This is a genomic window from Clostridium drakei (assembly GCF_000633595.2).
GTDB classification, from domain to species: Bacteria; Bacillota; Clostridia; order Clostridiales; family Clostridiaceae; genus Clostridium_AM; species Clostridium_AM drakei.
Genome location: NZ_JIBU02000034.1, coordinates 57,672 through 115,342, shown reverse-complemented (window position 1 = coordinate 115,342; position 57,671 = coordinate 57,672). Strand labels below are relative to the sequence as shown.

Genomic DNA, 57,671 nt, shown 5'->3' with positions numbered 1-57,671 from the left:
GTCAATAAAAGAACATGGCATTATTCAACCTATAGTATTAAAAGTTGATGGAGATACATATAGCATAATAGCAGGGGAAAGAAGGTGGAGAGCAGCTAAAATTGCGGGTATTAAAGAAGTTCCTGCAATAATAATGGATTTATCTGATAAGGAAATTTTGGAAGTTTCTTTGATAGAAAACATACAGAGACAAGATTTAAATCCTATAGAAGAAGCGTTAGCTTATAAAAGGTTAATTGAAGATTTTAAATTAACCCAAGAAGAATTAAGTAATAGGATTGGTAAGTCAAGAACTTCTGTAACAAATTTGTTGAGATTGTTAAATATTGATGATAGAGTAAAGGATTATTTAATTGATGGTGTTATATCAGAAGGGCATGCAAGAGCTTTGCTGAGCTTAGAAAATAAAGATATGCAATATGAATTGGCTCAAGAAATAATAGATGAAGGCTTAAGTGTAAGACAAACAGAAAAACTTATTAAAAATATAAGTAGCAAAAAAGAATTACCTAAAAAACAATCAAATGATTTAAATCCATATTATATTGATATACAAAATAAATTAGAAAATTTATTTAGAACTAAAGTTCAATTAAGCGATAAAAAGAATAAAGGTAAAATAGAAATAGAATATTATTCTGGCGAAGATCTTCAAAGAATACTTGAAATATTAAAAATTACAAATTAAACTATAAATTTTCAGCTCTAATGTTTCACGTGAAACATTTATGGAAGGAGAAACAAAATGCAAAACATCATAGGAATAATAAACAATTTTCAAATATATATTATTAGTGCACTTTTTATAATAGTAATAATACTATTTATTATGGTAATTTGTGCTTTTAAATCATTAAGTAGGATGGAAAGCAGATATAGGAAATTTATGAGAGGTGTAGATAATAAAAATTTAGAAGAATTAGTAACAGGTTATCTAGATAAAATAGATAAGGTAGAAAAAAATTCAGATGATATAAAAGAACTATATAAAACATTAGATTCAAGAGTAAAAGGATGTGTTCAAAAATTATCAGTAGTAAGATATAGAGCATTTGAAGATGTGGGAAGCGATTTAAGCTTTTCAATATCATTATTAGATGAAAATAATGATGGCGTTATCATTACTGGAATATATGGCAGAAACGAAAGTACTACATATGCTAAACCAGTTGATAGAGGAATATCAAGATATGATTTATCAGAAGAAGAAAAACAAGTATTGCAAAATTGTTTAAATAAAATTTAAAGTAATGAATAATAAACCTCCTTAAGGGAAATATTAACCTATAAAGGAGGTTTTTTTATGAGAATTTTTGTTTCAGAAGAACTTATATATATGAAACAGCAATTAAAAAAAAGAGGATACAATGTAATAGATGAAATAAAAAATCAAGAATGCGATGTTATAATATGCAATTTAAAAAATGGTGGACTAATAAATTCTAATATGCATAATAGTCTAAAAGAAGAAGGCATGCTAATAATAGATTCTGGAAGTAAAAGTATAGAAGAAATAGAATGTATACTAAATAATAGATCATATAACAGATTATTTTAAGATGCCTTCAAAATTTATATTTTTTATTGAGCATTAGCATTTTGTGTAAACTTGTTAGTAAAAATTTTAGTAGATTTTTTACCACCAATAGTTTTTAGTATTGAATGATATAATCCTCTATATATAACTTCTACAATTTGCATTACTGTAAATAACCTTGTATTTTGTAAAACCATAAACTCCATAGCGCCAGATATGTTTACTATTCCTGTTATACTTAAATCTCCAACTTGAGGCAAATCTTTATTCATAGCAGAGCCAGGTTTTAGTGGCTTTGATTCTAATACTATATTTCCAACGTTTTGAATACTACCTAAACATGCATCAATAGCTATTATAAAAGGATTTTCAAATTTTTTATTAACTTCTTTTATAATATTAGAAAGGTTTTTTGCATGAACAGGATTTTCAAGATTTCCATATAAAAATACTTTATCTCGAATTAAAAATTTTAATTTATCTCCTACTAAAGGACCTAGGCTGTCGCCAGTGGATCTATCAGTACCTATACATAGAATAATTATAGGCCTACCTAATTTAGCTATAGGATAAATTTCTTTGCTTAAAACATCTCTTAACTCAAAAACAGAATTTGGTGATGAGGAATCTAATACTAATTTATTTATCATATAAAAAACCTCCTGTTATTATGAATTTTAACCATATGAAGGTTATTTATACGTAAATTTTTATTTTTACATATAAAAAGTTCCTAATAAATGAATATTAGGAACTTTTATTTTAAACTATATTAATTTTTTTAAATATATTATAAAAAACTACAAGAAATATACAAAAAATTATACCAGAAATTCCATTTAATTTAAGACCTACAAATAAAGCTGCTAAAACTGCTACTGGATTTATTCCTAAAGAAGATGATACAATTTTTGGCTCAATTATTTGTCTTATTATAGATACTAAAATATAAGAAATGATAATTCCAAATGCAGTTATATAATTTTTGAATAAAAAAATATATATAATAGCAAGAGGAATATATATAGTTCCTATACCTAAAATAGGTAAAATATCTACAAAAGCACATAATACACTTAGAACAATTGCATATTTTACTTTGAAAAATAAAAATACTATAATAGTTTCTAAAAAAGTTATGCCTATAATAAGTAAATAAGATATCATATAATTGACAAGCATTTTTTTTGTTTCTAAATAAATATAAAATATTTTATCTGTTTTGTTTTCTGGAATAATATTTAAGACCTTATCTTTAACGTCTACAATATCTTTAGTGAAAAAGTATGTAGCAAGTAAAGTAAAAAGTATGACCATAATTATATATGGAATTGATGTCAAAAATCCTATTAAGGTAGATACAATTTTACCAGTAATAAATACAGTTATATTGGAAAGTTTAGTAATGAGACTAGAAAAGTTCTTATCTACGGCATTAGTTATATTAGGATCAAGGTTTTTATAATATTTTTGAAGCTGTTCTAAGGAATCATATACATTAGATGAATTTTTTGAAATATACGATTGAATATTTTTACCTAATTGAATAGCTTCTGATGTAAACGTACCTATTCCAAAAGATAAAATTAAAACTAAAACAGTGAAAAATATTATTGTGGTTATTAAAGATGCTATTGAGCTTTTAATTTTAAATGTTTGCATAATATATCTAGTAGGTCTTTTTAGAACTAATGCAAATACTAAAGCTAGTACGAATGGTAGAGTATAATTTATAGTGCTGAAGAATGTAAAAAAAATTATAGTATATATTATAAAAAAGCTTACAATTTTGTCAATTTTGTTTATTAAATCTTCCATTTAATTCACTCCATTTTAAAAGAATATATGGTGAGGTATATATTTTTTATATGTTTCTAAATATTGAATAATAAATTGTATAAGTATTATTTAAACAATATTTACAAATAATACCTCATACAGATTAATGCAAATGAAATTTTTATAAACTCACATATATAAGTAACGCTATGAAATATTATTTCTGTTATAATAGAATGTAATGTTGTATAAGTCATAGCTTATTTTTGATAAGTTTGGAAAATTATCATATTAATGTATAACATTCTATTATATACAATTATAAACTAAATTGATTGTATATAAAATAAAAACTTTAATTTGAAAGGGGGAAAATTCATTTTAATAATGAATTAGAATTTATGGATATTTATTACATTATAACTTTTCAAAATACACATGGGGCTATAAGTGGTGAGAGTATTTTAAAAAATAATAATATTAAGGTAGAAATAATGCCAACACCAACATTAATTACCAAAAGTTGTGGAATAAGCATAAAGATTGAAACTGAATCTATAAATCAAGTAAAAAGCTTAGTAGAAAATGGTGAATTAGCAATAAAGAATATTTATGAGAAAAATGGAACTGAGTATAAAACTTACAATATATAAATATAGGTGATAATAATGAAAAACTTAATTTATCTTTTTACTCTAAATTTAAATTTGGATAAGTATGGAATAAGAATTGGAGATTTAAATAAACAGAGTATTTATAATTTTGGATTAAATATGGTTAAAGTAATAGTTATTTTAGTATTTATGTACTTAATTATTAAAATAGGGAATGGAATTATAAATAGATATGTTTCTAAACAAAAAAGTTTTAAATTTTCTTTAGATGATAAAAAAGCTAAAACAGTAGGTGCTGTTTTAAAAAGTATACTTAGATATTCGGTATATTTTTTTGGTATTTTTGCCATAATAGAAGTTTTATTTAATAAAATTGGATTAACTTTTGCAGGAATAGGAGGAGTAGCTTTAGGCTTTGGTGCTCAAAGTCTTATAAAGGATGTTATTAATGGTTTTTTTATATTATTTGAGGATCAGTTTACTGTTGGGGATTATATTAATGTAGATGATAAGGGTGGAATAGTAGAAAGTATGGAACTCAGAGTTACAAAAATAAGAGATTTCAATGGAGATTTACACATAATACCTAATGGACTTATAACCAAAGTAACAAATCATTCAAGAGGTAACATAAGGATTATGGTAGATGTAGATGTATCTCATGATGAAGATTTAGATAGAGCAATAAAGATAATATCGGATTTATGTGATAAGTTTAAAGCAGAAAATGAATGTGTTACGGAAGGACCAAAAGTATTGGGTATATCTGCATTAAAAGAAGATAGAATTACTATAAGAGTTGCTGGAAAATCTAAACCTATGACTCAATGGGATGCTGAAATGAAACTTCGAAAAGAAATAAGAGATGTTTTAAATAGTGCTAATATAAAAATACCTTATGCAAAAGTAAAGGTAGTTAAGGAGTGATAAAATGGTAAAAAATTTTTATCTTGGTGATATAGTAGAAATGAAAAAGGGACATCCATGTGGAGGGAATGCTTGGGAGATAATAAGACTTGGAGCTGATATAAAGGTAAAGTGCTGTAACTGTAGCAGAATAGTTATGATACCTAGAAGTAAATTTGAAAAAGATGTAAAAAAAATAATAAAACAGAATGTTCCAGAAGAGAAATAGCTTGATTTTTATAAGAATAAGTGATAAAATATTTAATTGTGATCCCTGCTGTGTAAAGCACAGCCGTTAGTCCAAGGGGAGGAGGTGAAATCTAATGAGAAAATATGAAACTATATTCATACTACACCCATCATTAGACGAAGAAGCTGTTAAAGCTAACGTTGAAAAGTTCAAGGGCGTAATAGAAAATGGTGGAGGCGTAATAGATAACGTTGATGCTTGGGGCAAGAGAAAGCTTGCTTATGAAATAAACAAGATTGGCGAAGGTAATTACACTCTAATAAATTTCAGCGCTGATCCTGAATTACCAAAAGAATTAGATAGAGTATTCAGAATTACAGATACTGTTATAAGACATATAATAGTTAAGAATGAAAAATAGGTGGTGTTTTTATGAACAAGGTTGTTTTAATTGGAAGATTAACCAAAGATCCTGAGTTGAAATTTACTCCAGGAAATGGTACAGCTGTTGCCACCTTTACTTTAGCCGTTGATAGAAAATTTTCTAGAGATGGCCAAAAAGAAGCTGATTTTATCCCTATAGTAGTATGGGGAAAACAAGCTGAATCTACAGCAAACTATATGAGCAAAGGTAAGCTTATGGGAGTTTGTGGTAGAATTCAAACTAGAACATATGATGCTAAAGACGGTACTAGAAGATATGTTACTGAAGTTGTTGCGGATGAAGTACAATTCCTTGAATGGGGAAGTGGAAATAAATCAGCAGCACCATCATTTAACGAAACTTCATCTGAACAATTTGGAAATACTCAAGGCTTTAATGAAAAAGCCTATGGAGAGGATATCACTCCAGTAGATGATGGAGATATCCCATTTTAAAGGTAAGGAGGGATAAGTATGCAAAATAATAGAGATGGCGGCAGAAGAAATTCTGGCAAAATGAGAAGAGCTAAAAGAAAAATTTGCAGTTTTTGTATGGATAAAGCTGAATCAATAGATTACAAAGATATAAATAAGTTGAGAAAGTATGTTACAGAAAGAGGTAAAATTCTTCCAAGAAGAATTTCTGGAAACTGTGCAAAACATCAAAGACAACTTACAGATGCTATAAAGAGAGCAAGAAACATAGCATTACTACCATTCACAACAGAATAGTGGATTTAAGGTGAAGGATTTTTTATTCTTCACTTTTTATTTTTTGTCAATTTATATAACATTATAAATTGACAATATTATTTATAAAACTTATACTTTAGAATATGATTATGGTAAAAGCATACAAGGAAATATTTTTATGAAAACGTTTCTTAAGTAAATAGTACTAACAAGTGGTACTAACATAATTTAAAATATCAAGTAATTATTACTATTTGTTAGATAAAATTTTAATAAGTATAGATTTATTGCATAAATGCATAAAAATAACTAAAATAGAAGTATAGTTTTAAGGGGGATGGGGGTAAATGAGAAAAGAAGATTTTAATATAATGTATAATGTGAAAGTAATAGAAGAATTGAAAGCAGATCTTTTATGTACAATTGGTGATTTGTTTAAAATACTTACTAAAGGTAGTAATATAGCTCAAAATGCCATATTAGATTGTATTTCAGGGGCAATAATAGTATTATACTTACTATCTGAACGACTTGGATATTCACATACAGCTGTGGATGAGAACATGAAAAAAAAGTTAAAGGTAGGAATAATAGAGGAGGATAAAATAGAGAAAGAAGGTAAAGATTTAACTAAGTTGTATAATCATTTAAAGGAAAGAGAATAATGGAGGAAGATATGCAAAATAGAAGTTATAGCACAAAATCAGTAGTTGAAGCAGGGTTAATATCAACTTTAATTGTAGTAATTATGCTTGCTAATTTATATGTACCTGTGTTGTCGGTTGTTGGAAAATTAATATTGCCAATTCCTGTAATAATACTTTATATAAGACATAATTTTAAAATTACATTATCTGCAGTAGTAGTGAGTTCAATTATAGTAGCTATGTTAAGTGATCCGATACAAGCATTTCAATGTTTAATTATACTTGCTACTGTTGGAGTAACGTTAGGATATTGTATAAAGCATAAAAAAAGTAATAGTTTAACCTTAATTATGTTAACTATAATGTCTGCTATAGGAATTACAATAAGTTTTGTCATATTAGTTCACTTAGCAGGAAAACAAGGGATTATAGATTTTATGTCAAATCAATTGCAACAATCTGTAAATATGACAAAGCAAATGTATGCTGGTATGGGATTAACTAAAGAACAATCAGTTATATTAGATAGTATATATGAATTTGCTAAGCCGGATAACTTAACAAAAAACTTTCTATTAATTATAAGTTTGACTGGATTCATGTCAGCATGTTTAAATTATTATGTAACTAGGGTTATACTAAAAAAATTAAAATATGATATAGTAGAAGTAAAATCTTTTGATTATTTTTATATTAATAGCAAAATGGCAGCAATAGTAGCTATTTTCATTTTAATAGGAGTATTGCTTACTAAAAATAACATGTCTATAGGTAGTTCTATAACAACAGCTGGCTATGGTATTCTTCAAGTTATGCTTTTATTAAATGGAGCAGCCTTTGTTTTATATTATTTAAGAAACAAGTTTAATATGTCAAAATTAATTTCTAATTTAATATTAATATTTACTATTCTTTCTCCGCTCCTTGTAGTTTTCGTTTATTTAGGACTTATAGATATATTAGTGGATTTTAGAAAACTTGACCCAAATAGAAGAAGGCCTAAAGAAAAATAAATGGGGGCTTATTAATGGATAAAAAGTATAATTATTTTATAAATGGTAACAAAGTATATATGATCATAATAGCTATTCTTATTTCAGTAATTATAGTTTATGGGCATTTTTATATAGGAGTAGTATCTATAGGTTTTTATATGATTCTTGTATTATATAATATGAAAAATACAAAAGTTAGGCAAACAGAATGGAAGAAATTTATAGAGAATTTTTCATCTCAATTAGATAATGCAACTAGAAATACTTTAGTAAAAATGCCTTTCCCATTAATTATGATAGATAAAAAAGGAGAAATTCTTTGGTATAATCAAAAATATTCTTATATAATTAAAAATGAAGATATATTGGGTAAAAGTATTAATGGTGTAATTAAAGAAATTAATTTAAGACAAATTTTAGATGGTAAAAAAAATATAATTAAAAATGTTAAACTAAAAGAAAAATATTATGATATATATAGTAATGTAGTTGATATATCTGATAACTTAGAAGATAGAATAATACTTTTGTATCTTTATGATGTTACACAAATGTTGAAAATTGTTAAGAATTTAGAGTTGAATAAATATACTATAATGCTTATGGAAGTAGATAATTTTGATGATGTAATAAAAACTATTGAGGAAGGTCAAAGACCATTGATAGTTGCAGAAATAGAAAGAACAGTAAATTGTTATGCTCAAATTTTAAATGCAATGATAAGAAAATATGATGATAATAAATATGTGTTATGTGTTCAAGATAATTATGTTGAAAAAGAGATGGAAAAAAAGTTTGAAATATTAGATAATATAAGAGAAATAAATATGGGTAATAAGTTAGCTGTTACTTTAAGTATAGGAGTAGGACGTGGTGGAGAGACTCCACTGCAAAATGAAAATTTTGCAGCATCTGCTAAGGAGTTAGCACTTGGAAGAGGTGGAGATCAAGCTGTAGTTAAAAGTGGAGAAAAGCTATCCTTTTATGGAGGAAAAACAAAAGAAGTAGAGAAAAGAACTAAGGTAAGGGCAAGGGTTATAGCACATGCTCTTGTAGAATTAATAAATGCTAGTAGTGATGTATTTATAATGGGACATATAAATCCAGATATAGATTGTCTTGGAGCTGCTGTTGGAATATATAGTACAATAAAATTTTTAAAAAAGGATTGTCATATAGTATTAGAAGAAACTAATAGCAGTATAAATTTAATTTTAGAGAAAATTAAGAATGAAAAAGAGTATGAAAATATATTTATAGATAGCAAAGAATGTATCGCCAATATGAAATATAATAGTTTACTTATACTTGTAGATGTTCATAGCAGAGGGTATGTTCAAGATATAAAAGTGGTAGATGCTTTTGAGAAAATAGTTATAATAGATCATCATAGAAAATCTACAGATTTTGTAGAAGGAGCACTCTTAAGCTATATAGAACCATATGCATCATCCACATCTGAATTAGTTACAGAAATGCTTCAGTATATGGTTGAAAAACCAAAAATAAAAATAATAGAGGCAGAAGCTCTTTTGGCAGGAATTTATGTTGATACTAAAAATTTTTCTTTTAAAACTGGTGTAAGAACTTTTGAAGCAGCTTCTTTTTTAAGAAGATTAGGAGCAGATACTGTAGATGTAAAAAAATTTTTTGCAGATGATTTAGACACCTATTTAAAAAGAGCTGAAATTATAAAGTCAGCTGAAATATTTAATAATATAGCAATAGCTGTATGCCCCAATGAAATAGAAGATATTGTATTAGCTGCACAGGCTGCTGATGAATTGCTAAATATTACAGGTATCAAAGCATCTTTTGTTTTTGTTAAAATAAAAGATAATGTATGTATTAGCGGAAGGTCTTTAGGAGAAGTCAATGTGCAAGTTATACTTGAATCTTTAGGTGGAGGAGGACATATGACTATGGCAGGGGTAAAAATTAAGCAAGTAACATTAGATGAAGCTTTAAAAAAACTTAAGGATGCCATTGGCAAATACATTATGGAAGGTGAAGAATAATGAAAGTTATACTTTTAAAAGACGTAAAATCAGTAGGAAAGAAAGGAGATATAATAAATGCTTCTGATGGATATGCAAGAAATTATTTATTACCAAAAGGACTTGCACAAGAAGCAACAGGTACTAATGTTCATATATTAAATAACAAAAAGGAAGCTGAAAGAAGACAAAAACTTGCAGAAATAGAAGCAGCTCAAAAGACAGCTGAAGGCTTAAAAGGAAAGGAAATAAATCTTTCAGTTAAAACAGGTGAAAATGGAAAATTATTTGGATCAATAACAGGAAAGGATATAGCTGATGAATTAAATAAAAAGTATAATTTAAAAGTTGATAAGAAAAAAATCATAGTAGATAACATAAAACAAGTTGGAACTTATGATGTAGAAGTAAAACTATATCCTGAAATTTCAACTAAAATAAAAGTTATTATAGCAGAAAAATAAGGGGGAGAACCTGTGAAATCACAATTAGTGAATGATATAGAAGATGAATTTATTGATAATATATCAATTGAGACCCAAATAAATGTATTGTATGAGATATTAAATAAGGTATTGGATGAAGGTACTATAAGATCTAGGACAGTAAAATACAAATTACAAAGCTATGTGAAAAGTAAAGACATGCTAAAGAGGTTATACGCTTTGAACATGATAGTAAGTGATGGTAAGGGATTACAAACTGTGCCTACTGAATCAAATGCATGCAAGGTCTTAGAAGATACAAATGTTTGGATATCAGAAGCTTTGGCAACAAAATACGTTAAAAGCAAAATAGAGCAAGAAGTAGAAAAAAACCTTATAGAAAAGCAAGATAAGTATTTAGATGAAGTAAGATTAGGAATTATAAAAAAGCAAAAAGGACCAGAAAATGCAAAGACACTTAAAAAATATGCTCAACTTGAAGTCTTAGATTCTAATAAGTTAAGTAAAAATATTCAGAGTATTTTAAGGCCAGGATGTTTTTCTGAAATTGTAGGCCAGGAAAGAGCTATAAAATCTATATTATCAAAGTTAGCGTCACCGTATCCACAACATATTATACTATATGGTCCACCAGGAGTTGGAAAAACTACGGCTGCAAGATTGGCATTAGAGGAAGTTAAAAAATTGAAGTATACTCCTTTTGAAGAAAGTGCTAAGTTTGTGGAAGTTGATGGTACTACTTTAAGATGGGATCCAAGAGAAATAACAAATCCATTATTAGGTTCAGTGCATGATCCCATATATCAAGGTACAAAAAGAGATCTAGCAGAGACTGGTACTCCTGAACCAAAACCTGGACTTGTCACAGATGCTCATGGAGGAATACTTTTTATTGATGAAATTGGAGAGTTAGATGAAATGCTCCAAAATAAGTTATTAAAAGTATTAGAGGATAAAAGGGTAGAATTTTCCTCTTCATATTATGATCCAGATGATGAAAATACTCCTAAGTATATAAAATATCTTTTTGAAAATGGAGCACCAGCAGATTTTATATTAATAGGAGCTACAACTAGGGAGCCTAATGAAATAAATCCAGCATTAAGATCAAGGTGTACAGAAGTTTATTTTGAGCCTTTAAGTTCAAGTGATATAAAGAAAATAGTTGAAAATGCAGCAAGCAAAATTGATATTGATTTAGAAGAAGGCGTAGCAGAAACTATAAGTAGATATACAATAGAAGGTAGAAAAGCTGTTAATATACTTGCAGATGCATATGGATATGTTTTATATAATCAAAAAGGAACTGATTTGAATTCAAAAGTTTTAATAACAAATGAGGATTTAAATGAGATTATAAGCATAAGTAGATTGGTACCTTTTGAGGATGTTAAAAATGAAGTAAAATATGAAATTGGACATATATATGGGTTAGGTGTTAGTGGATATATTGGATCTACATTGGAGATAGAAACAGCTGTTTTTGAAGCAAAAGAAAAAGGAAAAGGTTCAGTAAGATTTAATGATACTGCCGGAAGTATGGCAAAAGATTCTGTATTTAATGCAGCATCTGTAATAAGAAAAATAGCAGATAAAGATTTAAGTGATTATGATATACATGTAAATGTTATAGGAGGAGGTAAAATAGACGGACCTTCTGCTGGAGCTGCTATTACAATATGTATTATAAGTGCACTTTTAAATAAGCCATTAAGGCAAGATGTAGCTATAACTGGAGAAATATCTTTAAGAGGTAAAGTAAAGCCTGTTGGAGGTATATTCGAAAAAATTTATGGTGCAAGAAGAAAAGGTATAAAGCTTGTAATTATGCCCGAAGATAACATAAAAGAAGCACCAACAGAGCTTGAAGATATAGAAATAAAAGCAGTAAAAAATATAGAAGAATTAATGAAAATAGTTTTTGAAAGTAATTCTAAGGAGAGATAACGAATGGATGCACCTCTTAGAAGTATGCCTCATAATATAGAGGCAGAGCAAAGTGTAATAGGTTCAATGCTTGTAGATAAAACTTCCATAGCTGAGGCTATGGAAGTTTTAAAAACTGAGGACTTTTATAAGGATGCACATAAAGTCATATTTAATGCTATATTAGATTTAAATCAAAAAGATGTAGCTGTTGATATAATAACTCTTACAGAAAATTTAAAATCTAATGATAAATTAGATGCTGCAGGAGGAATAACTTATATAAGTGAATTAAGTGGTTCAGTAGTTTCTACAGCAAATATACAATCCTATATAAAAATAGTAAAAGATAAATCAGTGTTAAGAAAACTTATTAGGTCATCTACAAAAGTAATAGAAGAAAGCTATAATAGCCAGGATGATGTATTAGGGGTTATTGATTTAGCAGAAAAACAAATATTTGATATTTCTAACAATACTAATGCTTCTGATTTTGAACCAATGAGTACTGTTTTGGAAAGAGGATTCATAGAAATAGAAAGGCTTTTTAATAATAAAGGTCAAACAACAGGAGTACCTTCAGGATTTAGAGAACTTGATGCTAAAACATCAGGATTTCAAAAAGGTGACATGGTATTAATTGCAGCAAGACCATCAATGGGAAAAACCACATTTGCTTTAAATATAGCAGAAAATGCAGCTTTAAGAGAAGGAAAAAGTGTAGCTATATTTTCTTTAGAAATGTCTAAGGAACAGTTGGCATATAAGCTTTTGTGTTCTGAAGCCCATGTGGATATGCTTAAGTTGAGGACAGGTAACTTGGATGATAAAGACTGGGAGAATATTGCTAGAGCGTCAGGACCACTTGGAGGGGCTAAAATATACATAGATGATACTGCAGGTATTTCAGTAATGGAAATGCGATCTAAATGCAGAAGACTGAAGATAGAGCATGGAATAGATATAATAATGGTTGACTACCTTCAGTTAATGTCAGGAAGCAAAGGATCAGAAAGTAGGCAGCAAGAAGTATCAGAAATATCGAGATCTATTAAAGCACTGGCAAAGGAAATGCAATGTCCAGTTGTTGCATTATCACAGTTATCACGTGCACCAGAAGCAAGAACAGATCATAGACCTATGTTATCAGATCTTAGAGAATCAGGTTCTATAGAGCAAGATGCTGACGTAGTTATGTTTTTATATAGAGATGAATATTATAATAAAGAAACAGAAGAGAAAAATGTAGGTGAGTGTATCATTGCAAAGCAAAGAAATGGTCCTACAGGTACTGTAAAACTTGCTTGGCTTGGACAATTTAGTAAGTTTGGTAATTTGGATGTTATACATCAACAATAAAAATGAGGCTGGCTTTTAAAAAGCTAGCCTCATTTTTTAAAATTTAAATACAACATTGAATTTTTATATTATAAGAATATTAATGAATATCTATTCTTCTCTGAGATTCTTTAATCTTTTCTTTTTTTGGAAGAATAACCTTTAATACGCCATCACTAAAAGATGCATCAATAGCGTTTTCATCTACATTGTCTATATAAAAACTTCTCTTAAATTCTCCGTATCTTCTTTCACGTCTTACATAATTTCCATTTTTGTCTTCTACATCGTCTTGGCGTTTTGCTGATATAGTTAAGTAGTTATTGTTAAGACTAATATCTATATTTTCTTTTTTTATGCCAGGTAAGTCAGCTTCTATCATGTAATTATTCTCATCTTCTTTTAAATCTACTTTAAATCCATTTCCAAATGTAGAAATATTTGATGGATAGAACGTGTCTTCGCCAAAGAAATTATTGAAAAAGCTATCGAAAATATCTTCACCTCTTTTATTTATAGAATCGTTTCTTCTAAAAGGAATCATATCAAACATAATAAAAAACCTCCTTAATTTGTTATTATTTTTTATTTATATATTGTGTTTATGCTTATATAATAATACAAAGGTCAAAGAAAGTCAAAGTAAGAAAAAGTAGTATTTAAATGATTTAAATAGATATTATAATAAATATTAATTTAAATCATTTAAATAGTAATTATAAGCTAAAAATAACATAATATAAAAAAATATGATAAAATTTTATTAAAGGTCAAAAAAATTTTTATGATTTTTGATCTTTATTATTATATTTACATATTATAAATTAAATAATGGTTAAGTTATCAAATCTTTATCATTGATAATACCTTCACTGCGGCCCAAGAATTATTTAATAAAAGGTTTAAAAACGAAGAACTTATAATATTTTACTACACGGTATATATTGTAAAATTAAATTAATTATGAGAATAGTTGATTATATTTACAAAGTGTATTAAAATTATAAATGATAAGAATTAAAAATGCTCCTATGGCTCAGCTGGTAGAGCAACTGATTCGTAATCAGTAGGCCGCAGGTTCGAATCCTGTTAGGAGCACCACAAAAAAGCTTGAAATATTAATGTATAACGAGCTTTTATTTTTTTATACTTTTTGAAATATCTAACTTTCCTTACCAAATCTTTAAATTTTCCTTTTATAATTGATATCAAACGAATAAAAGGAGAAAAAATTATGAAGAAAAGAACTATTATTTTTATTTTATTTGCTGTTTTGGCATCTGGATTGTTATTGGGCTGTTCTATTTTAAGCCCAAAAATACAACAATATTCCACAAATAAAGAAAAATGTTATATTAATTCTGATGATGTTACACAATTTATTTATAAGGGAAAAAGTTATACAGTACTTGAAGATACTGTAATAAAAGAAAACCTTGGTAGTTGGGTGGGTTATATCAGAAAGCTTGTTGTGATTGATAAAAATGGTAAAGTTTCGATTCAACATGATACAGAAAAGGCCACATTCAAAATGTTATCTGATATTGCCAATAAAGAGCCGAATGCTTTTGCTGTTATTCCATTTTTAAATGTTTATGAATCGAAAGATAGCATTGAAAAGGGCTTAATAGTTGATGCCAATGGTAAATATCATAAGGCAGTTTATACGGAGGCTGTAAAGAATTCTGATAATATTTTTTATTATAAACAGAAACAGTCTGTAACATCAGATGGACATTTTATGGTGAATCCAAAGAACTGTACACAATTAATCAGTATGTATAAAGTGTATCAGATTACAGATAAAACTGTCCCTGATGAACAGATTGGAAAATATATTGATATTATAGCAAAACCCATTGTCTTTGACAAAGAAACGAAAATGGAAATTTCACAAAAAGATTTAGGACAGATCAATTGGAGTGGAAAAGAAGCAAATAAACAAAAACGTGAAAACTGGTCATATGGCGAAGTGCATGCAATTCAAAACGTAGACGTATCAAATTCTGTTGCAGTGGAAATTAACTCAAAGTATCGAATTGCAATCTGTCAGTAATAAATAAAGATTAGAGTTATAATATTATATAGATGTATGTTGATGTATGTTTTGGAAGAAGAAACATGTTTGGTGAATATTCATCCATATATTCTGGATCTCAATAATATAAGTTAGCAGCTTTTATGTAAAATGAAAGTTTGTGTGTATAAAAATTTCATAAATTTGTGGTATAATTATAAATGTCACTTGATAATGAAGGAAAATGCAAATGTGAATTTCAAAATAAGGGGATGTTTTTATGCAAAAAGAATTTTCTTTAAGTAATGGTAAGGCTATGGTCAATTTTACGGCAAAATATTGTAACACTGCAGAAAAATTATTGGCAAGTAAAGGATTTAAAACTGTTTTAGAAGCTTACATGTCCAAAATAAAAAATAAGGAAAGTAATATATATAAATATATTAAAGGCTCTATAAATAGTAGTGATGTAAAAGAAATATCAAGAGATATTATCAATGTACTAAAATTACTTATGGTTTTAGATGCTGAGGAGATAAAAAAGTTCAATGAGAAGTATGATAAATTTTTATGGGATAAAGATAAGTTTATATCTTTTATAGAAGGACTATATGGTTTTTGGAGAAAAATAGAAAGATATACTATAGTTCAAAACAATAAAGTAGGTGAAGGCCTTCAAAATGTAAGTTTTATAGATGCAAATAATGAATTTTCAAAACTTATTTTAAATACTTATAGAAAAGTAGAAGAAAATGTTATAGGGGAAAAGCCTAAGGTGTATAGACAACTTCCAGCAGGTGGGAATGCTGGACTTATTTTAAATGATATAAAATGGCCTTATCCAAGTGGTTATGAATGTCTAAATAAAATACCATTTATAGAATCTATAGTAGTTGATCCTCCATTTATAACATATCCTAAGAAGAATAAAAGAGATGGTATGTTTACAGAATGTTATGAAAATCCATTGAAAAATTGTGCTATAAATGTAGATCATTGGTTTTGTTATCCTGCAAAAGTGGGAGAATTATTAGCGTATATATATTTCCATAGAGATTTTATGGCTCATGGAGTAACACTTTGTAATCTTTTTGAATTAGCTAAGGGAGATGAGTGTAGAGGGAAAAAACCTGATATAGTATATGTATTTGGTGTTAGAGATAATAATGAAGATATGCAGACAATATTTTATGATGATAAAGAGAATGACATAATGCTTGGATATATAAATTATATGGAAAGCATAGATTATTTTGGGTATATGAAAAAAATGACATTAACTCTTCATAATTTGATAATGATAAAAAGAGGATATTTACCAATACATGGAGCAATGGTTAATATAATAACTAAAAATAATAAAGAAGCTAATATTGTAATAATGGGAGATAGTGGAGCTGGAAAATCAGAAAGTTTAGAGGCTTTTAGAGAATTAAGTGATAACTATATAAGTGATATGACTATAATTTTTGATGATATGGGTGTTATTAAATTAAATGGAAATGAGAAACCTTTAGGATTTGGTACAGAGATAGGTGCATTTGTAAGGTTGGATGACTTAGATGCAGGATATGCATTTAAAGAGATTGATAGAAGTATATTTATGAATCCAGATAAGATAAATGCAAGACTTGTTATTCCTGTGGCAAGCTACAAGGAAATTACAAAAGGATACCCTATAGATTTACTACTTTACGCTAATAATTATGAAGAAGGCGAAGAGCTGGAGTTTTTTACAAATATTGATAAAGCCATAGATGTATTTAGAGCAGGAAGAAGAATGGCAAAGGGAACTACTACAGAGAGAGGACTTGTAAAGACATATTTTGCAAATCCATTTGGACCAGCACAAAAAATAGAAGATACAGATAAACTTATTTACGAATACTTTAATAAATTTTTTGAAACAGGAATAAAAGTTGGTCAATTGAGAACGTGTTTGGGTATAAATGGGAAAGAAAAAGAAGGACCTAAAAAGGCTGCTATTAAATTATTAGAGCAAATTAAAAGCTTGTAAAATTTAAACATATGTAAATTCAACACATTAATATACGAAAATGTGTTGAATTTTTTTCTAACTGTATTATAATTAGAAACAATAGGGTTAATAGCTTATCAGTTCAAAAAAACCAATCAATACTGTAAAAACTAATTGAAAGTAAGTCATTTTTAGTTTGTTATCACATTATTTTAATTTCAAATTTTAATTTCAAAATATTAAATACATATATTTTGAAGTAATATTATAAAGAAAGTCATTCAGGTTAAGCTTCAAGAATTGAGGAAGTACTTTATATTGGACAAATTATAAGGAGGTAATTAAATTGTTAAATGAACCAAAAAAGGGGGATGTAATAGTTTTGGATTCAAAGACAAATTATAATTTTAGTAAGAGTATGTATATGAAAATATATGAAAGTCTTCCCTGTGCTGCAATATTATTAGATGAAAATAATAAGATTATCGAACTAAATAGTAAAGCGCTAAATATATTTCATGATTTAGATTTAGAATATCATTTACAAAGGATAATGGAGAAAGTCAGCCAAAACTTATTAAAATCAGATGAAAACGATGTAGAAAAAAAGTGTGAATATGAGATTATAACAGAAGATTATACTAAATATTTAGAGGTTACAGTTAATTGTATAAAAGATGTTGAAATGGTTAAAAATATTATATTTATACAGGATGTTACTAATTACAAATTGAGTATAAATAAGCTGAAGGATGAAAAAAAGGTAATAGAAAGTAATAGCATAAACGAAGGAATATTTTTGGCAAATATAAGTCATGAAATTAGAACTTCTATTAATGGAATAATCGGTATGACGGATTTAACTATAATGACAGATTTAACATTAGAACAAAAGGAAAATTTAAAGTTAGTAAAATCTAGTGCATTAAAGCTTTTAGATATAGTAAATAGTATATTGGATTTTTCTAAAATAAATTCAGGAAAGATGAAAGTTGAAAGCATAGAATTTAATTTCAAGGAATTATACAATGAAATTGTAAGAATAAGTACTATGAAGGCTTTAGATAATAAATTAGAATTTAAGTCTAAAATAGATGATGCAATTCCAGAAATATTAATAGGTGATCCTATAAAATTGAAACAAATACTAGATAATCTCATAGATAATGCTATAAAGTTTACTAAGTATGGAACAGTTTCACTTATAATTGAAAAGGGAGAAACTATTGATAAAAAAATGAACCTCAAGTTTTATGTAAAAGATACAGGGATAGGTATAGATAAAAAAGATATTACTAAATTATTTACAAACTTTAGCCAAATAGAAAATAAAACTTATACTAAAAAACCTACTGGTACAGGATTGGGGCTTTGCATATGTAAAGGACTAGTAGAATTAATGAATGGAAAAATAGAAGTAAAAAGTAGAAAAGATATTGGAACTTTATTTTCATTTAATTTGTTTTTGCAAAAGTGTGGAAAGTCTACAATTGTAAATATAGATGATAGAAAAGATAAAATTAAAAGAATAAATAAAAAGTTAAATATTTTAATTGTAGAGGATGATAAAGCTAGTCAAATTGTAATGTATAATTTATTTAAAAAATATGGGCATATATGTGATATTGTAAATAATGGACAAGAAGCATTAAATGTATTAAAAACAAAACAGTATGATTTAATTCTTATGGATATACAGATGCCTATAATGGATGGTATTCAGGCAACTAAATTTATAAGAAAATCTGAAGAGGGTAATGATAAACATATACCAATTATAGCGCTTACAGCTTATGCGCTAAAAGGAGATAAAGAACATTTTTTAGGGTTAGGCATGGATGAATATATATCAAAACCTTTTAATGTAGAAGAATTACTGCAAACTGTGTATAAAATAGTTAAAAAAGATGAAAGTGATTTAAATATTGTAAATAGGCAAAATAATATAGATAGAGAAGCATTATTTTTATATCTATTATAGTGCTTAAACATAACAATATTATTAAAAATGAGGTGTTTTATATGACAGGAATTATTGACAGATTTGAAGGGGAATTTGCAGTGGTAGAGTTAGAAAATATGAAAATGATAAATATAGAAAAAAATAAAATTCCTAGAGAAGCTGAAGAAGGGTATGTAATAAATATAGAAGATGTAATAACAGTAAATTATGCTGAAACAGAAAAAAGAAGAAATAATATAGAAAACTTAATGGAAGATTTATGGAAGTAAAAAATTAGAAGGGATTGTATTCCCTTCTAATTTTTTTATAATATAAGATCCAATATGTTTTGGAAGAATATAATTGATAAATTAAGAAACTTAGAACGAATTTTATTAGATTTTAAAGCTAAAATATTCGTATTTATTATTGACTGAAACTTATACTTTTGATACCATAAGATAGTAGGATTAGCCTTAAAAATCAGTAATCTTATTTTTAATTGTTATAAATACATTTATATAGTAAAGCTGAGTATTAGTTAAATAATGTTTAGCTTAATTAAAAGAGGAGGAAACTTTTATGTCAGCATTTATTGTTTTAGGAGCTCAATGGGGAGACGAAGGAAAAGGCAAAATGACAGATTACCTTGCTGAAGATGCAAATGTGGTAGTAAGATTTCAAGGAGGAAACAATGCAGGTCATACTGTAGAGGTTGGTGATAAACAATATAAACTTCATTTAATACCTTCAGGTATACTTTATAATGATAAATTAAATGTAATAGGAAATGGTGTTGTACTTGATCCTAAAGCATTGTTTGAAGAAATAGATTATTTGAAAAGTGTTGGAGTTAATGTCACTCCAGAAAACTTAATAATAAGTGATAGAACACAACTTATTATGCCATATCATAGAGTCTTAGATGGAATAAAGGAAAAGTGCAGAGGTAAAAAAGATATTGGAACTACAGGAAAAGGAATAGGTCCTTGTTACACAGATAAAATGGAGAGAAGTGGAATAAGGGTAAGTGACCTTATGCATAAGGAAGTTTTTATAGAAAAATTAAAAGAAAATGTTGAAATGAAAAACGATATAATAACAAAAGTTTTTAATGGAGAAGCATTGAATTTTGATGATATATGTGCTGAATACTTAGGATATGCTGAAAAAATGAGAGCTTTTGTAAAGGATACATCAGTAATAGTATATGATAATATTAAAGCTGGAAAAAAGGTATTATTTGAAGGTGCTCAAGGTACATTACTTGATATAGATTATGGAACATATCCATATGTTACATCATCAAATACAATTGCTGGAGGAGTATGTACTGGAGCCGGTATTGGACCTACTTTGATAAATAGTGCAGTAGGTATAGCTAAAGCTTATACAACAAGAGTTGGTAAAGGTCCATTCCCAACAGAGTTATTTGATAAAACTGGAGATTGGATAAGAGAGAATGGACATGAATATGGTGTTACTACAGGAAGAGCTAGAAGATGTGGATGGCTTGATCTTGTAATACTTAAAACTAGTGCTAGAGTTTCAGGTCTTACAAGTTTTGCTGTAACTAAAATAGATACTATAGCTGGTCTTGAAAAAGTTAAAATGTGTGTAGGCTATAAGCTTGATGGAAAAGTTATAGATTATTTTCCAGCAAGTTTAGAGGATTTAGCTAGATGCGAACCTGTATATGAGGAATTTGATGGTTGGGATAAAAGTATAGAAAGTGCAAGAACTTACAATGAGATTCCTGAAAATGCAAAAAAATACCTTAAGAAAATAGAGGAATTTACAGGAACAAAAATATCTATAGTTTCAGTAGGACCAAGAAGAGATCAGACTATAAACGTAACAGATATATAATTAGTAAAAATTAAGTAAATAATGAACATTATGAAAAACCTTATGCTTTGCATAGGGTTTTTTTATTATTTACGATATAATGTTATTAGATTGAATAGGAACTTATTGTAAAAGAGTATTAAGGTTATAAATTATCTTTAGCAAGTAGTTTACTATGAATAGCGGATACAATTAACTAATTTGCTTTGTAACTTAAGGGAGGAATGTGAAATGAAAAAAGTAGAGACAGAGAAACAATACGAAATTCAATATTATGAAATAGATTGTGATAAAAAGTTATTATTAACAAGTCTTATGAATTATTTAGAAGATATTTGTACTATGCAATCTGAAGATATAGGTATAGGACTAGAGTATATGAATAGTAAAAAAATTGCTTGGGTACTTTATAAATGGAATATACATATTTATAGATATCCTTTATATAGGGAAAAAATAAAAGTTAAAACTATTCCAGAGTCTTTTAGAAAGTTTTATGCATATAGAAGCTTTCAAGTATTTGATTCAATGGAAAATGTTATAGCTAAGGCTAGTTCTGTATGGTTTTTAATAAATACAGAAAAAAGAAAAGCTATGACAGTAACAGATGATATGTATAATGCTTTTGGACTTAGTAAAGAGGATAACAAACCTTTAACTGTAAAGAAAATTGGAAAACAAGAAAGAGTTGATAACGAAAAAGTATTTAGTGTAAGATATAGTGATATAGATACAAATAGGCACGTAAATAATGTAAAGTATGTAGATTGGGCTGTTGAAACAGTACCTTTAGATATAGTTGCTAATTGTAATATTACAGATATAATTATAGCTTATGAGAAAGAAACAACTTATGGTGCTGTAATAAAAGTATTGACTCAAATAGATAAAAAAGAAGAGGGTTTTGTATGTTTGCATAAAATAGTAGATGAAGAAGATAAGGAACTAGCTTTAATAGAGACACTTTGGAAGAATGAAAAATAAGCTGCTGATTTTTTAGTCAGCAGCGCTTTTAGCAGCTATAAAACCTGAACTCCAACACCATTGAAGATTAAAACCTCCACAATCTCCATCAACATCTAGTATTTCACCAGCAAAAAATAAGTTGCTAACTATTTCAGATTCTAAAGTTTTTGAATTTACTTCTTCTGTATTTATACCTCCAGAGGTTACCTGAGAGTTTTTAAATGAATTGGTATCATACACCATAAAACCCCAATTTTTCAGAAGAAAAAATATTTTATTTTTCTCTTTCCATGTAAGTTCATAACAAGGTTTATGTATATTAGTTATAGATGCTTCTTTTAAAAGAGTAGGAATAATTTTTTTGTTTATTATTCCTATAAACGAATCCAATATACTTCTGTAGCTAAATAATGCCCAATGGTTTTCTAAAAATTCTATTAGAGCTTCTTTATCCAAGTTTGGCATCATATCTATAGTGAGCCTTACTTCCTTTCCTTTAGCTAAGGCACGTGAAGCGATACTACTTATTTGAAGAATAGGTGGTCCAGATATTCCGTAGTCCGTAAATAATATTTCTCCAAATTCTTTTCTATTAGGAGCGTCATCTACATATATTTCAGCAAAACCATTAAATTTTACTCCTGATAAAGCTTTTAGGTGATTATACTTTAATTTAAGCTGTACAAGCGATGGAACAGGGGTAATTATACTATGGTTTAATCTTTGTACTAATTCAAAGCCAGAGCCATCAGAACCTGTATTAGGGGCAGAATTTCCACCACAACATAAAATAAGTTTTTTACACTCGTAAATATCACTAGATTGTGAAAGTACTTTAAAACCTGAAGATGACTTTTTTATGGTCTTTATTTTTTCATTTAGATAAATAGGAACACTACGATCATCTAATGCCATTCGCAATATATCAAGTACTGAAGATGCCTGAAGAGATAATGGATAAAGTTTACCATCATCTAGTTCAGTAAGTGGAAGGCCTAAGGAGTAAAAGAAATCTATAGTGTTATCTACTGTAAATTTATCTAAAATATGTTTATAAAATCCTGGATTTTTACTATGATATCTCGAATAATTAATGTTTTTGTTAGTTATATTACATCTACCATTTCCTGTAGTCAATATTTTAGAACCTATTCTATTAGAACCTTCTATTAGCCCTACATCTTTTCCCATGTCTTTTAGGGCAATAGAAGCCATAATTCCAGAAGCTCCACCGCCAATTACTAGTATTTCATGAAACAATTTTAACAACTCCCCTTAAAAGATACTACATACTATTTTACCTTAAATATAATATTTTAAAATAGAATTTTTTATATTTAAGGTTATTTTGTATATAATAGTATTATAAATTGATGAAAGGAGAAAAAATTATGACAGCTCATGAATTATTAAATTATAAAAATTGGGTAGTAGTAGGTGATATATTAAAAGAGGAGAAATATGCATTTAAAATTTTGAATCAGTTAAAAAATGCAGGATTTAATGTGGAAGGTGTTAATCCTAGGGATACTACAGGTAAGGTTTGCAAGTCTCTTGATGAAGTAACTTTTGATGTAGATGTAATAGATTTATGTATAAATCCTGTAGTTGGATTAAAAATAGTACAAGATGCAGAAAATTTAAATATTAAAAGAATATTAATACAACCTGGAGCTGGTAGTACTGACATATTGAGTTTATGTAAAAATAAAGGTATTATAGCTATAGAGGGATGTGCACTTGTGGAACTTGGAAATTTATAAGTCTTAAAAGGGGGAAAGCTAATTTATGTTGACAATATATGCGGTGTCTGATTCTATAGGAGAGACAGCTGAACAAGTTGCAAAAGCAACTTCAAGTTTATTTTCTGAAGATGTAAAGGTTAAGAGGGTACCTTATATAAAAAGTTTTGAACATGTAAATGAATTTATAAACAATTTAGAAGACAAGAAAAATATTATGATAATATCTACTATAGTTTTAGTAGATGTTAGGGAATTTCTTGTACAAAGGTGTATAGAAGAAAGCATACATATAACAAATGTATTGGGTCCTTGTATAAGCATGGCATCAATGATATTAAACAAAATACCTAATTATAGACCTGGAGCTATTTGGGAAATGGATTCTGAGTATTATAAAAAAATAAGAGCTATGGAATTTGCAATGCAATATGATGATAGTAAGGATAATGCAGGCATAAAATATGCTGATGTAATTTTAATAGGGCTTTCTAGAACTTCAAAAACTCCTTTATGTATGTATTTAGCTAATAAAGGAATAAAGGCTTTAAATGTTCCTATAATGCCGGAGATTCCTATACCAGAAGAATTATTTGAAGTAGATAGAAGGAAAATAATAGGGCTTACCATAGATCCTATGCAGCTTATTGAAATTCGAAAACATAGATTAGATAAATTTTCTTCAGCTTCAAGGGAGATACAGTATGCTAATGCAGAAAGAGTGCTTCAAGAATTAGAATTTGCAGATAAACTTATGAGAAGATTTAATTGTAAAATAATAGATGTTACAAAGAGAGCAATAGAAGATACTGCACTTATAATTATGGAACATATAGGGCATATTGGTTCAAAGGATTATTAATATTGAAAAAGTTAAGATGGGTTAAAGTGTTGATATATAAGAAATTAACATGAAAACATTAAAAAAAACAAAAAAGTTTTAAAAAATATGTTGACACTTTCATGAAAATCTTGTATTATAGTCTATGTCGGGTCGCTAAGTAATAGCGAATGACTGATGAAAATATGAATAAGGCCCCTTGGTCAAGCGGTTAAGACACCACCCTTTCACGGTGGTAACAGGAGTTCGAGTCTCCTAGGGGTCACCATATATGGGCGCATAGCTCAGCTGGGAGAGCATCTGCCTTACAAGCAGAGGGTCACAGGTTCGAGCCCTGTTGTGCCCACCATATATGGCCTAGTGGCTCAGTTGGTTAGAGTGTCGGCCTGTCACGCCGAAGGTCGAGGGTTCGAGTCCCTTCTAGGTCGCCATATAGTTTGCTGGCATAGCTCAGTTGGTAGAGCAACTGACTTGTAATCAGTAGGTCGAGGGTTCGAAGCCTTCTGCCAGCACCAGAACGTTGAATGTTGTATAACATTTAGCGTTTTTTTTATGAATAATAATTTTTAATATGTTAAACCAATAATAAAAAATATCTTTTGCCATTAAAGCAAAAGATATTTTTAAATTAATATTTTCTATTTTTAATATTTTGACCTATTCTTATGTCATCACCATAAAATTTACATAGTGTGAATTCTCCTAAAAGTCTAGATGAAATTCTTTCTGAATAATTTTTTAATAGTTCTTCTAAACCACAATTTGTAGAAATTAGCATTTTGCGATTTTTAAGCAATTTTATATTTAGAAGATTGAATAGTTCTGTTTTAGAAAACTCAGTAATTTGTTCAGAACCTAAATCGTCAATCATAAGAAGATCACAATTTATAAGCAAATCTTCAAGTTCATCAGAGTTGTTAAATCTAATATGTTTTAAGTCATGAATTAATGTTTCAGCAGTTCTATATACTACTAAATGACCTCTATCTAAAAGTTCTTTAGCAATGCAATAGGATAAGAAGCTTTTTCCAGTACCTGGATTACCTAAAAATAATAAGTTTTCATTGGAAGAAGAAAAACCTTCTATAAAATTCCAGCATTTTGAAACTATATCTTCCAAGTTTTTTCTAGGGCTCTTACGTACATCATCACTTTTATGAGGTGAATAAAGTTCAAAATTAAAATTACTAAAATTATTTTTTTCAAGTATAGTTTTTAATTCAGAGTTTTCATAGTAAAGTTCTACAAGTTTTTGTTTATAGCAACTGCATTTTTGAGTTCCAATGAATCCAGTATCCTTACATTTATTGCACATATAATGCATGTCTAAGTAGTCTAAAGGGTAGTTATTACTTACTAACATTTCAGATTTTTTTATTCTAAGGTCAGTAATCTTTTCTTTTAGCTTTTTTAAATCATTTTCTTTATTTTGTGAATTATTAAGTATAGTTATTGAAAGTCTAACGCACAATTTACCGATTTCACGTTCTATATCTATAATTTGTGGAATTTTTTTTTGAATTTCTTCTCTTCTTTTATTAAGAGATTTTTCTTCAAATTTATGTATATTTTCATATACTTTAATTATGTTGCTTTGATATCCTTTGACCATTATTTATCCCATCCTAGCAGTTTTTTTTCTAAATCCTCAAAATCATAGTTTCTTTGTTCGAAATTATTAAATGTACCATTAGAAGAATTATTTTTATAAGTTGAATTATTTTTATGATAAATCTTTTTAGTATTTTTTTTGCTTACATCATCTATAGTTTTAATATTATCCTTATTCCAACTTGTAAGTATACCATCAATATATTTAAAGTCTGTCTTATTTATACGCTGAAAACATATTTCACAGGCTTTATATATAACATCAATAGGAAACTTATAAGTACTAATCCACTTATTTAACATATCTTCTTGTGGCTTCATAATTTCTGCATCCTTTATACCTAAGTAGTTCAATATTTTTCTTATATTAATCCACTTATCTTCATGTTTTTTGATAAAGGTTTGGGCATCATCTATATTTTTTATTTTCGAATCAAACCAAGCTAGAGCAATTTTTTCAATATATCTACAATCTGTCTTTCCCTTTGATGCACAATATTGAATAAGTAGAAGTATAATTTCGGGAGAAAAATTAAAATCTTTTAGCCATCCTATGTACATAGTCATTTCCTTTGAAGATAAAGGTCTTCCAAGGAGCTTTTCTATATCTTGAAGCATATCTTTTGTAGAATTTTTATTTAATTCTTCCAGTAAGTTTATGTTTTCTGAATTTTCCTCAGGAGAATCAGATAAATTAATAAACTCAATATTGTAATTACCCATGTTGTCTATAGGAACTAACCTAATTACATTTTCATCATTCCAATAGTTCCATGCATTTAATACATCTGTTTCAAGAAGATGTAAAGCGCTTGCCATTATTTGTGAACTAACTCCTAATTCACCGGATACGCAATATTTTAGCCCTAGAAGATATACTTTTACAAATTCTCCCCGGGCTTTTGGCATAAATTTATCTATAAAAATATTACTTACAGGAGTGTAATTAGAGTTATTACTTTTAAATACAAAAGTACTCATATTTTCCATAACCTACCTTCAATGTGGTTTAATTTTAAAAAAGTTCTTCTAATAAATAATTATAACAAAATAAAATTTGTATAACAATGAAAAAACTTTTTTAAATTAGGTAATATTTTTTACAATTTTAGGAACAATAAATAAGTAAGGGTAAAAATATAATGCCAAAGAAAGGAATGATAACTTTGCATTCAAATAATAGAAGCAAAATATATTTGAGTCTACTAATAATTATTATTACTTCAGCAGTGCTAATCAGATATTTATATAGTAATAATCCTAATTGTTATGAAATATATATTAATGGTAAAATAGTAGGTTATGTTAAAGATAAAGAAGAGTTTTATACTATGGATAATATTGTAAAAAAAGATATAGAAAAGAGATTTGGAAAGGTGAATTTTAAAGATGATATAAAATTTGTAAAAAAGCATTTTGATGATATTAATAGAATAGAAAATGCTGATCATATTAAGAAACTTATTTTAGAAAATAGTAATACAAAAGTAAATGCGGTTTTAATGAAATCTGATGGAAAAGAAGTTTCTGTACTTGCTAATGAAGCAGAGATTAGGAATACATTAGATGAAATAAAGAATTCATACAAAGAAGAAAAAGATGACTTAAAGCTTGTAAATCATATAACATATATAAAAGAAAGTGTAGAAATAGGAAAAGTAAATACTGTAGAACAAACTATTAAAAATATAGATGCTAATTCTAAAAATCCAATTATAAAATTTTCAAAGAATATAGAACAAAATTCATTAGGAAATAATTTAACTCTTTCTAGAGGTAGTACTAATAAAGTTAGTTTTATGGGGGTACCATCTCAAGGTACTATAACATCACCTTTTGGTTCAAGATGGGGAACTGTACATCAGGGAATAGATATAGGCGCATCCATGGGAGCACCTATTTGTGCTGCTATGGATGGTAAAGTTTTTTGTACAGAATGGGAAGATGGGTATGGTAATGTAATAAAGATAGATCATGGTAACGGCATGCAAACTATTTATGCTCATTGCAGTAAGATATGTTCCAATATAGGAGAGTATGTAAAGCGTGGAGAAAAGATAGGAGAAGTTGGAAGTACGGGAAGGAGCACAGGACCTCATGTACATTTTGAAGTTAGGGTAAATGGAAAACCTGAGAATCCATTAAACTACTTACAGTAAAAAATTTACTTTTAAGTAAAATAAGCATATTATGTATGATATGCTTATTTTACTTTTATATATTGAAACAAATTTCATAAATTGAATTTTATGTAAAAAACGTTGACAGTTAATTTGTTTTAATATATACTTTGACTATCAAAATATTTGATAGTGAAAAATCATTTTAAAGGAGACGATTAGATGAAATTACCACCATTAGTTATAGGAGAACTAAGAGCTGAAGTACCTATTATTCAAGGCGGTATGGGAGTGGGTGTTTCCGGTTATAAACTTTCATCAGCAGTAGCAAATGAAGGTGGTATCGGTATAATATCTTCAGTTCAAATAGGATATAGAGAACCAGATTTTCAAACGAATACAAAAGAAGCTAATATTAGAGCTTTAAGGGAGGAAATAAAAAAGGCAAAAGAAATAAGTCCAAAAGGCATTATAGGAGTCAACATAATGGTAGCCATTAACAATTATGATGAAATGGTAAAAGCTTGTGTGGATGAGAAAGTGGATGTAATTATATCTGGTGCAGGACTACCTTTGTTATTACCTAAACTTGTTGAAGGAAGTAATGTAAAAATAGCACCTATTGCTTCTTCAGGAAAATCAGCTTCAGTTATTGTAAAGCATTGGAATAAAAAATATAATAGAATTCCTGATATGATTGTAGTTGAAGGTCCTGAAGCTGGAGGACATTTAGGATTCCATCCAGAACAATTGCTAGAAGAAAATAAAAGATCTCTTGAGGAAATTGTAACTGAAGTAATAGAAGCAATAAAACCTTTTGAAGAGGAATGTGGAAAACATATACCTGTAATAGCAGCAGGTGGAGTATATAGTGGAGCTGATATTGCTAGATTTTTAGAATTAGGAGCTGCAGGAGTTCAGATGGGCACACGTTTTGTAGCAACAGAGGAATGTGACGCTGATGAAAAGTTTAAAAAAGCCTATGTGGATTCAAAAAAAGATGATATTAGGGTTATACAAAGTCCTGTAGGTCTTCCTGGAAGAGCTATAAGAAATGAACTAATAAAGCAAGTTGAAAAAGGTAGAATAGCACCTACAAATTGCTTTAATTGCTTAAAAAAGTGTAATCCTAAAAGTACTCCTTATTGTATATCAAAGGCATTGGTTCAAGCAGTAAGAGGAAACCTTGAAGAAGGACTTATTTTTACAGGTAGTAATGCTTATAGAATAGATAAAATTGTTACTGTAAAAGAATTAATAGATGAATTGGTAACAGAAGCTGAAAAAAATTATAAAGGCTAATTAAAATTAGATTTATGGGGTGAGAAAATCATTAAAATGGCCCAAGTTATTTAAGAGCTTTTTATAAATATAAATTTAAAGTGGTGATTTAATTGAATAGGAGAATAGATGTATTGAATGAACTTTTAGTAGATACTTTTAATGATATACTAGAAATAGAACAAAAAGCTCTTCAGTCTGGTGTTTTTAAGGATTTATCTGTTACAGAGATTCATACTATTGAGGCCATAGGAATGTATAAGCCTAGAACTATGACAGAAGTAGCAGTTGAATTAAATATAACTTTAGGCACGCTAACGACAGCTATAGGTCACTTAGTTAGAAAGGGTTATGTTGAAAGAAAAAGAAGTGAACAGGATAGAAGAATAGTTTTTATTAGATTAAATAAAAGAGGAAAATTAGCTTATAGAATTCATGGGAAATTTCATCATGACATGGTGAAACAAGCAATAGAAGGACTTAATGAAGAAGAAGAAGAAATTTTGATTAAATCCTTAGAAAAGCTTAATGTTTTTTTTAAATCTAAGTATAATTTAAAAACTAGCTATAAGGAGAAAATTAATGAATAAGGTACAAATTATAGGTACAGGAAGTTATGTACCACCAAGAATTGTAACTAATGACGATTTATCTTGTATTGTAGATACAAGTGATGAATGGATAAGCAGTAGAACAGGTATAAAAGAGAGAAGAATATCTCAAGGTGAGGATACTTCAGAGATGTCATCTAAAGCTGCTTTAAAAGCGCTAGAGGCATCAAAAGTAAAACCAGAAGAGATCGATCTAATTATTGTGGCTACAGCCACTCCAGATAATTTTATTCCTTCTACAGCATGTTTGGTTCAGAAAAATATATTAGCAGTAAATGCTACTTGTTTTGATATATCAGCAGCTTGTTCTGGATTTGTTTATGGAATTAATATAGCTACTCAATTTATAAGAACAGGAAGTGTAAAGAAGGTTTTAGTTATAGGAGCAGAGACGCTTTCTAAAGTGTTAAATTGGAAAGATAGAAGTACTTGTGTATTATTTGGTGATGGAGCGGCTGCTGTTGTATTAAGTGAATCAAATAGAGAAAGTATTTTAGCTATATGTAGTGGATCTGACGGTAGTAAAGGTCAGTATCTAGTTTCAAAAGCTGTACCAGTGGTAAATCCATATACTGATAAAAAAGATACAGATGTTAATACAAATAGTTATGTAGAAATGAATGGTAGAGAAATATTTAAATTTGCAGTTAAAACTATATTACAATCAACAGAAGAACTTTTAGAAAAGATAAATTGTTCGATGGATGAAATAAAATATATAGTTCTTCACCAAGCAAATTATAGAATAATAGAATTTGCAGCTAAAAAGTTAGGAGTAAGTGAAGACAAATTTTATGTTAATCTAGATAAGTTTGGAAACACTTCTGCAGCTACTATTGGAATTGCCTTAGATGAAATGAATCAGAAAAACTTATTAAAAAAAGGAGATAAAATTTTACTTATAGGTTTTGGCGGTGGGCTCACCTATGGAGGAATAGCAATTGAATGGTAGTATTAAATTGGGAGAGAGTTAAATGGTATTTGACAAAATAAAAAAGATAATACAGGAACAACTGGGAATACAGCAAGATAAAATTACAATGGATACGTCTTTTGAGGAGTTAGGAGTAGATTCATTGGAGTTTTTTCAAATAGTAATAGAAATAGAAGAACAATTTGAAGTACAGATAGAAGATACAGAAGCTATAACAACTGTAAGTGAAGCTGTAAGATTTGTTGAAGAAAAAACAAAATTTATGTAATGCAATAAAAAATTATTGATGTTTAGGAGGAAAAACTATGATTAATTCCAAATTTGCTGAAATGGTGAAAATAAAATATCCTATTATTCAAGGTGGAATGGCTCGAATTGCGGATAGTTCTTTGGCAGCAGCAGTATCTAATGCTGGAGGTCTAGGAATTATTACAGGTAATGCACCGGTAGAATGGGTAAGAGAGGAAATACGTAAAGCAAAGAAGCTTACAGATAAACCATTTGGAGTGAATATAATGTTACTTGGAGAAACTGCAGAGTCAGTAGCTAAAATGGTTTGTGAAGAAGGTATTAAAGTAGTAACTACTGGGGCCGGAAATCCAGGAAAGTACATAGATATGTGGAAGGAATATGATATAAAAGTTATACCTGTAGTTGCATCTGTAGCATTAGCTAAAAGAATGGAGAGAGCTGGTGTAGATGCTGTTATAGCAGAAGGATGTGAATCAGGAGGTCATGTAGGTGAACTTACTACTATGGCATTAGTTCCACAAGTTGTAGACGCTGTAAGTATACCAGTAATTGCAGCAGGAGGAATAGGAGATGGAAGAGGAGTAGCGGCAGCATTTATGCTTGGAGTTGATGGAATACAAGTTGGAACAAGATTTTTAGTTGCTCATGAATGTATAGTTCCAGAGGCTTATAAGCAAAAAGTATTAAATGCAAAAGATATAGATACTCAAGTTACAGGAAGGCCTACTGGACATCCTGTTCGTGTTTTAAGAAACAAACTTACAAGACAGTTTCAGTTACTTGAAAAAGAAGGAGCTTCACTTGAAAAGTATGAAGAATTAGGAAGAGGAGCACTTTCAAGAGCTGTAGTAGATGGAGATGTAGATAATGGTTCTGTAATGGCAGGACAAATATCAGGATTAGTACACAAAGAACAAAGTTGTGAAGAAATAATACATGAAATGTTTAGTGAAGCAGAAAAACATATATCAAGAGTAGAAAAGATGTTTGGAATTGAATAAAAGAGGTGGAAAAAATGAATAAAATAGCTTTTTTATTTTCTGGGCAAGGAGCACAATATGTAGAAATGGGCAAAGAGCTATATGATAACTTTGATGTTTGCAAGAATGTATTTAACGATGCAGACAAAGTACTTGGATTTTCTATAAGTAGTATGTGTTTTGAAGGACCAGAAGAAGAATTAAATAAAACAGAAAACACACAACCAGCTATTTTAACTATGAGCATAGCTGCTTTGAGAATATTAGAAAATAACGGAATAAAAGCAGATGTTACTGCAGGACTAAGTTTAGGAGAATATTCATCACTTGTTGCTAGTGGTGTATTAGAGTTTACAGAAGCAGTAAGTTTAGTAAAAAAAAGAGGCAAGTATATGCAAGAAGCAGTACCACAGGGTGTAGGTGCTATGGCTGCTATTATAGGACTAGATGAAGATACAATAAGAAAAGTATGTGATGATTGTAAAAGTATAGGTATAGTTGAGATAGCCAATTTAAATTGTCCCGGTCAAGTAGTAATTGCAGGTGAAGCAAAATCACTAGAAATTGCGTGTGAAAAGTTAAAAGAAGCAGGAGCTAGAAAAGCTATAATGCTTTCTGTAAGTGGACCTTTTCATACATCTATGTTAAAACCAGCAGCAGAAAAATTAGAAAAGGAATTAAAAAATGTATCTATAGGAAACTTTTCTATTCCTGTTATAACTAATGTTACAGGAGAAGTTGTGGATAATAAGGATGAAGTAAAAGGTTATTTAAAGAAACAAGTTATGAGTACAGTATTTTTTGAAAAAAGCATAAGAAAAATGATAGATATGGGTGTAGATACTTTTATAGAAATTGGACCTGGAAAAGTATTAAGTGGCTTTGTTAAGAAAATAGATAGAAAAGCTACAATTTTAAATGTTCAAGATGTGAAATCATTAGAAAGTACCATTGAAAAATTAAAGGAGAATATCTAAATGGAAGATTTAAAGGGTAAAACGGTAGTAGTTACAGGTGCAAGCCGAGGCATTGGCAAAGCTATAGCACTTAAATTAGCTGGGCTTGGAGCTAATATAGTAATTAATTATAGAAGTGAATCAAAGTCAGCAGAAGATTTAGTTGAAGAAATAAGAGCCCTAGGTGCTAAAGCTGAAGCAGTTCAGGCAGATATTAGTTCTTTTGAAGGGGCTAAAAATCTTACAGAGAAGGCTGTTGAAGCTTTTGGAAGAATAGATGTTCTTGTAAATAATGCAGGAATAACTAGAGATGGATTACTTCTTAGAATGAAAGAAGAAGACTTTGATAAAGTAATAGAAGTAAATTTAAAAGGCACATTTAATTGTATAAGGCATGTGAGTTCTGTAATGTTGAAGCAAAAATGTGGTAAAATAATAAATATATCTTCTGTAGTAGGAATAGCAGGTAATGCTGGTCAAGTAAATTATTCTGCTGCAAAGGCTGGAATAATAGGAATGACTAAATCTGTAGCTAGAGAGCTTGCCTCAAGAAATATAACTGTAAATGCTGTAGCACCAGGGTTTATTAAAACCAATATGACAGAAGTTTTATCTGATAAAGCAAAGGAAACAACATTGAAAGGTATACCACTAAAACGATTTGGAACTGCTGAAGATGTAGCAAACGTAGTAGCATTTTTATCACTTCCATATTCAGATTATATTACTGGTCATGTGATAAATGTAGATGGCGGAATGGTTATGTAAATTAAATTAGAGGTTGGTGAATTAATTATGAGAAAAAGAGTAGTAATTACAGGACTTGGAGCGATAACTCCAGTTGGAAATGACTCAAATACATTCTGGGATAATATAAAAAATGGTGTTTCAGGTATAGATTTCATAAAATGTTTTGATACAGAAGGTTTTAAGGCAAAACTTGCAGCAGAAGTTAAAGATTTTGATGCAAGTGAATATTTGGACAGAAAAGAGGCAAGAAGATTCGACAGATTTTGCCAATTTGCTATGGTTTCAGCTAAGGAAGCTATAAAAGATTCTAATCTTGATGTTGAAAGTGTAAATAAAGAAAGATTTGGAGTAGTTATTGGATCAGGTATAGGTGGAATAGGAACTATTGAAAAAGAACATTCGGTATTGCAAGAAAAAGGACCTAACAGAATAACTCCTTTATTTATACCAATGATTATAAGTAATATGGCAGCTGGAAATATAGCTATAAAGTTTGGAGCTAAAGGACCATGTTCTAATATAGTTACAGCATGTGCTACAGGTACAAATTGTGTTGGCGAGGCCTTTTCAATGATTAAAAATGATCTTGCCGATATAATAATAGCAGGAGGAGCTGAAGCGTGCATTACTCCATTATCTATAGCTGGATTTGCTGCAGCAACTACATTAAGTAAAAGTACAGATCCTAAAAGAGCATCTATTCCTTTTGATAAGGAAAGAGATGGATTTGTAATGGGAGAAGGTGCTGGTATATTAATATTAGAATCTTTAGAACATGCTCAAAAAAGAGGAGCTAAAATTTATGCAGAATTGGTTGGATATGGTTTTACATGTGATGCTTATCATATGACATCGCCATCACCAGATGGCGAAGGTGCTGCGAGAGCTATGGAAATGGCTATAAAGCAAGCGGATATTAATAAAGAAGAAGTTTCTTATATCAATGCACATGGAACTAGTACACCAGTCAATGATAAGTTTGAAACAGCTGCTGTAAAGAGAGTTTTTGGAGATAATGCAAAGAACATACCTATAAGTTCTACAAAATCAATGACAGGTCATTTGCTTGGAGCAGCAGGAGCAATAGAAGCTATAGTATGTGTTAAAGCGTTAGAAGAAGGTATAATACCTCCTACAGCAGGATATAAAGTTCAAGATGAGGAATGTGATTTAGATTATGTTCCAAATAAAGCAAGAAAAGCTGATCTTAAATATGTTATGTCTAATTCTTTAGGTTTTGGTGGACATAATGCAGTAATTTTATTAAAAAAGTGGAGTGAGTAATATGGACTTTAAAGCAATTGAAGAAATGGTTAAAACTATGGATAATTCTAAATTAGGTTATTTAGAAGTTAACTGGCATGGAATTTCTATAGTTATGAGAAAGCAGGGAGAACCTGATTGTACAAGACACGAAGAAAATAGTAATATATTAGTTGAAGAGAAAAAATTAGATATAGATGAAGTTGTAGAAGAAAAAAAAGTTAAGAGTGAAACTGAAGGATTGCAAGAAAATAAAAAGGATGAAACTGTAGTAAAGGAAGACTTAAATGTAAAAGAAATAGTATCACCTATAGTAGGAACTTTTTATAGATCATCAGGTCCGGATAAAGCAGCTTTCGTAGAAGTAGGAACTAAGGTTAAAAAAGGAGATACTCTTTGCATTGTAGAAGCTATGAAACTTATGAATGAAATTCAAAGTGAAGTAGATGGCGAAGTTGTTGAAATTTTAGTAGAAAATAATCAAATGGTTGAATACGGTCAGTCTATGTTTAAAATAAAGGCTAACTAGTTCTTAAAAAATGGCTAGGAGGAAAAATAATGGACAGTAACATAGAGTTTAATGTTAATCTAGGAATAAAAGAAATAAAAGAAATTATTCCACATAGATATCCCTTTTTATTAATAGACAAGGTAACGTATATGGAGCCAGGTAAAAAGGTAATAGCTTATAAGAATGTGACTATGAATGAGTATTTTTTTCAGGGACACTTTCCACAGGAAGCTGTAATGCCTGGAGTACTTATTGTGGAATCATTGGCTCAAGCAGGAGCAGTTGCTATATTGAGTCAAGAAAATTTTAAAGGTAAAATTGCTTACTTTGGAGGAATAAATAAGGCTAAATTTAGAAAAAAAGTAGTTCCAGGAGATATACTAAGATTAGAAGTAGAAATGATAAAAATTAAAGGGCCTGCAGGCATAGCTAAAGGCATAGCATATGTGGATGATAAGAAGGCTTGTGAAGCTGAAGTAATGTTTATGATAGGTGATGCAAGTGTTTAGTAAAATATTAATTGCAAATAGAGGTGAAATAGCAGTTAGGATTATAAGAGCTTGCAGAGAGATGGGTATAGAAACTGTAGCGGTTTATTCTGAGGCAGATAGAGATGCACTACATACTCAACTAGCAGATGAAGCTGTATGTATAGGTCCTGCTGCAGCAAAGGATAGCTACCTAAACATACAGAATATTATAAGTGCTACAGTACTTACAGGAGCAGAAGCTATTCATCCAGGCTTCGGGTTTCTATCTGAAAATAGTAAGTTTGCAAAAATGTGTGAAGAGTGTAATATTACATTTATAGGACCAAATGCTGATTGTATAGATGATATGGGAAATAAGTCTAATGCTAGGGATATTATGATAAAGGCAAAGGTACCTATAGTTCCAGGATCTAAAGGTTCAATAAAAGATGAAAAACAATTGTTAAAGGTTGCAAAAGAAATAGGATATCCAGTAATGGTAAAAGCATCTGCTGGAGGTGGAGGAAGAGGCATAAGAGTAGTCTATGAAGAAAAAGATCTTATAAAAGATTATGAAAATGCTAAGGCTGAAGCAGAAGCTTCATTTGGTGATGGAACTATATATGTTGAAAAGTTTATAGAAAAACCAAGACATGTAGAGATTCAAATACTAGGAGATAATTATGGAAACGTGGTGTATCTTGGAGAAAGAGATTGTTCCATGCAAAGAAGAAATCAAAAGGTGCTGGAAGAAGCACCATGTCCTATAATGACAAAAGAACTTAGAGCAAAAATGGGAGAAACAGCAGTTAGAGCAGCAAAAACAGTGAAATATAATAGTGCAGGTACTATAGAATTTTTGCTTGATAAAAATATGGATTTTTACTTTATGGAAATGAACACTAGAATACAAGTAGAACATCCTATAACAGAAATGGTAACCGGAGTAGATTTAATAAAAGAACAGATTAAAATTGCAGCAGGTGAACCATTAAGCTTTTCTCAAGAAGATATAGAGATAAAAGGTCATGCTATAGAGTGTAGAATAAATGCTGAAGATACTTCTAGAAACTTTATGCCATCTCCGGGAAAAATTGAAGGTTTATATTTGCCAGGTGGCTTTAATGTTAGGATTGATAGTGCGGTATATTCAGGATATAAAATACCTCCATACTATGATTCTATGATAGCAAAACTTATTGTATATGGTAAGGATAGAGAAGAAGCTATATGGAAAATGAGAAGAGCTTTAGGAGAATTTATTATAGAGGGAGTTAAAACAAATATTGATTTTCAGTTTGAACTTATAAATGATGAAAATTTTATAAAAGGAACTTATGATACAAGATTTATTGAGAATAAAGTTAAGAGTTCATAGCAAATTTTTTGCTATGAACTTCTAACTGGAGGTGACTAACTTGTTAAATAATCTATTTAAGAAGACAAAATATATTACTGTAAGTCAACAGTCATTAAGAAAAGCAGATGAAGAAACTAAACCTAGCATTCCTAATGGTATGTGGATAAAATGTGATGGTTGTGGAAAAGTTTTGTACAAAAATGATCTTGAAGATAGCAACCAAGTATGTAAGCAATGTGGCCACCATTTTAGGATGGATGCAAGAGAAAGAATAAAATATATAATAGATAGAAACACATTTGAAGAATTTGATAAGAATATAACTTCAACAAACCCACTAAATTTTAAAGGATATGAAGAAAAAATAAAAAAAATGCAAAATGCTACAGAATTAAATGAAGCTGTAGTTACAGGCAAAGGAACTATTTTTGGTGAACAAGTAGTTATTTGTGTTATGGATAGTCATTTTATGATGGGAAGCATGGGGTCTGTAGTTGGTGAAAAAATTGCAAGAGCTGTAGAAATGGCAATAGAACTTAAGCGACCTATAATAATATTTACTACTTCTGGTGGTGCTAGAATGCAAGAAGGTATGTTCTCACTTATGCAAATGGCTAAAGTAAGTGCAGCACTAGGAAAATTAAGTGAAGCAGGCCTTTTATATATAACAGTACTTACAGATCCAACTACAGGAGGTGTAACAGCTAGTTTTGCTATGCTGGGAGATATTATACTTTCTGAACCAGGAGCTTTAATTGGTTTTGCTGGTAAGAGGGTTATAGAACAAACTATAGGTGAAAAATTGCCAGAAGGTTTTCAAAGAGCAGAATTTTTATTGGAACATGGATTTATAGATAGTATAGTTCATAGAAATGATTTAAAGGGAACTCTTAAAAAAATACTTATGATTCATGATAAGAATAGGTAGTTTTAGAAAAGTTATATTTTCTAAGGAAAGGAAGCTTGCTTTATGGAGAAATTAGAGAAAGTACAGCGTATTTTAAGTAAAAAACTTGATAATAAAACTGCTTGGGAAAAACTATCTTTAGCTAGGATGATAGAAAGACCCACAGCGCTGGACTATATAGAAAGAATATTTGATTCCTTTATAGAATTTCATGGAGATAGATGTTTTTCAGATGATGCATCAGTAGTTGGAGGTATAGCGTTATTAGATGGAATGCCTGTAACTATAGTAGCACATCAAAAAGGAAGAAATACGGCAGAAAATATAAAACGAAATTTTGGATCTCCAAATCCTGAAGGCTATAGAAAAGGTTTAAGGCTCATGAAACAGGCTGAAAAGTTTGGAAGGCCAGTAATATGTATGGTAGATACGCAAGGTGCTTACTGTGGAAAAGGAGCAGAAGAAAGAGGTCAGGGAGAAGCTATAGCTAAAAATCTTTTGGAAATGTCAAAATTAAAAACTCCCATAATTTCAATTGTAATTGGAGAAGGTGGAAGTGGTGGTGCATTAGCATTTGCAGTAGCAGATGATGTATGGATGCTAGAAAATTCAGTGTACTCTGTACTATCTCCAGAAGGATTTGCAAGTATATTATGGAAAGATGCTTCACGTGCTAAGGAAGCAGCAGAAGTTATGAAAATAACAGCTAAGGATTTAAAAGAATATGGTATTATAGATAAAGTAATAAAAGAACCTTCAGGAGGAGCACATAAAGATGTAGAAAAAATGGCTGCATCTATAAAAGAAGAGTTGATTGAAAAAATTAGTGTACTAAAAAAACAATCTATAAAAGAACTATTGGATGAAAGGTACAGTAAATTTAGAAACATGGGAGAATACATGGAATAGTAATTAACTAATTAAACTATTTAAAATAATTTATTTGTGTAGAGTGGCTTTTGGTAGAAAAGGCTACTTTATTTTTAAAATTGGGGTGTAGTTATGAAAAATAAGGTTCTATTTACTTATAATTATGGCACAGATAAAATGGAAGAAATTAAGAAATTGGGTTATGATATAAAAATAATTAATGAAAAAGATGCAAAGTATAGTAACGATTTAGAAGATATTGAAATTTTAGTTTGTTATAACCCATTTGAAACCTTGGATATATGTAAAATGAAGAAATTGAAGTGGATTCAGCTTTCTAGTGCAGGAATAGATCAGCTGCCAATTGACTATATAATAAATAGCTCCATTAGCATAAGCAATAATAAAGGTGGATATAGTATTCCTATGGGTGAGTGGATTGTACTAAAGGCATTGGAATTATTAAAGCACAGTAGTAAATTTTATGAAAATCAAAAAAATAAAGTATGGAAAATAGACACTACAGTATTAGAATTATTCAATAAAACAATTGGGTTTATAGGTACAGGTAGTATTGCCCGGGAAGCGGCAAAAAGATTCTCAGGATTTGGTGTAAAAATATTAGGATTAAATACTAATGGCAGACCTGTTGATAATTTTCATAAATGCTTTTCAAATAAAAATATTGATAAAATGTTAGGCTTATGTGATGTAGTAGTTATTACAATACCATATACTAATGAAACTCATCATCTCATCAATGAAGATAAGTTTAATAAAATGAAAAATGGAGTATATTTAATAAATGTAGCGAGAGGTTCTATAATAGATGAAAATGCATTAGTAAAAAATATTAGTAAAGGTAAGATAGGTGGAGCTGCATTAGATGTAGTGGAAAAAGAACCTTTAGATATAAATAGTTCTCTATGGAATTTTGATAATGTTATAATGACTCCACATAATTCATGGATATCAGAAATGAGAAATGCTAGAAGATTTAATTTAATATACGAAAATTTAAAAAGGTATAAAAGTAATGAAAGTCTAATAAATTTAGTTGATTTGAATAAAGGATATTAGTAGCGTTTAAATAAGCATATTTAGATTGTAATTCTAAAATCATTCTAAATATGCTTATTTTAATTTTTGACTTAAATGCAAATATAGATTATAAATTTACATTATAAGAATTTTAAGATAGAAGTCTATCCAAATCCACTATTCCAGCGCCTTGAAGCCATTTAGGCATTTCTAAAAGGTTACAGCATGTTTTTATAAGAGAAACTGAATCTTTAAAAGTTAAATTAGGATTGTTTTCGTATAATAGAGCACAAATGCCACTTATATAAGCAGCTGCACAGGATGTGCCAGTATAACAAGTGTAAGGAGTTTCTAAAGATTGAGGATATATTTTGGATCCATTTCTTTCTGATATATAATTTTTATTTGTATTTAATGAACATATATTTACAGCAGCTGCGCATGTATCAGGTTTTTCTAGTTTAGAAAATGGTCCACTAGATGAATACTTGTATGGTTTAAAGTTATGGTTAGTGGTATCTATTCCGCCTACAGTGATACAGTTATCTAAAGTTGCAATGCCTGAAATACTGCATTTTGAATTACCATTGTGACCTGATGGAACTACAATTGTTAAATTGTAATTATTAGATGCTATATTAAAAATTTGTTCAAATAAGGAAAGCTTAAAATAATCATTTGAGATTAGTTCAAATGGAAGGCATATTACTTTTATGTTATATTCTTCACTTTCAGAAATAATAGTTGCTATGGAAAATAATATATCAGATATATAACCTTTGCCTAGGCTGTTAAAAGCTTTGATACAATATAAATGGGCGTTTTCAGCTATTCCCCTATTAATACCTTTTGATAAATAACCACTGCCAGATATTATACCGCTCATGAAGGTTCCATGTCCATTATCATCATATGGATAACTATAATTATTTAAGAGATCTGTGAATTTTTTAATTTTATTATTAGGTGTCAACAGATCAGTATGAGGATAAACACCACTATCAATTAATCCTATACCTATATTTTTACCAGTTAATTTATACTTTTTCCCAAATGATACTTTATTAGAAGAAGCTATGCCATTGCCACACAATAGTGCATAGTCATCAAAAGTTACATAATCTACTTCAGGATATTCTATAATTCTTTCTATAGCATTAGATGAGAGAATAGTAGAAATACAATTGATGTAAGGAATAGAGTGAATTAAGTTTCCTTTATATGTTCTTATTTTTTTTTCAATAATCTCTGGTAGAGATTTGCAATGTATTATGATTCTATAATTTTTATAATGTTTATTGGTTATGGCAATTTTTAGGTTTTTATCTAATTTATTTTTTATAGAAAACATTTAAAGCTCCTTAAAAATTAATTCCATATATATATTATAATCTTAATATTAAATATGTGTGCTTAAGAATAATTAATTTTTAGGAGCATATGTGCTACTCAAATTTAAAGTAGTTTTTACATAAATTAAAGAAAGCTTTAGATGTTGGAGTAAGTGTTCTTTTAGAACTTAATATTAAATAAATATATCTTTTTAAATATAAATTTTCTATAGAAGTTTCTTTTATAAGGCCATAGGATATGTAATCTCTAAACACTTGACTAGATACTACAGATATACCTAAACCTTGCTTAACAAATTGAAGTAAGCTATCTAAATTATTAACTTCAAAGCATATGTCCATGCTAGATGTATCAAATTCTTGTTTTTGTAGAGCATCTTCGAAGGTTTTTCTTGTAGCAGAACCTTCTTCTCTTAAAACAAATGGATACTTTAATAATTCTTCTATTTTTATAGAACTTGGTAAATTAAATTCTGGTGATGATATTACGATTAAATCATCTTCAATTAGTTTATAGCTTTTAATTTTTTCATCATTAACTAATTCTCCAATAATGCCTAATTCACAGTCAAATCTAATAATGTTTTCAATTATTTCTCTAGAACTTCTTTCCATTACATCAAAAGAGACTTCAGGATATAAATTGTGAAATTTCTTTATTAAAATAGGTACTATTGTATTACAAGGAGTAGTACTAGAGGCTAATTTAAGTTTTCCACTAACTGTTTCATTAAATTTGGCTAGATTAGAAATAGCTTTATCACGTGCATTTAAAATGTCTATAGCATAATTTAGAAATGAGCTTCCAGCTGGTGTTAAAAGTACTTCTTTTGAAGTTCTATCAAAAAGCTGTATTTTAAGTTGCTTTTCTAAACTAGATATATGTGAACTAATAGCAGGTTGTGATAAAAAACAAGCATTTGCAGCTTTAGAGAAGCTTTTAAATTTTGCCACGTTTATGAAAGCTTCTATTTGTTTAAAATCCATATAGATTATCCCCCCGTAATAGTGTTGTCTTAATATAATAATATTGAGTAAGATTTTTTAATTAGTATATAATGTATAACCACAATATACATTATACATTATATCGTTATATTCCATTTTAGTCTAATATATTTAGCCTTTCCATTTAAATATTATAATACCTAAGATCATTATACAAATTCCAATTATTTTAGTAATGTGAAATTTAACTTGAGGTGCACCAAAAAATCCAAAAGCATCTATTAAGGCGGCAGCAGTTAATTGAGCCACCAATATTGTTGCAATTGAGTAAGTAGCTCCTAAACTTGCAATACCCTTCATTACGGTGAAAGTAATAATAACTCCAAGAAAACCACCTAATAAGTATATTTTATTGCAGTACTTTATGTTGTTAAGGCTTCCATTACCCAAAAGAAACAAGGTAATTAAAGTTAAAGCAAAACCTGTACCTTGAACTATAGCATTTGTTTCCCATAATCCTATTTTTTCTCCTAGTCTTGTATTGAAAACTCCTTGAAGACTCATAGATATACCTGCTATTATTGAAAATATTATACCTAGCATTTTAAAATCACCATCCTAAAATTATTTTAACCATAATTGATTAGTATTATTAATTATGGTTAAAATAAAAGACCTATAATAATTATAGGTCTTAATAGAGTTATATTAATATCCTTCATCTTGTCGTTTGTGATTAATAGAATTTTTAATAAGGTAAGCATTTTCTATGTCTTCTATGTTAAAATCAAGGCTTTTTCCTAGAGCAAGAAAGTCTTCAAATAAAGTTATGTAATTATCTTTAGAAGAACAAATAAAAAAATCATTTATATCCACATAGAGATTTAAAAATTGAGCAATTATATCATATTGAGAGTCTTTAACATTTACCTTGTTTATATTTTCAAAGTTTTTTTCTAATCCTAAACTTAGTATGAAATGAAGACAATCAACAAATTCTTCTAAAATAATACTCCTATCTGAGGCTGATTTAGAGCTCCAATATTTAAAACATTTAGTTTCATTAGCAAGTTCTGCAAGTTCTACTTGAAGTGCCAATACTTTTTTGGACAACAAAGAAGTTTGACCAAGTTCATGTTCTTTTTCTATACGTTCATTTAAATTTTGTTGTAAGTGAAATAATTTTTCCAGATTCATATAATAAGGCCGCCTTTCCATATCCTTATAATTATAATTAAGTATAATAACATTAAGTTACCTTTAGATAAATACTTCCTACTTATATATTTTATCGAAAATTAGTAAATATTGAAATGACCAGCAAACGGTTACATGAAATTTTTTTTTAATTATTAAAAAAATTTGATTTTTTATAATAATTATAGTTAACATTCAAATAAAATGAAAGAGAGAGCTGCCTAATTTATACAGAAAACTCTCTCTTTAAACTTAATTATATATTAAATTTCATTTTATTTAAGTTTTATATTATTGATAAAAATTCTATAAGGAAATTTGACTTTTAGTTCTTTAACAAATCATATTTTAGTAATAATAAGCCATTTTGATTTTATTTAAAATCAAAATTTATTTTCTTGTCATGGCAGATTTGACATTAACACCTTCAATTTTGCCTAATTTCCCAGTCATAGCGCTTATATTGTCTGATGTACCATCAACAATTAATGATATAACTGATATGTTTTTTTCCTTATATGGAATTCCCATTCTCCCAACAATTATGCTTGCAAAAGAATGAAGTATGTTATTAACTTTTGATGAATTTTCAAGATCTTCCACAACTATGCCTACAACACCAATTCTTTTTTCCATATTTATTACCTCCGAGTTTATTAAAACTCAGCAGAACCTGTTGTTCTTGGAAATGGAATTACATCTCTTATATTAGTCATTCCAGTTATATACATTAAAATTCTTTCGAATCCTAAACCAAAACCTGAGTGTTTTGTTTCACCATATTTTCTTAATTCAAGGTACCACCAGTAATCTTCCTTGCTAAGTCCCATTTCATCAATTCTCTTTTCTAATATATCTAATCTTTCCTCCCTTTGACTTCCACCTACTATTTCACCAACACCAGGTACAAGTAAGTCAGCAGCAGCAACTGTTTTCCCATCCTCATTTGCTCTCATATAAAATGCCTTTATATCCTTTGGATAATCTGTTACAAATATAGGCTTTTTAAATACTTTTTCAGTTAAATATCTTTCATGTTCAGTTTGAAGGTCAATTCCCCATTCTACTGGGTATTGGAATTCATGGCCAGATTTTTTCAATATGTCTACAGCTTCTGTATATGAAATTCTGCCAAAGTCTGAATTGGCAACATTATCTAACCTATAGAATAATCCTTTATCAATAAATGAGTTAAAGAATTCCATTTCTTCAGGTGCATTTGCAAGCACATATTTTATTATGTATTTAACTAAATCTTCAGCTATATCCATATAATCCTTTAATTCAGCAAAGGCCATTTCAGGTTCTATCATCCAGAATTCAGCAGCATGTCTTGCTGTATTTGAATTTTCAGCTCTAAATGTTGGGCCGAAAGTGTAAACATTTCTAAATGCAAGAGCAAAAGTTTCTGCAGATAATTGACCGCTTACTGTAAGATTTGTTTCTTTTCCAAAGAAATCCTTTGAATAATCTACTTTTCCATTTTCGTCTTTTGGCACGTTCTCTAAATCTAAAGTGGTTAATCTAAACATTTCTCCAGCACCTTCGCAGTCGCTTCCAGTTATTAGTGGTGTATTAGCGTAAACGAAACCTTTTTCTTGAAAGAACTTATGAACAGCAAATGCAGCTACAGAGCGAACTCTAAATACTGCTGAAAAAGTATTACTTCTAGGTCTTAAATGAGCTATAGTTCTTAAATACTCAAGTGAATGTCTTTTCTTTTGTAATGGGTAATCTGAAGAAGATTTTCCTTCTACAACTATTTTAATAGCTTTTATTTCAAAAGGCTGTTTTGATCCAGGTGTAAGTGCTACAGTTCCTTCAACTGACAAAGAAGAACTAATAGCAACTTTTGTTATATCTTTAAAGTTTTCAAGACTGTCATCAAAAACTATTTGGATATTCTTAAAAAATGTTCCATCATTTATCTCTATGAAACCAAATGATTTAGAATCTCTTACAGTCCTTACCCAACCAGATATTTTCACAGATTTATTGGCAAATTTTTCAGTTTCCCTACATAAGGATTTTACTAATGTTAATTTCATAAATTAAATTCCTCCTAAAAATATAAAATTTAATTATTATTTAAATAAATACACATAAAAAACCTTCCATCCATAAAGGGACGAAAGGCCTCAATTTAGCAGTAACACCTAATTTGTCAAAAATGACTAACTTAAACAGTAAGCAAAATCTCTTTACTTACCAGTAGTAAGGCATTGACTGCTTCTAAGCCTACTATCCAATGAGGAGTTAGATCAGAAACTTAAGGTTGTTATTAAATGTAAACTAAATATTTATGATTTACTTAATAAATTACTAAAAATAAAGTTTACATTTGCTAGTCTCGTCATTACTTTTTATTATACACTTTATCCTAAAATTATAATATCTATACAATTATATGTCAACGTTTATATTTTGAATGCTTAGGGTCATATTGTATCTATAGTGTAGATACAATGTAGATATAGTATAAGCCTACATAAATATTTTTTACAATATTTGTATAAAAAGTAATTGATTTGCACATACATTTAGAGTACAATGTAGATACGAAAATAATTTAGAGGAGTGATCAAAATGGCTGAATATATAATGGCATTAGATGCTGGCAAATATGCTGTTAAGGCTATTGGCAGAAATTCTAAGGGGCTAACTTCTGATATAAAGAAGGTGAACATTAGAACTAAGATATACGAGTTAAAGAATGGATATATAGATGCAGAGGGGAAATCATATAAGGTAGTTTTTAATGGGGAAGAACTGATTGTAGGTGAACAAGGTGAAACTAAGAGCTATGAAACATCGAAAACGTTGTTCATACATAAGGTGTGCACTTATACAGCCATTACTGAATTTTTAGAACCTGATACTAAGGATAATAAAATAAGTATGGTTCTTGCGTGTCCGATAAGTGTGCTAAAGGTTGAAAAGGCTAAACAAGAATATAAGGATTTCATAAAGAGTAATGGAATTATAGAAATAAATGTAGATGATAAGGATTATAGTTTTGAAATTTCGAATGTAATGATAAAGGCTGAAGGATCTGGAATAGTTTATTTATCTCCTCATTTATTTAAAAACAAAAAAATAGGAGTAGTTGATTTTGGAGGATTAAATTTTACATTTTCTCTTTATACGGATGGTATTTGTATGTCGCCTTCATCTGATCGTTTTGTAGAGGAATTTGGTGCAATAAAACTAATTAATTATGTAGCTGATGATTTAACAGGGTATAAAAGAGGTAATATAGTTAAATTCGAGGTGGCAGAAAGAGCACTTAATGTTGGATATTTATCTAATTTTGGACAGATAGATAAGGGAAGCCAAGAAGTTATTGAAGAAAGTAAAAATCGTTTTTTTGATGAAGCTTGTGATCAGATTAGCAGGCATGGATTTCGTATTGAAGAATTAGATGGTTTAGTATTTATAGGTGGTACTACCCAAAAGTTAGTTGAAGCTATAACAAAGAAAATTCCTAATTCATTCATAACAGCTGATCCACAATGGTCAACTGTAGAAGGTTTATATAAAGTGGCATACAAGAGATATATTACCTAGGGAATAATAGGGGGGATATATTATGGCAAAGCGACCTGGATCATTGGTATTAACATTTTCCAAGAAAAATATGGATATAAGGAGGTTACTAGAAAATAAAAAGCTTAATAATGAAAGCTTTGTAGCAACTGATTATATTTGTGAATCTATAAGATTTTATGAAAAATATAAGGATTCTACTGGAAACGATAATTTAGAATCTATAAAAAAGCTAATAGATGACAGATTGAAAAAATTCATTCAAGCTAATAGTACTGTGACACTTGGATTAGCAGAAAACCAAAACGATATAGAAAACAAGAGAACAATTATGAATGAAATAAAAACCAATATAAGTACTTTAGAAAGCGATTTAGATGATATACCTATTGATGAGGATTAAAACAATTTAAATAAAATGTTGAATATTACTCATAGTAGGGGTCACCATAATTCATTTGACTAACTTTATACTATAGTGTAAAATTACACTATAGTATAATTAATTACAATATAGAGGTAATCATACTCTAAAATAACATTAATAAAAGGAGTATATAGAATGTTTGATGAACTCAACAAAAAATGTATTGTCAAGCACAAAATTGTAACAGTATTAATTGGATTATGTTTCATCCAAATGGTAGTAATCGGTTATAAAAAGCATCAAGTATACAATAATGTGCGAGCTTATTTGATAAACACAAAAGGGTATAAGGTTCAGAATATTAAGAAGATTAAAGTAACACATACTTATCTAGGTATCATTTTAGGTTCTTCTAGCTATCCTATAAGTGTAGTCTTTACTGATGAGCCGAATGCTTTATATCAGTATGCTGGTTATGATAGAATATATCAATTAGGGGTAGCCGGAAAACCAAATGAAGGTAAGGATTTTAAATACTTTGAAAAACCTAATATGTCTAAATAATATAATAAGAAAGCAAAAAAGATTTATTTACGGCAGGTATATAGAAATTGACAGGTTTTGGTCCAAGTTTGACTACTCTTTTAAAGGATTTCCTTAAGGTTAATACATTTTCAGTGGTGGAATATATAAAACGCATCAACAATTTTAAAAAAGTCTAGGTCATTTATGATATGGTTCACCACTAATGATTCTATACCCTCTGTATATTTGTTCTAATAAAATTACCCTCATGAGTTGATGAGGAAATGTCATTTTAGAAAAACAAAGCTTAAAATCAGCTCGTGATAATACTTGACTTGAAAGGCCAAGGGAACCACCAATAATGAAAGCTAAGTTACTATTTCCATTAATACCAGCATCTTTTATAAAAGATGCTAATTGTTCAGAGGAAAGCATAGAACCTTTTAGATCTAAGGCAGTAACAAACATATTATTTTTTATATGTTTTAAAATGCTTAAGCCCTCTTTGTCTTTTATTTGAAGTTCTTCTTTTTCAGAGGCATTATCAGGTGTCTTTTCGTCAGGGACTTCTATTATATCTAATTTACAATATCTGCTTAAACGCTTAGAATATTCATCTATAGCCTCCTTTAAGTACTTTTCTTTAAGTTTGCCAACGCATATTATAGATATATTCATTATAAAATCTCCTAATTATTATATGGTATTTTAATAAAGAAAAAAATCCTTACACTGAAGTGTAGGGATTTAATTTCAAACTAAGCATTTTTTCCACAGCAGTGTTTATATTTCTTTCCACTGCCACATGGACATGGATCATTTCTTCCTACTTTGTTTTTGTTTACTACAGTTTTAGAATTAGCCCAATCTTTATGTATTTCTTTTCTCTTTTCTTTAGAGAATATAGATTCCCATTGAGGAAGAGTGTAAAGATAATCAGCTTTAGCATCTAACATGTTAAAATATAATTTTTCAAAATCTATTTTTACTTCAATGTTAGAATCCTCTTCTAGGGTATTAAGGTCAAAAGGCTCAAAAAGGCTGTCATTAATTCCATCTAGAAAACCCATAAAGAATATTGTTGAAGTTTCAAATTTATCAGCCAAGCTTTTAATGCTTCCGTTTATAATATGATTATGTTCTGCCAAAACTTTTGTATAAATACTTTTTTCAATAGAACCATATTCTTTCCAGAATGCTGCTTCTCCTCTAGTTTTAACAAAATCTACAACCATATCTGTCCAACTTTTATACAAACTCATAGTTTTATCTCCTTTTGAAAATATATTACTAACTTAAAAATGCACACTACTTCAAATATTATAATAAAAAACCTAATATTTTTCAATAATCTTTTTATACCACTTTTTATTATAATTTACTTTTTCTTAGCATTTGATATAGTATCTTTTCCAAGTGGGGATGTTAAGGTAAAATTATTTCCCCATACATTAGTATCCTTGTTGTCTATAAAAATTTTAACTTTTTGTATTGAAGGCAATTCAGTTAAAGAAAAAATGATGCTTTTTAAACAAGTTTCTTCTTTATATGCATTCATAGATATATTTGCCTCTTTACTAAAATTTACATAAGCAGTATTGTCTTTAATGGAAAAACTTAAAAGCTTTGTATCTTTAGGTAAAACTGAATTTAAATTGTTTTTTACACTAGGACCTTTTATAATCTCATTAATAATGGTCTCGCCTAATAATTCATCTTTTTTTATAACTCTTTGTTCTTTAGATAAATCAGTAGAGTTAGTAGAATTATTAGAAGATCCAAAATATATATTTAAATCCAAAGCATTTTCCTTTTCCTTTGATAAAGCAATCTGCTTTTCTTTATCACCAGAACTTATAGTGTCCTTGTTTTTACATCCTGTTAAGCTTACCACAGAAAATATAGTCATGGAACATATGAGTATCGAAAGAGTTTTTTTCATATTCCTCACCTTTTTATCAAAATTCTATATAATTACTAGGCATATCTCTTTTAGCTACAGAAATATTTAAATCTTTGTTCAAATCAATTTTAGCTTCATTTAGTATGTTTAGTACTGTTTGATACGCAAGTTCAGGATAATTATTTGTTTTACTTAAGTGTCCCAAAATAATTTTCTTAAATTTACTATTTACTATATTAACAATAGCTTTGCCACAATCATCATTGGATAAATGACCTATATTACTTAAAATTCGCTTTTTTAAATTATAAGGATAAGGACCAAATTTTAGCATTTCTACATCATGATTGCTTTCTAATAGAGCTACATCTGCATCTTCTAGAGTTTTACGAATTTCTGTAGAAAAGAAGCCTAAATCAGTTGCTATACAAGCTTTTTTATTTTTACAACTCAGAGAATATCCAGAGGGAGCCGCTGCATCATGAGAAATTTTGTAACTAGTTATATCCATATCTTTAATGCTTATGCAATTGCTTTGCAATATTTTAATATTTTTCTCTTTTATTTTACCAATGTTTTTTGACATGGAATCCCATGTAGGCGCATTGGTATATATAGGTATATCATATTTTCTAGATAATACACCTACGCCCTTTATATGATCTATATGTTCATGAGTAACAAATATTCCATCAATGTTAGCAGGATTTTCTCCAATATGCTCAAGTGCTTTTTCTATACTTTTCCCAGGGAGTCCTGCATCTACTAAAACTTTAGTGTTATTAGAAGATATAAATATACTATTTCCACTACTGCCACTATATAGAGGACAGAAAATCATAATAATTCTCCTATCTTAAATTAATACTATTCCGAGCAGCTAACTCTTTTTATATCTGCACCTAGAGCTTTGAATTTATCTTCAATATTTGGGTAACCTCTATCAATATGTTCAATACTTAGAACTTCAGTAACTCCATCAGCAATAAGGCCAGCAATAACCATAGCAGCACCTGCTCTTAAATCAGTTGCCTTAACTACTGCACCTGTAAGCTTATCAACACCATCTATTATAGCAGTTCTACCTTCTACTTTTATGTTGGCACCCATTTTCTTTAGTTCATCAACATGCTTAAATCTACTTTCCCATATACTTTCAGATATGATGCTTCTACCTTTAGCTACTGTTAGTAGAGTACTCATAGGTTGCTGTACATCTGTTGGAAATCCTGGATAAGGTTGAGTTTTTATATTTACTCCCTTAAGATTTCCACTAGATTTTACAGTAATACAGTCGCCATCTTCAATTATTTCAGTACCTGCTTCTATAAGTTTTGCTGAAATAGATTCTAAATGCTTTGGTATAATATTTTCTAAGCGTACTTCACCACCACATGAAGCAACAGCGATCATATAAGTTCCAGCTTCTATTTGGTCAGGTATTACACTATAGGAGCATCCTTGAAGTTCTTTTACGCCTACAACTCTTATTATATCAGTACCTGCACCTTTTATATTAGCACCCATACTATTTAAAAAGTTTGCTACGTCTACAATGTGAGGTTCTTTTGCTACATTTTCTAAAGTAGTTACACCTTCAGCAAGAGTTGCTGCAAGCATAACATTTATAGTAGCTCCTACACTAACTACATCAAAGAAAATATTAGTTCCTATTAATCTATCAGCTTCTACTACAACACAGCCATGTGTTATATCTACTTTAGCACCTAAAGCTTCAAATCCCTTTATATGTTGATCTATAGGTCTAACTCCAATAGGACATCCTCCGGGAAGTTCTACTCTAGCTTTTTTAAATCTACCTAAAAGAGCACCTATAAGATAATAAGAAGCTCTCATTTTTCTTACATCTTCTGTATTAGCATTTACATTATTTATAGTAGTGCTATCTATAACAACTGAATTTTTTCCTACTTCTATTTTACAACCTAAGCTTTCAATTATTCTTTCTAAACAATGAACATCCTCAATGTTAGGTATATTATCTATATTACAAACATTTTTACTTGCTAGTATAGCAGCAGGAAGTATTGCTACAGCGGCGTTTTTAGCACCATTTATTTCTATAGAACCAAAAAGAGGTTTTCCCCCGTTAATTACCAATTTATCCATTCCCGATCCATCCTTATCATATTAATAAAATTTATATTAAATTAAAAATCTTAAATTCATATTACTACACAAAATTTATTATAACATAATTCTATAATATTTTAACATTAATTTTAAAAATGTGAAGAGGATGTTTTATGTAATTTAATTGAAAAAGTTGAGAAAACATTATATTATTAAAAATATAGATTATATTTATATCAAAAAATCACATTTTATACTATTTTATTAAGATTAATTTGGGGGATTGAACAAATATGAGATATTACTTAGTGGCGTTATTTAACAAGGATTCGTATTCTTCTATCGAAGAAATGCAAAAAAGTATATGTAGAAAGTATAAATTATACAAAAATATGCCTGTTTTGCATATAACATTAGAAGTTATAGGGGATCCGGATATTGAAAAGTTAAATAAAATAATCGGAGATATATTAAAACCTTACAAAAGATTTAAAGTAAAGATAAATGGAGCTATATGTTTTGAACCTCCATATAAGTCTGTTAATTTAAAAATAGAAAATAAGGGTTATATTATTAGAATTGCAAGGCAGGTAAATGAAAGTTTAAAGCTGCATGGATTTGATGTCAGAGAAAATATAGATAATTGGGATTTACATGTATCACTAGCTAATACTAACTTTGCATCAAGACAGTGGAGTAGCAAGGAATATGTTACAGCTTGTGAAAATACTAAAAACTTAAATTTTCACAAGATGGGCATAATAGATAGAATAGAACTTTGGAAACCTATAAATAATAAAAAAGATATGGTAGTAAAAACTTTTCAATTAAGAGAATTTTAAAAATAAGAACCTTGTATGAGCTTTATTAGTTAATATAAGGTTCTTATTTTTTTATGTGTGAAAAAGTTTACAGAAAATTATTGACATATATTAAAAGATAATATAAAATTAGATTAACCGGTTAACTAAACCGGTTAACTAAAAAAGAGGTGATATAATAAATGCAAAAAATTTGTATTTTAGGAAGCATAAATATGGATTTAGTTCTAAGAGTAGATAGAATGGTAAAATCAGGAGAAACTATTTTGGCAAAGGGTTTTAAAAAAATACCAGGTGGAAAAGGGGCTAATCAAGCTGTTGCAGCAAGAAGGTTAGGTGCTGATGTATGCATGTTAGCTAGTGTAGGAAAAGATGAAAACGGTTTCTTGCTGGTTGAAGCTTTAAAGAAAGATAATATAGATGTAAACAATGTAAGTTACAGCGAAATTAATCCTACAGGTATGGCTATTATAACTGTAGATGATATTGGAAATAATTCTATCATAGTAGTTCCAGGAGCTAATATGGAGATAGATACAAAATATATAGAAGCATTAGAAAAAGTTATAAAAAATTCAAAAATATTAGTAGCTCAATTTGAAACACCAATAGAAGCTACTATACAAGCCTTTAGAATAGCAAAAGAAAATGGTGTGCTTACGGTTCTAAATCCTGCACCTGCCAAAGATATACCAGAAGAATTGTTAAAAATTACAGATATTATAGCACCAAATGAAACTGAAGCATTTGAACTTACTAACATAGAAGTTAAGGATGAAGAAAGTATAAGAAAAGCTTCTAACAAGTTTTTAGAAAAGGGTGTAAAGTTTGTAATAATAACCTTAGGAGAAAAGGGTGCTGCTATAGCAGATAAGGATAGATTAAGCGTTGTACCAGCTTATAAGGTAAAGGCTATAGATACTACTGCTGCAGGAGATAGTTTTATAGGAGCACTTACAAGTAAACTTATAAATAGTGATGTGGTTGATTTCAATTCTATTGAGAATTCTATAAAATTTGGAAACAAAGTTTCATCTATAGTAGTGCAAAAATCAGGTGCACAGCCTTCACTTCCTTATTTAGAAGAGGTAAAGGAAATATATGGGGAGGAATAGACAATGAAAAAGATTGGTATGTTAAATTCTAATATTTCAAGTATTATATCAAAAATGGGTCATACAGAAACTCTAGCTATTGGAGATTGTGGGCTACCTATTCCAAAGGAAACAGAGAGAATAGATATAGCGCTTATAAAGGATGTGCCTACTTTTATACAAACACTAAAAGTAGTATTACAAGAACTACAAATTGAAGAGGTTGAAATAGCTAAGGAAACAATGGATGTTAGTCCTAAATTATATGAAGAAATAAAAAATGAAATTGGAGATGTAAAAATAACATTTATTACTCATGAAGAGCTTAAAGTTAAGTTAAAGGAGTGCAAAGCAGTTATAAGAACAGGAGAACAGACTCCTTATGCAAATATAATTTTAAAATCAGGGGTTATATTTTAATAAAGTATTAGGAGGATAAAGTATGGAAAGTAAAAAGCCTATTTTGGAAATGGTGGGTATATCTAAATCATTTCCAGGAGTAAAGGCATTACAAGATGTGCATATAAAAGCTTATGGTGGAAAAGTACTGGCTTTACTTGGAGAAAATGGAGCTGGAAAGTCCACATTAATGAAAATAGTAAGTGGTGTATATAAAAAGGATGAAGGAAAAATTATTGTAAATGGTGATGAAATAGAAATTCAGGGAATAAAACATGCTGAAAGTTTAGGGATAACTATCATACATCAAGAACTTAGTGTTCTTCCTAATTTAACTGTAGCTCAAAATATATTTTTAGGTAATGAAAAGTTTAGCAAAGGTACTAGAAAAATAAATAAAGCTTGGATGAAAGAAAGAAGTAAATATTTCTTAGATCAAATTGGATGCAATATAAATCCAAATACGCTAGTCAAGGATATAAATCTTGGAGAAATGCAAATGATCGAAATTGCAAAGGCGTTAACTAAAAATTCTAGTGTTATTATTATGGATGAGCCTACTACAGCATTAACTGATGTGGAAACTCAAAAGTTATTTGAAGTAATTAGAAGACTAAAAGAAAAGGGAATAGCAATTATATATATATCTCATAGAATGGATGAGATATTTCAAATTTGTGATTCTATAACTGTTTTAAGAGATGGAAAGTATATAGATTCCGTTGAAACTAAAGATGTAACTAAAGATGATTTGATTACTATGATGGTAGGAAGAAAACTTGAAGAACAGTTTCCTTATAAAGAAGTAGAAAAAGAAAAGGTTTTACTTAAAGTTGAAAATCTATCTATGAAAGATAAAGTAAAGGATGTAAGCTTTGAGATTAAATCAGGAGAAATATTAGGGGTTTCAGGTCTTATGGGAGCAGGAAGAACTGAACTTGCAAAGACTATATTTGGAGACTATAAGAAGGATTGTGGAGAAATATATATAGATAGTGAAAAAGTAAATATTAATTCACCTAAGGATGCTATCAAATATGGTATATGTTATTTATCAGAAGACAGGAAACAAGAAGGACTTATTTTAAATATGTCTGTAGCCCAGAATATGACACTTCCTAACTTGAATAGTTATGAAAATAAAATGAAAAGAATAGATAAAAAGTCAGAAAAGAGGGAAGTAGAAGAGTATATTAAAAAATTATCGATAAAGACACCTAACCAGGAACAATTAGTTAAAAATCTTAGTGGAGGAAATCAACAAAAAGTAATTTTAGCTAAATGGCTAATGCGTTCACCTAAAATATTAATAGTTGATGAACCTACAAAGGGTATAGATGTAGGTGCAAAAAAAGAAATTTATGAAGTATTAAATAAATTAAAAAGTATGGGAAAAGCTGTTATAATGATTTCTTCTGATATGGCAGAAATATTAGGAGTTAGTGACAGAGTTATGGTAATGCATGAAGGAAAGGTAACAGGAGAATTAAAGAGAGAAGAAGCAACTCAGGAAAGTATAATGAAGTATGCTATTGGAGTTTAAAGTATCAATGTAGGTACAGAAGGAGAGTGTAAAATGGAAAGAGATATTAAAAGTTTGCTTTTTAAATATAAATCTTTAATAGGATTATTAATATTATGTATAGTTATATCAGTTTTAACACCTAGATTTTTAACTATTCCAAATATATTAAATGTGTTTACACAGGTTTCAGTTAATGCAATTATAGCTGTAGGTATGTGTTTTGTAATATTAACAGGTGGAATAGATTTATCAGTTGGATCTACCCTTGCAATATCTGGGGCTATTGCTGCATCTTTAGCACAAAAAAATGTAAATATAGTTTTAATTTTAGTGGCAACTGTAATAATTGGAGGATTAATTGGATTAATTAATGGAATAATAGTTGCAAAAGGAAAAATTCAAGCTTTTATAGTAACGCTAGCTACTATGACAGTGTTTAGAGGAGTAACTTATGTTTATACTAACGGGACTCCAATATCTGGACTTGGAGCTAATTTTACTTTTGTTGGAAATGGAACCATAATTGGAATACCTCTACCTGTTATTATAATAGCTATTGTAGCTTTAATAGCTTGGTATGTATTAACTCAAACTAGATATGGTAGATACGTATACGCTGTTGGTGGAAACGAAGATTCATCAAGACTATCAGGTATTAATACAGATAAAATTAAAGCTTTAGTCTATGTTTTGTCTGGTGCAGCAGCAGCATTAAGTGCTATTGTAGTAACCAGCAGAATTGGTTCTGCATCACCTAATGCAGGAAGTGGTTTTGAATTAGATGCTATTGCAGCAGTTGTACTTGGAGGAACTAGTCTTTCAGGTGGAGAAGGTTCTCTTACTGGAACAATAATAGGTGCAATGATAATAGGAGTATTGAATAATGGTTTGAATTTAATGAATGTATCTCCTTTTTATCAATCAATAGTAAAAGGACTTGTTATATTGTTAGCTGTTATGCTTGATAAGAAAAATAAATAAAAAATTTATTTATATATAATTAAGGGAGGAATATTATTATGAAAAGAACACGTTTAAAAATGATGTCACTTATGTTAACAGGTGTGCTTGCAATTGCAGGGCTTACAGGATGTGGTAACAGCAATCAACAACAATCATCTAACCAAGGTGGTAAAAAGAAAATAGGAATGGTAATAT

64 protein-coding genes and 5 tRNA genes (2 of these 69 cut by a window edge) are annotated in these 57,671 nt (G+C 29.0%); 52 read left to right on the top strand and 17 right to left on the bottom strand.

Going from position 1 to position 57,671, the window contains the following annotated elements; genetic code table 11:
• The 3 genes in view from EG57_RS0217650 to EG57_RS0217640 are tightly spaced (at most 57 nt apart) and all read left to right on the top strand, a layout consistent with a single transcriptional unit that may run on beyond the window.
• Positions 1 to 688: the 3' portion of a ParB/RepB/Spo0J family partition protein gene (locus tag EG57_RS0217650; RefSeq protein WP_032078465.1), read on the top strand. Its footprint begins 179 nt before the window's first position; the window shows 688 of its 867 coding nt (coding positions 180-867); its start codon lies off the left edge, out of view; it ends in the stop codon at positions 686 to 688.
• A 57-nt stretch (positions 689 to 745) separates the two neighbouring features.
• Entirely contained in the window at positions 746 to 1,246 is a 501-nt protein-coding gene (locus EG57_RS0217645; RefSeq protein ID WP_032078464.1) for a DUF4446 family protein, read from the top strand.
• A gap of 57 nt (positions 1,247 to 1,303) precedes the next feature.
• Positions 1,304 to 1,558, top strand: coding sequence for a YkuS family protein (locus EG57_RS0217640; protein ID WP_032078463.1), 255 nt, complete (start codon positions 1,304 to 1,306; stop codon positions 1,556 to 1,558).
• Positions 1,559 to 1,581: 23 nt separating this feature from the next.
• Here the strand turns inward: EG57_RS0217640 and yyaC are convergent, their stop codons facing one another.
• Positions 1,582 to 2,187, bottom strand: coding sequence for a spore protease YyaC (gene yyaC / locus EG57_RS0217635; protein ID WP_032078462.1), 606 nt, complete (start codon positions 2,185 to 2,187; stop codon positions 1,582 to 1,584).
• Positions 2,188 to 2,299: 112 nt separating this feature from the next.
• Complete coding sequence (ytvI, locus tag EG57_RS0217630; protein WP_032078461.1) at positions 2,300 to 3,355, bottom strand: sporulation integral membrane protein YtvI; 1,056 nt, start codon at positions 3,353 to 3,355, stop codon at positions 2,300 to 2,302.
• Between the two features lie 362 nt (positions 3,356 to 3,717).
• On the opposite strand from ytvI, the gene EG57_RS0217625 reads away from it, so the two are divergent.
• From EG57_RS0217625 to EG57_RS0217570, 12 genes are all read left to right on the top strand, one after another.
• Positions 3,718 to 3,969, top strand: a complete 252-nt coding sequence (locus EG57_RS0217625) for a putative Se/S carrier protein (RefSeq protein ID WP_032078460.1) — start codon at positions 3,718 to 3,720, stop codon at positions 3,967 to 3,969.
• Positions 3,970 to 3,984: 15 nt separating this feature from the next.
• A complete protein-coding gene (locus EG57_RS0217620; protein WP_032078459.1) occupies positions 3,985 to 4,857 on the top strand; it encodes a mechanosensitive ion channel family protein in 873 nt (290 codons plus the stop codon).
• A gap of 4 nt (positions 4,858 to 4,861) precedes the next feature.
• Entirely contained in the window at positions 4,862 to 5,065 is a 204-nt protein-coding gene (locus EG57_RS0217615) for a DUF951 domain-containing protein (protein WP_007063407.1), read from the top strand.
• 94 nt (positions 5,066 to 5,159) lie between these two features.
• A complete protein-coding gene (gene rpsF, locus EG57_RS0217610) occupies positions 5,160 to 5,447 on the top strand; it encodes a 30S ribosomal protein S6 (protein WP_029161054.1) in 288 nt (95 codons plus the stop codon).
• Between the two features lie 11 nt (positions 5,448 to 5,458).
• On the top strand, positions 5,459 to 5,905 hold the full coding sequence (locus EG57_RS0217605; protein WP_032078458.1) for a single-stranded DNA-binding protein: 447 nt from the start codon (positions 5,459 to 5,461) through the stop codon (positions 5,903 to 5,905).
• An 18-nt stretch (positions 5,906 to 5,923) separates the two neighbouring features.
• Positions 5,924 to 6,181 (top strand): 30S ribosomal protein S18, encoded by a 258-nt coding sequence (rpsR, locus tag EG57_RS0217600; RefSeq protein WP_007063410.1) that lies wholly within the window; start codon positions 5,924 to 5,926, stop codon positions 6,179 to 6,181.
• 308 nt (positions 6,182 to 6,489) lie between these two features.
• On the top strand, positions 6,490 to 6,807 hold the full coding sequence (locus EG57_RS0217595; RefSeq protein WP_032078457.1) for a MazG-like family protein: 318 nt from the start codon (positions 6,490 to 6,492) through the stop codon (positions 6,805 to 6,807).
• An 11-nt stretch (positions 6,808 to 6,818) separates the two neighbouring features.
• On the top strand, positions 6,819 to 7,802 hold the full coding sequence (locus EG57_RS0217590) for a YybS family protein (protein WP_032078484.1): 984 nt from the start codon (positions 6,819 to 6,821) through the stop codon (positions 7,800 to 7,802).
• 14 nt (positions 7,803 to 7,816) lie between these two features.
• Entirely contained in the window at positions 7,817 to 9,802 is a 1,986-nt protein-coding gene (locus EG57_RS0217585) for a DHH family phosphoesterase (protein ID WP_032078456.1), read from the top strand.
• Positions 9,802 to 10,245, top strand: a complete 444-nt coding sequence (rplI, locus tag EG57_RS0217580; protein WP_032078455.1) for a 50S ribosomal protein L9 — start codon at positions 9,802 to 9,804, stop codon at positions 10,243 to 10,245. The genes EG57_RS0217585 and rplI overlap by 1 nt, the downstream gene beginning before the upstream one ends.
• Before the next feature lie 12 nt (positions 10,246 to 10,257).
• On the top strand, positions 10,258 to 12,174 hold the full coding sequence (lonC, locus tag EG57_RS0217575; RefSeq protein ID WP_032078454.1) for a Lon family ATP-dependent protease: 1,917 nt from the start codon (positions 10,258 to 10,260) through the stop codon (positions 12,172 to 12,174).
• Positions 12,175 to 12,177: 3 nt separating this feature from the next.
• Entirely contained in the window at positions 12,178 to 13,512 is a 1,335-nt protein-coding gene (locus EG57_RS0217570; RefSeq protein WP_032078453.1) for a replicative DNA helicase, read from the top strand.
• Between the two features lie 79 nt (positions 13,513 to 13,591).
• Here EG57_RS0217570 and hsp18 read toward each other — a convergent pair whose 3' ends face one another.
• Complete coding sequence (hsp18, locus tag EG57_RS0217565; RefSeq protein WP_032078452.1) at positions 13,592 to 14,044, bottom strand: heat shock protein Hsp18; 453 nt, start codon at positions 14,042 to 14,044, stop codon at positions 13,592 to 13,594.
• A gap of 472 nt (positions 14,045 to 14,516) precedes the next feature.
• Here hsp18 and EG57_RS0217560 point away from each other — a divergent pair.
• The 7 genes from EG57_RS0217560 to EG57_RS0217530 all read left to right on the top strand — a co-directional run bounded on the left by EG57_RS0217560 (position 14,517) and on the right by EG57_RS0217530 (position 22,260).
• Positions 14,517 to 14,592: transfer RNA gene (locus tag EG57_RS0217560), tRNA-Thr, on the top strand.
• 133 nt (positions 14,593 to 14,725) lie between these two features.
• Complete coding sequence (locus tag EG57_RS0217555) at positions 14,726 to 15,547, top strand: NisI/SpaI family lantibiotic immunity lipoprotein (RefSeq protein WP_032078451.1); 822 nt, start codon at positions 14,726 to 14,728, stop codon at positions 15,545 to 15,547.
• A gap of 241 nt (positions 15,548 to 15,788) precedes the next feature.
• Positions 15,789 to 17,525, top strand: coding sequence for a hypothetical protein (locus EG57_RS0217550; protein WP_032078450.1), 1,737 nt, complete (start codon positions 15,789 to 15,791; stop codon positions 17,523 to 17,525).
• A gap of 307 nt (positions 17,526 to 17,832) precedes the next feature.
• On the top strand, positions 17,833 to 19,467 hold the full coding sequence (locus EG57_RS0217545; protein WP_242859875.1) for an ATP-binding protein: 1,635 nt from the start codon (positions 17,833 to 17,835) through the stop codon (positions 19,465 to 19,467).
• 41 nt (positions 19,468 to 19,508) lie between these two features.
• Positions 19,509 to 19,718, top strand: a complete 210-nt coding sequence (locus EG57_RS0217540; protein WP_032078449.1) for a DUF3006 domain-containing protein — start codon at positions 19,509 to 19,511, stop codon at positions 19,716 to 19,718.
• A 292-nt stretch (positions 19,719 to 20,010) separates the two neighbouring features.
• A complete protein-coding gene (locus EG57_RS0217535; RefSeq protein ID WP_032078448.1) occupies positions 20,011 to 21,297 on the top strand; it encodes an adenylosuccinate synthase in 1,287 nt (428 codons plus the stop codon).
• A 210-nt stretch (positions 21,298 to 21,507) separates the two neighbouring features.
• The gene (locus tag EG57_RS0217530) at positions 21,508 to 22,260 is read left to right on the top strand and encodes an acyl-[acyl-carrier-protein] thioesterase (protein WP_032078447.1); all 753 of its coding nucleotides are present in this window, start codon (positions 21,508 to 21,510) and stop codon (positions 22,258 to 22,260) included.
• Positions 22,261 to 22,272: 12 nt separating this feature from the next.
• Here EG57_RS0217530 and EG57_RS0217525 read toward each other — a convergent pair whose 3' ends face one another.
• On the bottom strand, positions 22,273 to 23,502 hold the full coding sequence (locus EG57_RS0217525; protein WP_032078446.1) for a BaiN/RdsA family NAD(P)/FAD-dependent oxidoreductase: 1,230 nt from the start codon (positions 23,500 to 23,502) through the stop codon (positions 22,273 to 22,275).
• Positions 23,503 to 23,633: 131 nt separating this feature from the next.
• Between EG57_RS0217525 and EG57_RS0217520 the strand changes: the two genes are divergently transcribed.
• The 6 genes from EG57_RS0217520 to EG57_RS0217495 all read left to right on the top strand — a co-directional run bounded on the left by EG57_RS0217520 (position 23,634) and on the right by EG57_RS0217495 (position 25,340).
• On the top strand, positions 23,634 to 24,005 hold the full coding sequence (locus tag EG57_RS0217520) for a CoA-binding protein (protein WP_029161039.1): 372 nt from the start codon (positions 23,634 to 23,636) through the stop codon (positions 24,003 to 24,005).
• A gap of 25 nt (positions 24,006 to 24,030) precedes the next feature.
• Positions 24,031 to 24,846: a pyruvate, water dikinase regulatory protein gene (locus EG57_RS0217515; RefSeq protein WP_032078445.1), complete on the top strand. Its 816-nt coding sequence runs from the start codon at positions 24,031 to 24,033 to the stop codon at positions 24,844 to 24,846.
• A gap of 172 nt (positions 24,847 to 25,018) precedes the next feature.
• Positions 25,019 to 25,093 (top strand) — tRNA-Glu (locus EG57_RS0217510).
• Positions 25,094 to 25,098: 5 nt separating this feature from the next.
• Positions 25,099 to 25,174, top strand: a tRNA-Val gene (locus EG57_RS0217505).
• Positions 25,175 to 25,179: 5 nt separating this feature from the next.
• Positions 25,180 to 25,256 (top strand) — tRNA-Asp (locus EG57_RS0217500).
• Positions 25,257 to 25,264: 8 nt separating this feature from the next.
• Positions 25,265 to 25,340: transfer RNA gene (locus EG57_RS0217495), tRNA-Thr, on the top strand.
• 113 nt (positions 25,341 to 25,453) lie between these two features.
• Here EG57_RS0217495 and EG57_RS0217490 read toward each other — a convergent pair.
• Together EG57_RS0217490 and EG57_RS0217485 are read right to left on the bottom strand one after the other, a co-directional pair.
• Positions 25,454 to 26,437: an ATP-binding protein gene (locus EG57_RS0217490; protein ID WP_032078444.1), complete on the bottom strand. Its 984-nt coding sequence runs from the start codon at positions 26,435 to 26,437 to the stop codon at positions 25,454 to 25,456.
• A complete protein-coding gene (locus EG57_RS0217485; RefSeq protein ID WP_032078482.1) occupies positions 26,437 to 27,417 on the bottom strand; it encodes a DnaD domain protein in 981 nt (326 codons plus the stop codon). Before EG57_RS0217485 ends, EG57_RS0217490 begins: the two co-directional genes overlap by 1 nt.
• Before the next feature lie 161 nt (positions 27,418 to 27,578).
• Between EG57_RS0217485 and EG57_RS0217480 the strand changes: the two genes are divergently transcribed.
• The 15 genes from EG57_RS0217480 (at position 27,579) to EG57_RS0217410 (ending at position 40,781) form a co-directional block, all read left to right on the top strand.
• Positions 27,579 to 28,595 (top strand): M23 family metallopeptidase, encoded by a 1,017-nt coding sequence (locus EG57_RS0217480; protein ID WP_052037992.1) that lies wholly within the window; start codon positions 27,579 to 27,581, stop codon positions 28,593 to 28,595.
• Between the two features lie 183 nt (positions 28,596 to 28,778).
• Positions 28,779 to 29,858: an NAD(P)H-dependent flavin oxidoreductase gene (locus EG57_RS0217475; protein ID WP_032078443.1), complete on the top strand. Its 1,080-nt coding sequence runs from the start codon at positions 28,779 to 28,781 to the stop codon at positions 29,856 to 29,858.
• A 92-nt stretch (positions 29,859 to 29,950) separates the two neighbouring features.
• Entirely contained in the window at positions 29,951 to 30,427 is a 477-nt protein-coding gene (locus EG57_RS0217470) for a MarR family winged helix-turn-helix transcriptional regulator (RefSeq protein ID WP_032078442.1), read from the top strand.
• Complete coding sequence (locus EG57_RS0217465; protein ID WP_032078441.1) at positions 30,420 to 31,400, top strand: beta-ketoacyl-ACP synthase III; 981 nt, start codon at positions 30,420 to 30,422, stop codon at positions 31,398 to 31,400. The genes EG57_RS0217470 and EG57_RS0217465 overlap by 8 nt, the downstream gene beginning before the upstream one ends.
• A gap of 22 nt (positions 31,401 to 31,422) precedes the next feature.
• Complete coding sequence (locus EG57_RS0217460) at positions 31,423 to 31,650, top strand: acyl carrier protein (protein ID WP_032078440.1); 228 nt, start codon at positions 31,423 to 31,425, stop codon at positions 31,648 to 31,650.
• A 37-nt stretch (positions 31,651 to 31,687) separates the two neighbouring features.
• Entirely contained in the window at positions 31,688 to 32,635 is a 948-nt protein-coding gene (fabK, locus tag EG57_RS0217455; RefSeq protein WP_032078439.1) for an enoyl-[acyl-carrier-protein] reductase FabK, read from the top strand.
• A gap of 14 nt (positions 32,636 to 32,649) precedes the next feature.
• Positions 32,650 to 33,591, top strand: a complete 942-nt coding sequence (gene fabD, locus EG57_RS0217450; protein WP_032078438.1) for an ACP S-malonyltransferase — start codon at positions 32,650 to 32,652, stop codon at positions 33,589 to 33,591.
• A complete protein-coding gene (gene fabG / locus EG57_RS0217445; protein ID WP_032078437.1) occupies positions 33,592 to 34,338 on the top strand; it encodes a 3-oxoacyl-[acyl-carrier-protein] reductase in 747 nt (248 codons plus the stop codon).
• A 27-nt stretch (positions 34,339 to 34,365) separates the two neighbouring features.
• Complete coding sequence (gene fabF, locus EG57_RS0217440) at positions 34,366 to 35,604, top strand: beta-ketoacyl-ACP synthase II (protein WP_032078436.1); 1,239 nt, start codon at positions 34,366 to 34,368, stop codon at positions 35,602 to 35,604.
• Between the two features lies 1 nt (position 35,605).
• Positions 35,606 to 36,112, top strand: a complete 507-nt coding sequence (accB, locus tag EG57_RS0217435) for an acetyl-CoA carboxylase biotin carboxyl carrier protein (protein ID WP_032078435.1) — start codon at positions 35,606 to 35,608, stop codon at positions 36,110 to 36,112.
• A 29-nt stretch (positions 36,113 to 36,141) separates the two neighbouring features.
• Positions 36,142 to 36,603 carry a 3-hydroxyacyl-ACP dehydratase FabZ gene (gene fabZ, locus EG57_RS0217430; RefSeq protein WP_032078434.1) on the top strand — a complete coding sequence of 154 codons (462 nt, stop codon included), beginning with the start codon at positions 36,142 to 36,144 and terminating at the stop codon, positions 36,601 to 36,603.
• Entirely contained in the window at positions 36,596 to 37,942 is a 1,347-nt protein-coding gene (locus tag EG57_RS0217425) for an acetyl-CoA carboxylase biotin carboxylase subunit (protein WP_032078433.1), read from the top strand. Before fabZ ends, EG57_RS0217425 begins: the two co-directional genes overlap by 8 nt.
• Before the next feature lie 40 nt (positions 37,943 to 37,982).
• Positions 37,983 to 38,852 carry an acetyl-CoA carboxylase, carboxyltransferase subunit beta gene (gene accD / locus EG57_RS27080; RefSeq protein ID WP_032078432.1) on the top strand — a complete coding sequence of 290 codons (870 nt, stop codon included), beginning with the start codon at positions 37,983 to 37,985 and terminating at the stop codon, positions 38,850 to 38,852.
• A 42-nt stretch (positions 38,853 to 38,894) separates the two neighbouring features.
• Positions 38,895 to 39,740: an acetyl-CoA carboxylase carboxyltransferase subunit alpha gene (locus tag EG57_RS27075; protein WP_032078431.1), complete on the top strand. Its 846-nt coding sequence runs from the start codon at positions 38,895 to 38,897 to the stop codon at positions 39,738 to 39,740.
• Positions 39,741 to 39,833: 93 nt separating this feature from the next.
• On the top strand, positions 39,834 to 40,781 hold the full coding sequence (locus EG57_RS0217410; protein WP_032078430.1) for a phosphoglycerate dehydrogenase: 948 nt from the start codon (positions 39,834 to 39,836) through the stop codon (positions 40,779 to 40,781).
• Positions 40,782 to 40,893: 112 nt separating this feature from the next.
• On the opposite strand, the gene EG57_RS0217405 is transcribed toward EG57_RS0217410, so the two are convergent.
• From EG57_RS0217405 to asnS, 6 genes are all read right to left on the bottom strand, one after another.
• Entirely contained in the window at positions 40,894 to 42,093 is a 1,200-nt protein-coding gene (locus EG57_RS0217405; protein ID WP_032078429.1) for a S8 family serine peptidase, read from the bottom strand.
• Positions 42,094 to 42,187: 94 nt separating this feature from the next.
• Positions 42,188 to 43,081, bottom strand: a complete 894-nt coding sequence (locus tag EG57_RS0217400; RefSeq protein ID WP_032078428.1) for a selenium metabolism-associated LysR family transcriptional regulator — start codon at positions 43,079 to 43,081, stop codon at positions 42,188 to 42,190.
• Between the two features lie 132 nt (positions 43,082 to 43,213).
• A complete protein-coding gene (locus EG57_RS0217395; RefSeq protein ID WP_032078427.1) occupies positions 43,214 to 43,645 on the bottom strand; it encodes a DMT family transporter in 432 nt (143 codons plus the stop codon).
• 105 nt (positions 43,646 to 43,750) lie between these two features.
• Positions 43,751 to 44,239: a dUTP diphosphatase gene (locus EG57_RS0217390; RefSeq protein ID WP_032078426.1), complete on the bottom strand. Its 489-nt coding sequence runs from the start codon at positions 44,237 to 44,239 to the stop codon at positions 43,751 to 43,753.
• Between the two features lie 390 nt (positions 44,240 to 44,629).
• Positions 44,630 to 44,875 (bottom strand): TM1266 family iron-only hydrogenase system putative regulator, encoded by a 246-nt coding sequence (locus tag EG57_RS0217385; RefSeq protein WP_032078425.1) that lies wholly within the window; start codon positions 44,873 to 44,875, stop codon positions 44,630 to 44,632.
• Between the two features lie 20 nt (positions 44,876 to 44,895).
• Positions 44,896 to 46,287 (bottom strand): asparagine--tRNA ligase, encoded by a 1,392-nt coding sequence (gene asnS / locus EG57_RS0217380; RefSeq protein WP_032078424.1) that lies wholly within the window; start codon positions 46,285 to 46,287, stop codon positions 44,896 to 44,898.
• A gap of 538 nt (positions 46,288 to 46,825) precedes the next feature.
• Here asnS and EG57_RS0217375 point away from each other — a divergent pair.
• From EG57_RS0217375 to EG57_RS0217365, 3 genes are all read left to right on the top strand, one after another.
• On the top strand, positions 46,826 to 47,806 hold the full coding sequence (locus EG57_RS0217375; protein ID WP_032078423.1) for a ParM/StbA family protein: 981 nt from the start codon (positions 46,826 to 46,828) through the stop codon (positions 47,804 to 47,806).
• A 22-nt stretch (positions 47,807 to 47,828) separates the two neighbouring features.
• On the top strand, positions 47,829 to 48,188 hold the full coding sequence (locus EG57_RS0217370; RefSeq protein ID WP_032078422.1) for a hypothetical protein: 360 nt from the start codon (positions 47,829 to 47,831) through the stop codon (positions 48,186 to 48,188).
• 159 nt (positions 48,189 to 48,347) lie between these two features.
• Positions 48,348 to 48,716 carry a DUF3139 domain-containing protein gene (locus EG57_RS0217365; RefSeq protein WP_032078421.1) on the top strand — a complete coding sequence of 123 codons (369 nt, stop codon included), beginning with the start codon at positions 48,348 to 48,350 and terminating at the stop codon, positions 48,714 to 48,716.
• 159 nt (positions 48,717 to 48,875) lie between these two features.
• On the opposite strand, the gene rlmH is transcribed toward EG57_RS0217365, so the two are convergent.
• From rlmH to EG57_RS0217340, 5 genes are all read right to left on the bottom strand, one after another.
• Complete coding sequence (gene rlmH / locus EG57_RS0217360; RefSeq protein WP_032078420.1) at positions 48,876 to 49,355, bottom strand: 23S rRNA (pseudouridine(1915)-N(3))-methyltransferase RlmH; 480 nt, start codon at positions 49,353 to 49,355, stop codon at positions 48,876 to 48,878.
• Positions 49,356 to 49,435: 80 nt separating this feature from the next.
• Entirely contained in the window at positions 49,436 to 49,939 is a 504-nt protein-coding gene (locus EG57_RS0217355) for an SEC-C metal-binding domain-containing protein (protein WP_032078419.1), read from the bottom strand.
• A 116-nt stretch (positions 49,940 to 50,055) separates the two neighbouring features.
• Positions 50,056 to 50,619: a GerMN domain-containing protein gene (locus tag EG57_RS0217350; protein ID WP_032078418.1), complete on the bottom strand. Its 564-nt coding sequence runs from the start codon at positions 50,617 to 50,619 to the stop codon at positions 50,056 to 50,058.
• A gap of 16 nt (positions 50,620 to 50,635) precedes the next feature.
• Positions 50,636 to 51,421: an MBL fold metallo-hydrolase gene (locus EG57_RS0217345; RefSeq protein ID WP_032078417.1), complete on the bottom strand. Its 786-nt coding sequence runs from the start codon at positions 51,419 to 51,421 to the stop codon at positions 50,636 to 50,638.
• 26 nt (positions 51,422 to 51,447) lie between these two features.
• Entirely contained in the window at positions 51,448 to 52,710 is a 1,263-nt protein-coding gene (locus tag EG57_RS0217340; protein WP_032078416.1) for a UDP-N-acetylglucosamine 1-carboxyvinyltransferase, read from the bottom strand.
• Positions 52,711 to 52,967: 257 nt separating this feature from the next.
• On the opposite strand from EG57_RS0217340, the gene EG57_RS0217335 reads away from it, so the two are divergent.
• The 6 genes from EG57_RS0217335 to rbsB all read left to right on the top strand — a co-directional run.
• Positions 52,968 to 53,516, top strand: a complete 549-nt coding sequence (locus EG57_RS0217335; RefSeq protein WP_032078415.1) for a 2'-5' RNA ligase family protein — start codon at positions 52,968 to 52,970, stop codon at positions 53,514 to 53,516.
• Positions 53,517 to 53,677: 161 nt separating this feature from the next.
• Positions 53,678 to 54,610: a ribokinase gene (gene rbsK, locus EG57_RS0217330; protein WP_032078414.1), complete on the top strand. Its 933-nt coding sequence runs from the start codon at positions 53,678 to 53,680 to the stop codon at positions 54,608 to 54,610.
• A 3-nt stretch (positions 54,611 to 54,613) separates the two neighbouring features.
• Entirely contained in the window at positions 54,614 to 55,009 is a 396-nt protein-coding gene (gene rbsD / locus EG57_RS0217325) for a D-ribose pyranase (RefSeq protein ID WP_032078413.1), read from the top strand.
• Positions 55,010 to 55,031: 22 nt separating this feature from the next.
• A complete protein-coding gene (locus EG57_RS0217320) occupies positions 55,032 to 56,531 on the top strand; it encodes a sugar ABC transporter ATP-binding protein (RefSeq protein WP_032078412.1) in 1,500 nt (499 codons plus the stop codon).
• Between the two features lie 33 nt (positions 56,532 to 56,564).
• Entirely contained in the window at positions 56,565 to 57,494 is a 930-nt protein-coding gene (locus tag EG57_RS0217315; RefSeq protein ID WP_032078411.1) for an ABC transporter permease subunit, read from the top strand.
• Positions 57,495 to 57,532: 38 nt separating this feature from the next.
• On the top strand, positions 57,533 to 57,671 hold the beginning of the coding sequence (gene rbsB / locus EG57_RS0217310) for a ribose ABC transporter substrate-binding protein RbsB (RefSeq protein WP_032078410.1). It continues 782 nt past the right edge of the window; 139 of the gene's 921 nt are visible here — the first part of the coding sequence; it begins with the start codon at positions 57,533 to 57,535; the stop codon falls past the right edge of the window.

Bases quoted from the DNA above. Each gene is read 5' to 3' on its own strand.
- EG57_RS0217405 (WP_032078429.1), bottom strand. From the start codon at position 42,093: ATGTTTTCTATAAAAAATAAATTAGATAAAAACCTAAAAATTGCCATA.
- EG57_RS27075 (WP_032078431.1), top strand. From the start codon at position 38,895: ATGGAGAAATTAGAGAAAGTACAGCGTATTTTAAGTAAAAAACTTGAT.
- EG57_RS0217645 (WP_032078464.1), top strand. From the start codon at position 746: ATGCAAAACATCATAGGAATAATAAACAATTTTCAAATATATATTATT.
- EG57_RS0217370 (WP_032078422.1), top strand. From the start codon at position 47,829: ATGGCAAAGCGACCTGGATCATTGGTATTAACATTTTCCAAGAAAAAT.
- EG57_RS0217570 (WP_032078453.1), top strand. From the start codon at position 12,178: ATGGATGCACCTCTTAGAAGTATGCCTCATAATATAGAGGCAGAGCAA.
- accB (WP_032078435.1), top strand. From the start codon at position 35,606: ATGGACTTTAAAGCAATTGAAGAAATGGTTAAAACTATGGATAATTCT.
- EG57_RS0217460 (WP_032078440.1), top strand. From the start codon at position 31,423: ATGGTATTTGACAAAATAAAAAAGATAATACAGGAACAACTGGGAATA.
- EG57_RS0217530 (WP_032078447.1), top strand. From the start codon at position 21,508: ATGAAAAAAGTAGAGACAGAGAAACAATACGAAATTCAATATTATGAA.
- rpsR (WP_007063410.1), top strand. From the start codon at position 5,924: ATGCAAAATAATAGAGATGGCGGCAGAAGAAATTCTGGCAAAATGAGA.
- EG57_RS0217395 (WP_032078427.1), bottom strand. From the start codon at position 43,645: ATGCTAGGTATAATATTTTCAATAATAGCAGGTATATCTATGAGTCTT.
- EG57_RS0217550 (WP_032078450.1), top strand. From the start codon at position 15,789: ATGCAAAAAGAATTTTCTTTAAGTAATGGTAAGGCTATGGTCAATTTT.
- EG57_RS0217400 (WP_032078428.1), bottom strand. From the start codon at position 43,081: ATGGATTTTAAACAAATAGAAGCTTTCATAAACGTGGCAAAATTTAAA.
- EG57_RS0217595 (WP_032078457.1), top strand. From the start codon at position 6,490: ATGAGAAAAGAAGATTTTAATATAATGTATAATGTGAAAGTAATAGAA.
- EG57_RS0217345 (WP_032078417.1), bottom strand. From the start codon at position 51,421: ATGATTTTCTGTCCTCTATATAGTGGCAGTAGTGGAAATAGTATATTT.
- asnS (WP_032078424.1), bottom strand. From the start codon at position 46,287: ATGAAATTAACATTAGTAAAATCCTTATGTAGGGAAACTGAAAAATTT.
- EG57_RS0217485 (WP_032078482.1), bottom strand. From the start codon at position 27,417: ATGAGTACTTTTGTATTTAAAAGTAATAACTCTAATTACACTCCTGTA.
- fabF (WP_032078436.1), top strand. From the start codon at position 34,366: ATGAGAAAAAGAGTAGTAATTACAGGACTTGGAGCGATAACTCCAGTT.
- rpsF (WP_029161054.1), top strand. From the start codon at position 5,160: ATGAGAAAATATGAAACTATATTCATACTACACCCATCATTAGACGAA.
- rbsD (WP_032078413.1), top strand. From the start codon at position 54,614: ATGAAAAAGATTGGTATGTTAAATTCTAATATTTCAAGTATTATATCA.
- EG57_RS0217535 (WP_032078448.1), top strand. From the start codon at position 20,011: ATGTCAGCATTTATTGTTTTAGGAGCTCAATGGGGAGACGAAGGAAAA.
- EG57_RS0217315 (WP_032078411.1), top strand. From the start codon at position 56,565: ATGGAAAGAGATATTAAAAGTTTGCTTTTTAAATATAAATCTTTAATA.
- fabK (WP_032078439.1), top strand. From the start codon at position 31,688: ATGATTAATTCCAAATTTGCTGAAATGGTGAAAATAAAATATCCTATT.
- EG57_RS0217385 (WP_032078425.1), bottom strand. From the start codon at position 44,875: ATGGAAAAAAGAATTGGTGTTGTAGGCATAGTTGTGGAAGATCTTGAA.
- EG57_RS0217490 (WP_032078444.1), bottom strand. From the start codon at position 26,437: ATGGTCAAAGGATATCAAAGCAACATAATTAAAGTATATGAAAATATA.
- EG57_RS0217465 (WP_032078441.1), top strand. From the start codon at position 30,420: ATGAATAAGGTACAAATTATAGGTACAGGAAGTTATGTACCACCAAGA.
- EG57_RS0217355 (WP_032078419.1), bottom strand. From the start codon at position 49,939: ATGAGTTTGTATAAAAGTTGGACAGATATGGTTGTAGATTTTGTTAAA.
- EG57_RS0217350 (WP_032078418.1), bottom strand. From the start codon at position 50,619: ATGAAAAAAACTCTTTCGATACTCATATGTTCCATGACTATATTTTCT.
- EG57_RS0217540 (WP_032078449.1), top strand. From the start codon at position 19,509: ATGACAGGAATTATTGACAGATTTGAAGGGGAATTTGCAGTGGTAGAG.
- yyaC (WP_032078462.1), bottom strand. From the start codon at position 2,187: ATGATAAATAAATTAGTATTAGATTCCTCATCACCAAATTCTGTTTTT.
- EG57_RS0217585 (WP_032078456.1), top strand. From the start codon at position 7,817: ATGGATAAAAAGTATAATTATTTTATAAATGGTAACAAAGTATATATG.
- EG57_RS0217320 (WP_032078412.1), top strand. From the start codon at position 55,032: ATGGAAAGTAAAAAGCCTATTTTGGAAATGGTGGGTATATCTAAATCA.
- EG57_RS0217410 (WP_032078430.1), top strand. From the start codon at position 39,834: ATGAAAAATAAGGTTCTATTTACTTATAATTATGGCACAGATAAAATG.
- EG57_RS0217375 (WP_032078423.1), top strand. From the start codon at position 46,826: ATGGCTGAATATATAATGGCATTAGATGCTGGCAAATATGCTGTTAAG.
- EG57_RS0217340 (WP_032078416.1), bottom strand. From the start codon at position 52,710: ATGGATAAATTGGTAATTAACGGGGGAAAACCTCTTTTTGGTTCTATA.
- fabG (WP_032078437.1), top strand. From the start codon at position 33,592: ATGGAAGATTTAAAGGGTAAAACGGTAGTAGTTACAGGTGCAAGCCGA.
- EG57_RS0217555 (WP_032078451.1), top strand. From the start codon at position 14,726: ATGAAGAAAAGAACTATTATTTTTATTTTATTTGCTGTTTTGGCATCT.
- hsp18 (WP_032078452.1), bottom strand. From the start codon at position 14,044: ATGTTTGATATGATTCCTTTTAGAAGAAACGATTCTATAAATAAAAGA.
- rbsK (WP_032078414.1), top strand. From the start codon at position 53,678: ATGCAAAAAATTTGTATTTTAGGAAGCATAAATATGGATTTAGTTCTA.
- rplI (WP_032078455.1), top strand. From the start codon at position 9,802: ATGAAAGTTATACTTTTAAAAGACGTAAAATCAGTAGGAAAGAAAGGA.
- EG57_RS0217605 (WP_032078458.1), top strand. From the start codon at position 5,459: ATGAACAAGGTTGTTTTAATTGGAAGATTAACCAAAGATCCTGAGTTG.
- fabD (WP_032078438.1), top strand. From the start codon at position 32,650: ATGAATAAAATAGCTTTTTTATTTTCTGGGCAAGGAGCACAATATGTA.
- ytvI (WP_032078461.1), bottom strand. From the start codon at position 3,355: ATGGAAGATTTAATAAACAAAATTGACAAAATTGTAAGCTTTTTTATA.
- EG57_RS0217515 (WP_032078445.1), top strand. From the start codon at position 24,031: ATGTTGACAATATATGCGGTGTCTGATTCTATAGGAGAGACAGCTGAA.
- EG57_RS0217335 (WP_032078415.1), top strand. From the start codon at position 52,968: ATGAGATATTACTTAGTGGCGTTATTTAACAAGGATTCGTATTCTTCT.
- EG57_RS0217625 (WP_032078460.1), top strand. From the start codon at position 3,718: ATGGATATTTATTACATTATAACTTTTCAAAATACACATGGGGCTATA.
- rlmH (WP_032078420.1), bottom strand. From the start codon at position 49,355: ATGAATATATCTATAATATGCGTTGGCAAACTTAAAGAAAAGTACTTA.
- EG57_RS0217620 (WP_032078459.1), top strand. From the start codon at position 3,985: ATGAAAAACTTAATTTATCTTTTTACTCTAAATTTAAATTTGGATAAG.
- fabZ (WP_032078434.1), top strand. From the start codon at position 36,142: ATGGACAGTAACATAGAGTTTAATGTTAATCTAGGAATAAAAGAAATA.
- EG57_RS0217365 (WP_032078421.1), top strand. From the start codon at position 48,348: ATGTTTGATGAACTCAACAAAAAATGTATTGTCAAGCACAAAATTGTA.
- EG57_RS0217615 (WP_007063407.1), top strand. From the start codon at position 4,862: ATGGTAAAAAATTTTTATCTTGGTGATATAGTAGAAATGAAAAAGGGA.
- EG57_RS0217390 (WP_032078426.1), bottom strand. From the start codon at position 44,239: ATGAATCTGGAAAAATTATTTCACTTACAACAAAATTTAAATGAACGT.
- EG57_RS0217590 (WP_032078484.1), top strand. From the start codon at position 6,819: ATGCAAAATAGAAGTTATAGCACAAAATCAGTAGTTGAAGCAGGGTTA.
- EG57_RS0217475 (WP_032078443.1), top strand. From the start codon at position 28,779: ATGAAATTACCACCATTAGTTATAGGAGAACTAAGAGCTGAAGTACCT.
- EG57_RS0217640 (WP_032078463.1), top strand. From the start codon at position 1,304: ATGAGAATTTTTGTTTCAGAAGAACTTATATATATGAAACAGCAATTA.
- EG57_RS0217520 (WP_029161039.1), top strand. From the start codon at position 23,634: ATGACAGCTCATGAATTATTAAATTATAAAAATTGGGTAGTAGTAGGT.
- EG57_RS0217480 (WP_052037992.1), top strand. From the start codon at position 27,579: ATGCCAAAGAAAGGAATGATAACTTTGCATTCAAATAATAGAAGCAAA.